Origin of the sequence: Myroides sp. (genome assembly GCF_032073645.1) — a bacterium.
Classification (GTDB): Bacteria; Bacteroidota; Bacteroidia; order Flavobacteriales; family Flavobacteriaceae; genus Flavobacterium; species Flavobacterium odoratimimum.
The window spans coordinates 1-41,034 of sequence record NZ_DAMANB010000030.1; the positions used below are offsets into that span (position 1 = coordinate 1).

Here is a 41,034-nt window from a genome sequence, read left to right on the forward strand (position 1 = left end):
AACATTATACTTTAAAAATTTAAAAATACTCTAGGTTTATAGGGGTCAAAACAATAACAATGCAGCAGTTGAGAATATAACTAAAGAGCTTCCTGCTAAATCAAAAATAGATAATGAAACATTTCCAAAGGCTAGTTATTTTTCAAACTACTCTCAAAGACTTATAAATCAGCCTAGTTGGGGGATTTTAGCAGCAGCCCTTGGAAATAGTGAAAATAGAGGGCTTTTTAAACATGCCTTTTGGGAATCTAATGAAAAAGAAAATCATTTTGGTTTTGAAGCTTTGCTTTATAGTGTTTATAAAAAGACAGATAATACTAATCTTTACGCTAGAGAATTTGAAAAGCAAAACCAAAAATTCAAATCCTTGATAAGCGAGTTTACCCAGTTTCAGAGTCTTTCTAGTAAATTTCATGATTTACTGCCAAAGTATATTGAAAATCAAAATCAAAAAGAGAAAAACTTGTCTGAGATAGCGTTAATTGATAAGAAAATTAAGGATTGTGTAGATAAAGAAAAGATGCTTTTAAATCAAAAACAGGAGTTAGAAAATAATTTTAGCAAAATAGAATCTACTCTAGGGGTTTTATCACTTAGAAAACCTTCTTTTTTCTTTTATCATAAACTTTTTAAAACCAGTGATTTTACAAGTTGGGACGCTCAGGTTAGTGAAATACTACAAGAATTTAATAAAATAAATAAACAAATATCTGATTTTTCAAATCAGATAAAAAGTTGTTTAAAAAATATAAAGGATTATCAATTAGAAAAAAACATACTAGGTCTTGAGATTGAAAAACTCGATGAGTTTTTTATCTATTATAATAATATTAAAAAAGAATTAAACCACAAATATGGCATTGATACTAATGATATTTGTGATTTAAAATTTTTAGATAAATCAATCAAGCAGATACATCTTTTAAACCCATATCACTCAAAGAAGATAGCACGTTTAAGAAGTGAGATATTTTTAACAGCTTTAAAATTGCATGAGAATGCGATTTTAGTTAATGCAAAAAAAATTAGAAATAATCTAAATGCTTATTTTCAGCTAATACAAAATACGATTAAGACAGATGATAAAATCTATCAGAATCTTTGGGATACATTTTTTATTTGCGTTCCTGTTGTATCAACCACACTAGCCTCTGTGGGTAGGTTATTCTCTAGTTATAGTAAACAGCAAATAGGTTGGTTGTTACTTGATGAGGCGGGGCAGGCTACAGCTCAATCCGTTGTAGGGTTGATTCAAAGGTCTAAAAGATGCGTAATAGTTGGAGATCCATTACAGGTAGAGCCTGTAGTTACAATGCCTGTAGAGCTTGTAAAAAGACTAAGACAGGAGTATAGGGTTGATATTACGTGGTCTTATTCTAAAACATCAGTACAACAATTAGCCGATAGAATCTCAAAATATGGAACTTACATGGATGTAGGAGGAACTGATAAAAAAATATGGACTGGTTTTCCGCTTCGAACCCACAGGCGTTGTGATGATCCAATGTTTACAATTGCCAATGATATTGCCTATAATGGGCAAATGGTTAAGGCCACTGATCTAACCCCTGAGAGGGAATCATTAGCAGTATCGCAGTGGTATAATGTCAGTGATCAAGTAATACTTCAAGACAGGCATGTTGTTATTGATGAGGTAAGGCTATTAAAAGAAAAGATTTTTCAATTAAGAAGCTCAGGGTTTAATAAGCAGATTTACGTAATCTCTCCCTTTAAATCAATAGCGCGTTATTGTCACAATGAATTTTTATATGACAAAAAGATAGAATGTGGAACCATACACAGATTCCAAGGAAAAGAGGCGGATGTTGTGTTTTTAGTTTTGGGTAGTGATCCTAGATCACAGGGAGCAAGAAACTGGGTTAGTCAGAAACCCAATATGCTAAATGTAGCTTTAACTAGAGCAAAGAAAAGGTTTTATGTAATAGGCAATAAAAACCTATGGGGTAATTGTGAATATTTCAATGTAATGGCTAAAGGGTTAAAATAGCTTACATAATCGGTATATAAGTTTTTTAATCTAAGGAGGAAATAACTTTAGAGTATATTTAATAAAACAAAAACACAGTAGTATTTAATCTTCTGTGTTTTTGTTTTTTTTACTAGCCTAGTGCTTTGTAATTATAAAGCTATTTAAATACTAGTCTTAGCCCTATTTTTTTGTATGTATGTGATTAACTTTAAAAGCTCTAGTGACCTAAAACAAGTAATTGTCAATGTAAGCCTAATTACGTCCATAAATACCATAATGTTTTAACCATTAGGTTTTATTATTAGTTTGCTTGTATCTAATACTTATAGCTATGGAAAACAGTGTAAACAAAAAAACTAAACAAACAAAAAAATTACCTCCCAAGAGATATCGATATACTTTTAAACTAACAGAGAAGGAGCAATTAGACTTTAATAAGATTCTAGTAAAGTATCAAATCAAGAACATATCTAGATTTGCGGCCTCGTGTGTTTTAAATCAAAAGATTAAGGTTGTTGTAATAGATCAAGTAGCTCTTGAGTTTCACGCAGATCTTACAAGTTTGATTAATCATTTTAAAGCTTTAGGGGTAAGTTATAATATTCTTGTTAACAGATCTGATTTAGCTTTAGATTCACAACCAATTTTAAAAGATATTGAAAAGACAACTTTAGAGCTTTCAAAATTATGTAGAGCGATTATTGATCTTATACTTGATTTTGAAAAAAGGATTATTTGTAAAAATTCAGACGTATGATTGCGCAAATTAATAATAGTGACAGTATTATAAAAGCTTTAAGATACAATCAAAACAAGGTAGATAATCAATCAGCTTGCATATTAGGAGTTAATAAAATAGCGCTTCCTATAGGTGAAATTCAGAATGCCAGCAGGTATTTTTATAGTTATTTTGAACCCTATTTACTTAATAATGTAAAAACAGTTACTCCTTCCAGACATATATCACTTAATCCCAATCCAGTGGATAAAATAAATGATATAACCCTTTTAGATATAGCTAAAACCTATATGGAAAAAATGGGATATCAAAACCAACCTTATATTATTTATAAACATTTTGACCTTCAACGCATACATCTTCATATTGTATCTGTTGCAATAGATCTACAGGGATATAAAATAGAAAAAGAGTTTGATTTTGCTTTAGCAAAAAAGGTTTGTTTAGACCTTACAAAACAATATAATCTAACAGGTTATCAAAAAAGGTATAAAAATAATTTAAACCTTGTTGTTGTTGATTATAGAAAACCAAATATAATTCAGCAAATAGATAGTGTTGTTAGTAGTTTACCTAAGTATTATAGCTTTGAGGACTTGGAGAGTTATAACGCTATTTTAAAACTTTTTAAAGTCAAGGCTAGATTAGGAAGCAATAATGAGTTTAATTCTATAATGTATTTTGCTCTTGATCATCAAAATAAAGAAATTAGTAATCTAGTAAGTTCAAGTAAACTTTCTTTAAAAGTAGATATAGACTTTTTAAAAAAACACTTTAAAAAGTCCATCGAAAGTAAGAATTTAAATATTGATAACAAGCTTAGTGATCAAATAAAGTCATATCTTTTTCAAAGTAAAAATTACAAGCATTTTAAAAAATTACTCAAGAATCAGGGAGTTAATCTAGTTACTGATAGTTCAGATAAAAGCAAGTTTTATTTTGTTAGTCATAAATATAGGCGAGTTTTTTCTTTTATTCATATTGATAAACTATTGTCTAATAAATTAGATAACAATCCTTTTTTTAATACTCTTTTAAATAACTCTAAAAAGAAAGAAGACCCTATTGCAAGGCTAGTAAAACACAGATTTGCTGAGTTAAATAAAGAGTTTGATAGCTTAAAGGTTCATCCGAGTTTTGATTTTGTGGATAATTATTATAATTCTTATAATAAAGCAGAGTTTGTTAGTTTTTTTAATTTCCTATTTAATGCCCCAGTTGATGATTTAGATCAGAAACAGTTTATGAATCTTAAAAAGAAAAAGCGTAAAAAGAAAAGACATATTCTTTAGAGAGTGAAAATACTTCATACAGGCATATATAAGGTAAGTTGTTTAAAAAAACAGGTGTAATTATTTAAAATTTAAAGGTATGATAAATATGTTTTTAGGTCTTTACTTTGCAATTAGAAGTTTTGTGTCTTTTTTTTTAGGCAGTAAATCTAAAGAAGGTAATACTGTGTTAACTACTAATATTATTGGTGAAAGTACCACTAAAATAAACTATAAAAAGCTAAATAAAGCTAAAAGATCCTCAGAGAGTCTAACGGATTTATTAGATAGAAAACAAGATGACTCTTATAAAGAAATAGCAAAAAGACTCGGATAAGTGATTTGTTATTAGGGTTAATATGTTAAATGTTTATGGAGTATAGACTAAGTAGTAAATGAAGTCATCTTGACTTATTGTAAAATAAAGAAGAGGTATAGGGATTTGTATCGCTAAACAAACAAAACCTACAATCCCGTGTAAAAAGTACTCCACAAAGGCAGTATAGAATTAGATATAGTACAATACTTATCACTTGTTAAAAGAGATTTTATATTAAAAATTACATTATGAGATCGTTAATTCTATACTGTATAAACTAAAAACAGGTATCCATTGGAGTTATTTATCAGTTCAAACTTTATTAAGTGATCAAATTGTAGATTCCGGAGAAAGTGACCACCAACATAGAACTAAAAGAATTTTACAAGACCAGAAAGTCAAGGTGACTTCATATTCTAACGTGAGTTCGATATAAGAAAAGGCAAAAAATAATATAAAAAAAGAGATAGTCTTAGTATATTTAAGGTTCTGAATCACAAATATTTAACTAAAACTATCTCTATGTTATCTACAGACAAAATTACTGAAATTTATTATGAAGTCGATGAATTTTTTAAAGCATATTCAAATGTTTTACAATCTCATAGTATTGAATCAGATAGCACAAAGAAAAAACGTAATCGAAAGTCAACACTTAATGCAAGTGAAGTAATGACCATCTTGATTTTATTTCATGATAGTGGTTTTAGATGTTTAAAACATTATTACATTGATTATGTAAGAGTTCATATGCAAAAAGAATTTCCTAAAACTGTCTCTTATAATCGCTTTGTAGAACTACAAAAAACGGTTATTGTACCTTTAGGAATCTTCTTAAAAACTAATAGATTAGGTAGTTGTACAGGTGTTTCATTTATAGATTCTACTCCTTTAAGAGTGTCACACATTAGAAGAGAAAAGCAGCATAAAACATTTAAAAATATAGCAACGAAAGGCCAATGTTCTATTGGTTGGTTTATGGGATTTAAACTTCATTTAATTATAAATGATAAAGGTGAAATACTTGATTTCTTATTAACTCCGGCCAATGTTGATGATAGAAAACCTTTAAAAGAATTGAATTTCCATAAACGCATTTTTGGTAAACTATTTGGAGATAAAGGATATATCAGTAAAGATCTTTTTGAACAGATGTTTGTTGATGGAGTACATTTAATTACTAAAGTCAAAAAAAACATGAAGAATTCAATGATGTTATTAGCAGATAAGATACATTTAAAGAAAAGAGCCCTTATTGAAACAGTAAATGATGAGTTAAAGAACATGTGTCAAGTAGAACATACAAGACACAGATCCTTCAATAACTTTATTGCAAATATGTTAGCTGCTTTGATTACTTATTCATACTTCCCTAAAAAGCCTTCTATTAATAATATTAACGACATTATTGATCAAAATAGAATAATTGCTTAAGTCGAACTCACGTTATTCTAAAGATGTTGTTTAATAATTATATTTTATCTTGAAATAGTGTTTTTGGTTTATTATTATTGTGTTTTTTTAGCTTAGGATTGTTTTAATATTAACACTATTGAAAATAAAATTGAATTTTTTATCGCTTTATGTGCTATATGTTTGCTTATTTTTTAAAAGTATCGGAATTAGCATCATATTTTTTAATTATCTATAAATCAGATACCAATTGGCTTTATAACTCGGAAAAAATTCGTATGTAAGAAAAGTTTTCTGTCTTATTATTATTATCCTTTAAAGCTTGCCTATATCTAGTATTGTGATTATTTAGGTTTAAAATTCTTGTCGATTTTATAAGTTTTTCTGTTTTTTTAATGCCAATTGGCTTTATAGTTTTTTTAAGCTTTTGAATTTTGTATGGTTAGCTAACAAGAATATTAACCATTAAAAATTTAAATTATGAATATTACTCGTTTAGAATTTATCTCCTGGATGGAACGACTCTCTACAAAACTAGATAGCTTAAGTGAGCATATTGCCAAGGTTCAACTTCAAACACTAAATATCGATGGAGAAGAACTTTTAGATAATCAAGATGTTTTACAGATTTTAAAGATAAGTTCTCGTTCGCTTCAAAGATATAGATCTGATAAAAAGCTTCCTTATTATAGGTTAAAAGGGAAGATATACTATAAACTCTCTGATGTGCAGCAGTTCATAAGAGACTGCTTTGCTGTTCCAGTAAGAGAGTGACTCTAAGGGTCAAGTACGTACTTTTTTGTGCCAAAAATAAGTACAAAACGATGTAGGAAATACTTTTAAGTATTAATCAATTAATCTATTAATTATGGAAGTAAAAAAAAGCAGTGAATCAAAACATGATATTTTACTTGTTAGTGATTCAAAGGATAACAAAATTAAAGCCGTACAGGGCTTAAGTGAAAATGGCAATCTTAAAAGTGCACCGATTAATAAGAATAATTTAAACTCATTTTTAAGATTAGATAGAAACGGAGACTTCTTTTCTAATTTTTTCACCAATTTCTTTTCCCAACTAAAAGACCCCACTAGGTTTAGTTTTTTTAGGGTTCCAGAGAATTTAGCCATTGGTCTGTCCAAACAGATGCAAGGTGAGTTAGACTTAAAAAACACTTTAAATCATCAGTTATATCTATCACATCAAGTAGATCCTCTGAAAATGATTCAAAGTATTGACAAGAGTACTAATGAAGTTATAACCTCTAGTAAAGAGTATAATCCATATAAATATAATATTAATCATATCAACTGGGAATCACTAAGCCAGATTGGGCTTTCAAAAGAGAAACTCGAAGAGATGGATCTTCTAGAACCTTTATTAAAAGGATATAAAACAAAAGATTTAGTTCAGGTTAATCTTAATCTTGGCTCTGCTGAGTTTTCATTAGATGCGCGTCTTGGACTTAAACATGCTTCTAATGGAGAGGTTGTAATGACTCTTGAGGGAGTAAAAAAGTACCCAAATTTAAATGTACCTTTTCAAGGACATGAATTTACCAGACAGGATAAACACAATCTTTTAAAAACAGGAAATATGGGAAGGGTAGTGGATCTCTTAGACCCAGAGACTAATTCTTATATTCCATCGGTTGTAAGTGTGGATAGATTAACCAATAATATAACAGTTACAAGTGTTGAGAAAATGCAAATTCCAACACATATAAAAGGAGTTGATCTTTCAGAGAGTCAGTTAAGTGAACTAAAACAAGGAAAAGCGGTCCTAGTACAGACTATGAGCTCAAGTAAAGGGAATCCTTTTGATGCTCATATTCAGTATAATGCCTCTAAAGGCCATATTGAGTTTTTATTTGATAATGTAAATAAAAATAAGAAAATTTCAAATCCTGAAGACTTAAAGACCTTTAGGGGAAAAACCTTGGATGATAATCAGTATAAAGAGCTTTTACAGGGGAAGACTGTGGCTATCGATGGACTTATTGATAAAAGAGGCAACCCATATAAGGGGTTTATAAACTATGATAAAATAAACAATAGAACTAATTTTTCTTTCACTGATCCAAGTAAACCTAAGGTTTTAGAGAGTCAAACACAAAACAACAAAGAGACTCAAAATAGAAAAAAAGGTTTAAAACCTATATAAACTTTAATATGGAACTTATTGTAACAGAAACAGCAAGCGTGGCTAGAATTCTAGCCACGTTTTTTAATGCAAATAACAGGCAATTTAATTATTATGGCTCAGATAATCATCTGGTTATATGGATAGATGATTGTATGGTAGATTTGAAGCCTTTAGCTTTTAAAGAAAAGAAGGGATATTTGGTAGATAAAAATATCTTGGAATATAAACTAAAACTAGTCAGCAAGGCAAAGCAAAAACCTTTATCTGTGCTACAGAATAAAAAAGTGCAGTTAATAAAGCAACTTATATTTAGATCTAAATCTATTGTTATAGCTACAGAGCCAAGCCAGGAGGGGCGTAGGAAATTTGAATACTTTAAAGAGTTTTTCAGTATAACTCAACCCTGTACAAGGCTATGGCTTTATAGTCTAGAAAAATCTTTTTTAGAGAATCACCTATATCAAGATTATAGTACTTCATGTTTTAGAACTTATTATAACAGGGATCTTATTTTTAAGATTGTTCAAAATAAATTTAGTAAGTATTATTATAACCAAACTGGGATAAAAACTAAATTAGATCTTATAAAAACTTCTTTATTATCTTTCTTATGTGATAAATACTTAAAGGGGAGAAATAGTGAAACTCAAACTCATCATAAGGTAAATGTAGAGCTTAGTTGTAATCATAAGCTGTTTTCTTGCTTTTTTGAAAAAAAATATAAAAATAAGGAGGATGCTCAAAATCTAGTAGATTTCTTTTGTAGAGAATCAAGGGTAGAGGTAAGTGAAAAAAAGATAAAATTGATAAAACCGAAACAACTTCTTTTATACGATTTTATGAGCCTTATTATCTGTGCAAATAACTTATATGGTTTTTCTTTTAGTAAAACCCAACAAGCTTTGCTTAATCTTTATAGGCAGAGGTTCATTAGCTATCCTTTTACTTTGAATAACTATCTACCCGGACTGTATAAATCTACCATCCCCAAAATATTAAACGCTTTAAGAGATTACCCCGTATTTAAACAGGAGATATTAAATTTAAAACTAGCTAGACTCTATTGCAAGGATGTGATAATGGACAAAGATTTTAAAAGTCATGGAATCATACCTACTCTAAAGATACCAACTTGTCTAAATGTAAGTGAAAAAGCAATTTATGAGTTGATAGTCAAAAGAACAATAGACTGTTTTACCCCTAAAGAAGATATAAGAAAAGCTAGTCTAAAGCTATCTGTAGGAGAAACTTATTTTTCTTTGCCCTTAAAGGTTTATCAAGGTAACTTCTTGAAAAAAAATAAAGAAAATCAAGTAGATACTTTAGAGGAACTCAATGGTATGAAAAACTTTAAAGTAGAGTCGGTAAGTGTTGTAACACAAACCAGAAAACAGCATCCTTTGTTTAGTATAGAAAGTTTGTTTAAAAAACTAAAAAAAGATTTTATTAAAACCTTACACGAAAACGCAATTGCGACAATACATTTTTGTTATTTTACAGATCTTTTTTTTGGTCTTAGTTTAACCCTTGATCAGTTAATAAAACAAGAGTATTTGTATATAGACAATAAAGAGCTTGTTTGTACAAACAAGGCTCTTGATTATTATTTTAAAACAAAAGATTTACCTGTTTCTAGTTTTGCTTATTTATTTGATTTTGAGGTTTTATTTTTCAAGGCAAATCAAGATTGGATTAGCAGGGAGATTTTTTATAAAATTAGTTGTGAAAAACTAGAGGTATTAAAGCAAAGCATTACTACTTTAAGATATTTAAAAGAGTCATTAAAGAAGGTTTGTCCAATGTGTTTAGATAGTAATTTTGAATTTAGTTATCACAAGCTTGTTTGTTTGAATAAGAATTGTAATTGGAGTATATCTAGGTTAGTATCAGGAGTTTATTTGTCTAGGGAAGAACTTGAGGAATTACTTGAACTTAAAAGAGTAAATAAAGCATTTGTTTTTAAAACAAGGAAAAATATTTGTTTTAAAGCGTACTTGTATTTAGATAGAAATGGAAGGCTTATGTTTGATACAGTTAAATAATCAATAGCGTCCTAAATAAATTTAGGACATAAAATATCCTCTCAACTTCAGTAGGATTAAGGCTATATTTCGCTAAAATTTAAAATAGAACTCCTTGTGGAGTTTTGGTGGCAGTTTTTCTACTTCATTTAATGGATTATTCAGCCATTTTTCTAATTCAATCTTCACAAAAAGATTTAGTCGTATAAAAGCAACTAAATTCGATAGATGCCAACCAAATTTAGCCTGTGCTCGTAGTGCTTTTAGTATTAAAATAGTAATAAACGAAGTCTAAATTTGGATCATTACGATTTTCTCAAAGACCAGCAATTGATTTACATGTTCATATTTGATCATGAACATGAATATCTGATTGGGATTATGTGTAAAGTTTTAGAGGTAAGTAAAAGTGGTTATTATAATTGGAAACGGTCTCCTGTTAATAAAAGAAAACAAGCCAAAGCAGATCTAAAACGTGTTATTACAGAAGTTTATCTAGAATTTAAACAGTGTTATGGCAGTCCTCGTCTTACAATAGAACTCAATGCACGAGGTTATAAAATATCTAAACCAACTGTTGCTAAGTACGTGAAAGAGTTAGGATTACGTAGTAAATTAGCTCGACGATATAGAATAACCACAGACTCTGGACACAATTATTTAGTGGTTGATAATATTTTAGATAGACAATTTACACAAACTGAACCAGGTAAAGCCTGGGTGTCTGATATTACTTATATCGCTGTTAAAGAAGGGGTTATTTACCTAACTACAATAATAGATTTATACGATAGAAAGGTTATTGGATGGAGTTTGAGTAAAGATATGTCAACAGAAAATACCACTTTAGCAGCCTTTAAAATGGCTAAAAAGAATCTTAACATTATTCTGAATGACTGGACGAGCAAATATACAGAGAATACCTTGCTGACGGCAGCTGCGTTATACATGAACTTGGAGGAATATAATGAAGCGATTGTGCACCTCTAAAAACTGGAGATTACATCAGAACTTGAAGAAATATTACCTACATATAGGAGACTTGGATCAAGTAGAAAAGTATGTGTATTTGATAAAGAATTTTGATCGACTATCTGAGGAAGACATAGCTAGGGCACATTTGTACAGTGCACAGGCATTGCTAAAGGAAGGAGATAAAGCGTTTGTTATGAAGTAAAACAGAATTGGCGACAATGATAAGCAAGACAGTTATTGATGCAGAGGCACGTTATCGTATAGGACGACTACAGTATAAAAACAAACAGTAGGACAAAGCTCAGGAAATGGTCTTTGATCTGGTCAATAATATGGAGGAGCATGATTACTGGGTGTGGCCAAGAGTTTCATCTTGATTGCGGACACGTATCCTATCAAAGGCAATAAACTGCTGGCAAAGAATATGTTGGAAAGTGTGATTGAAAATTATGAAGAATATGATGATATTATTCCTTCAACAAAAGAGCGCTTAAAGAAATTGAAATTAAGGAAGTTAATTGATGAATTACGACAAACCCTGAAGAAAAGCATCGAAATCATCTTCCTTATCCAATTCAAATTTTTGTTTCAAACGATATTTTGCCATGCGGACACTTTTGGGTGCAACATTTAAGAGTTCGGCTATTTGCTTGGTGGAAAATTGGAGGGAAAAATAAGCACAATAGCGCAGATCGGTTTGGGTTAGTTTTTCAGAGGCTTTATCCTGTAATTGCTTGAAAAAATCTGGGTGAATATCTTGTATTTCTGAGCGGATCAGGTCAAAATCATTGTTGATTCTCAGTTCTTCTTTGATAAATTGATTGAGCTGGGGATGTTGGCTTTTGGCAGTTTCTATTTTTTCTTTTAATTCCTTGAGCGATTCGGCACCACGTTCTATTTGCAGCATCCCGACCATCAATTCCTTTTGCAATTGTTCTTTCTCCTGTGCGATTAAAGTTTGTTCAGCTTTTAATCTTGCCGCTTCCTCAATTTGAAGCTTTTCCCGTTCCAAAGCATATTTTAGTTTAAACCTATACGCTACAAACAAAAACAATAACCCTGTTATAGTAATAAGTGCTATGGCACTATACAGCCAAGTCTGTCTTTTTTGAAAAGCATTTTTTTGGTGTAGCAATTCCAATTCTTTACTCTTTTTGTCATTCTCATATTGAGCTTCCAGCTGTTGAATAATTTCGGTCTGTTTCGAGTCGAATACTTTTTTATAAGTCGTTATATATTTTTGATAATAGTCTAAAGCTTTTTGCGTATTTCCCTTTTTTTCATACAGGTTAGCCAGCAATTCCAAGTTATTCAACTCTAAATAATAATTAGACGAAGGCAGTGAGTTAGCTAAGGCCTTTTGTGTTAGTAGTGCTTTTTCGGCTTTAGACCAATCTGCAGCCTGCATATGGATTTTGCCGAGTATTGCATATCCGTTAGCCTGCATCTCAATATTGTTGACTTCTTTCGAAGTTCGTAAAGCAAGATTCACGTATTCTATTATCTCTTTTTTCTTTAAAGAAGAATCATATTCCAGGTACAAGTTCGCCAGATACAGTGCAGAAAGAGCCACAACACTTGGATTCTTAATAGAAGTCTCATGTTGCTTGTATAGTGAAATGGATTGTTCAAAAGCATTTTCTGCAGTCTGAAGACGAGAAGTGTCCCTTTTTCGTTCAAATAAATCTACTTCATGGGTACCGTTAATCTGCCAAGCTTTGATCTGCGCATCTATATCTTTGCTTTTTTGTGCAGTTTCCAGTGCTAAACAGACATATCTTGCTGCGTCGTTTTGATTTTCACGCTCCGAATATATTCCGAACTTTAGGTAATAAATATTTGACAAGTACTTTTGTCCTTTATTCTCTTCCAGTAGGGGAATAGCTTTTTCCCAACTCTCAAATGCATCTTCAGGTTTGTTTTGTAAATTTTGCAAATAGCCCATTCTGAAATAGGCAATTCCTTTATAAAGTTTAGATGCATTTTGTGCATAGTAGAACATACTGTCAGCAGCTTTCTGAGCAGCTATGCCATCCCTTTGGATCATTTCAAACTGCACTTGCTGTGACCATGCGAGGCAGAGACCGTCTGTATATTGGTGTTTTTGGCCTAGTACAATGGCTTTTTTATTAGTTTGAATAGCCTTATCAAGGTGGGCTAATGAAATGCTATTTGCCAATTGACACAACCTTAAAATTCGAGTTTGGGTGTCTAACTGAGAATTGGACAGCAATACCTCCAGCGAATCACTTATTGCTTTTTGAGCAAACGTAGGCGTCCATACAACGTATAGGAACTGTATTAAACATATATAAAAAAAACAAGTTCTTCTCATTCTATTTCTGATTGTTGTCAAATATAGAACAAAAAATAGACCTTCGATTTAACACTTGTAAAAGACTAACAATCAATAATTAAACTTATATGTAGATACTTTGTAGACGCTTCATATGATAAGAATATCTATTTATTAACATATTTTTGCTCATATTAATTAGTTAATACCACATCATCACAATGGTAGTTGAGGTATGAACAAACGACTAAGTCAAGGGATGCAAAACTTAAAAACATATCGCTTCTATATCACACAACTTCAACCAACCTACTTTTTTTTGCTGAGTCTGTTTGGAGGTTTGTTACTGATGATTGTTGTCCCTGTCATCTTTTTACTGAAGTATCAAGGTCAATCTATTTACATCTTATACTTAATAGGCTTTGTACTAATGTCAATGACAGGCAATATAATTTACAGTGTTTGGAAATGGCGGAAAGTTCGTGCAAAATATGCAGAACCTGAAAAGATAATTCTAAGAACAAATCGTTTCAATTCCCAATACTTCGGTATTATCCGATTTGAGGACATCAATAGCTACAGCATAAGGCAAAGCTTACCATGGATAAATTGGAATATGGCTTCTCCAACTCTAAAAATAAAATTACAGAACGAAAAAGTCATTCGGTTTCACCCCAAGCCTGACCAAAACAACACAGAACTGGAAGAGTACTTAATATTCTTATCTGATTTCACTAGGTATTGGGAGGTTTATAAACAGAATTTGAATAAAGAAACTAGTTTTTCTTCAAAAAAGACAATCTCCTCTCCTTCTCTTTCACCGCAGGAAAACGAATATGAGACAGCGATTCAGGCAATTGCTAAAGCTCGGAAGAAAAAACTACGAAAGAATATTGTGATCCCTTTCAGCTTTATTATTGGTTTTGTCTTGTTTGCTCGATTTTTTGGCGGTAAAATAATCGAATATTACAAGACAAAACCTATGAGAGATATGATGACATATTCTCAGCAACGTATAGACCAGTATCCCGTATTGTTAAGAAATGCAATTGCGGAGGAGGGCGCAATATATATGTACACCAACGATAGCTTAGCCAAGCTTCGATTAGTTCCCTATATCAAGAATACAAAAATTGAGGAGCTAGATCAGTTGAACGCACTGAATACAGATACGCAGATCCTGAACTTTTTGACTCATACGAAAGAGAGAAACTTCTATCTGTATCTAGAAAATGAAAATGGAGCTTGGAAACAATATAAAAGATATGAAATAGGAAAGTCAAAAGAACCTAAATCTATCAAGTTTCTGTTGGACAATAGCGAGGAAAAAGAGACTACCTCAAACTTAGGTTTACAACTTGTTGGAAATTTTATTTTCGAATCCGAAGCAGAACTTAAAAAGCAGCTGCATCGACATGCACCCAAGTTTAGCAATCGCAGCCATTTTAAACAACTACAAGCTTCTGAACCGAAATGGTACCTTATTGCTTTGGAAAGTGAAGGAATGGATCTAGAAAGTTTTCAAATAGCCTCAAAAACTATTGTCGAATTTTTAAATAATGATCAAGCCATTATTTTTTCATTTCATCTGCATGCACATAATGGGAATGGTGATCCAGTTGAGACTCCCCCAGAGGAAATCACAGATTCTTCAATAAAAGAATTGCAGAAGACAATAGAAATAAGAAAACGTATTAAAGGAACATCACATAAAAATCAATAAGTATTCGAATGAGAAAACAAACACTTTTTATAGGTTTCCATTGGTTAATTACTTTAATTATCGTATTAGGTATGCTTAAGTCGGTAAAAGCTCAAACTAGCTTTATAGTAGATGATTTTTTGAAAGAATATTATATCAAGGTGACTGTAGAGCCTGAAGTAGAGGACTTCGAAATAAAAACTGTAAGATTCCATGTATTTGACAAACAGAGTAATAAAAAACTTACAACCTCTTCTGCAGATTGGAGCAGTCGATACATCACACAAAACTTCCCACAAGTAGAAGACATATTTGTACCTTATCAAAAGCAGTCTTGGTTTTTGTATGGAGATATTAATTTTGATAGAATTAAAGACGTTGTGTTTCCTCAAACTTATATCGTGCCTTTTGAGATCATCCCCTCACAGGGATTTTTAGTATTTGAAAAAAATGAATAAGCTGAATTAAGAAAACTATGGTAGGAATATTATACTTGATCTATTATTTTGCCATTGCGCTCTGGTATGTTTACCTTTTAATAGGAGGGCTGTTGCTATTCTTAGCTAAAAGGTGGTTTATAGTCACTACCTCTTTAGGCGGTAAGATAGGAAGTGGCTTCCTGATCTTTATAGGTGGATTAATCCTGATACTAGGAATATATGGTGCTTACGTTTATTTAGATAATCAGGTGTTTTATAAATGGCGGGGGGAACTCAATGATCGTAAGCTAGAGCGTACACAAAACACGGTGTTGGATACAGATTTAGACTTTCCTAGGCTTTCTTTAACCAAAGGGACACGCATAAGATGGCGCAATAGATTTGATGTTAAGAAAAAAGAACACGCTACTTTAGATGATATTTGGTGGGTAACACTTTCAGAATCTACAGATTTTTTTGGGTTTGTTTTTGATAAAGATTGGAGTGTGTATCTAAGGGAAGAAACTATAAGAGGTCATCTGCTGGATGTCCAATATATAGCAGAGTTGCCCGTGTGTGGAGAAATTGTTCTCAGCAAAGAGGGAAAGCCAATTCAGGCACATATTGCCGAGAACACAAAACTTAATGGACAATCTATAGCTAAAAACAGTATAGTTTATTTTGAGGTGGATGAAGAATCTCAAAAGAAATACATTCGGATAGTTCATCCTGAAGGTAGAGACTGTGAGTTTACATTTGAGTTGAAAATAGATAAAAAATGATTAGAAACAAACAAACACTTAGCGAAAAAGAAAGAAAAGACTTAATCATGCGTTATCGTTCTGCGCAAGCAAATAAGTGGGTGGGTCTGATACTTACTGGTTGTTTAACTTACTTAAGCTACCTCCTTATTCGTTTGGTTTATGATGAAATACGGTCAAATCGTTACAGCATAAAAGATGCGGAGATCATTGATTTAGGATTAGTAGTACTAATTTTTGGCACGCTTGCTATCTTCACAGTCTGGATTACGATATTTGCTTTTCGATGGATGTTCTTGGCATATCGCAAGAAAGCAATATTGTTTGAAAAAGATAAAATACACTCTAAAAAAGAAGTGATCCGAGGGCGGCTGGTCGGAGTAGGTGGACGCAGGCAAGGATTCAGTTTCAAGTTTGATAATGGTGAGGAAGTTTCCGTTGATTTTAGTTATCTCATTTCTGGAGGATATAGGATAATCAACTCAGCTATATTGACAAATGCCGAAGTAGAAATCACTAGACTCCCTCACTCTTTGCTGTGTTATGGAGTGCGTTATATCCAACTCTCGGAACAAAAGCAGGAATTAATGCAGGGAACACAAAAACAGGTAACAGTATCCGGAACAATTACTTTTGCCTTTGTTTTTGAGGTAGGATTGAAAGTTAAATACAAAGGAATCATCAAATTGGATAGACCACAAATGATAATACAGATTGGAAACTATCCAATAAAATTGGCTGTAACAGAACTTCCGATTCCTGGATCCTATACGAAGCAAATAGTACAGGAATACATGGAAATAGAACTATAAAAAATTAAAAACAGATGGAAAAAGCAAGTTTTAAATTTAGATTGATCAAAGTCAAATACATTTACAGACTACTTGGTACTATTATAAGTGGATTTGCACTGCTTATATCCCTACTTTTTATTGAAAGTTTTTTCTTGATTAAAAACTCTAGTTATATTGAGTCAGCTACTTTTTTGATTATCCTTTTGATAGTAATGATTTGTGGGTATTGTGTTTTTAAGATTATTCAATCTACACGGCAAGGACGCGAAACCGTAAGCCTTACTCCATCAGGAATACAATCCAAAGTATTTGGAGATATTCCCTATGCAAAAATTCACTCCTATTGGATAGACCTGAAGTTCACTTGGTTGAATTGGGATAATCCTGCTCCGGGACTAAGGATTCGATTAAAAAATAATACTTTAATAGCTTATGATCTACTATCCAAAAACAATGAAGAAGGAAAACAAGAAGCAGAGGTGTATTTTAGTTTTGTACTACACTTTATGGGTCAGATGAAGGCTTTAGATACGCAAGGCAAATTGTCTGAATCCTATTTTAAAGCCTTAGCTAACATGGAAAAAGCAAGAAAACGAAAAAACAATCCACCCGTTTATCTCTATGCTATACTCCTGCTAATTTTTGGTTCAATCTTGCTCTTAACCGCATTAATAAAATAGACTATAGAATGAAACACAAAAATTTATTATTTCATCATCTTTTTATAGCGGTTATAGGAATAGATAACGCACTAGCACAATTGCAAGTTCAAAAATTAGAATTTGATCTGGATAAAGATGGGATCACAGATACCGTTTGGTTTGATATAGACAAAGGAAGGTTGGAAGTCTTACTTTCTATACAAGCGAATCAGAGCATACATACTCCTTTTTTTTTCGATCCCTTAAAAATATACAGTTACCAGCTGATTCCGGGAAAGCAAAATTTTCGTCTGTATGTTATGAAATTACTGCTGATTACAGATGCCCTTTTTTATTGGTCGCAGATAATAGTTAAAACTATGTACTTTAGTGCATTTAGCTTTCAGCTTCTAAAGATGTTTACCTTTGATATATGGAATATCAACGAACCGGCGGACATAGTGTATCACGTTTAACAGCCCATCTAGTATGGGGAACCAAATATCGTTATCCGGTATTGGAAGGTGATATTCAGATACGTTGTCGTAGTCTGATTATTCAAATCTGCGAAGCAGAAGATATTCAGATTTTAAAAGGTGTGGTATCAAAGGATCATGTTCATCTTCATATAGAATATCGTCCATCTCAAAACATAAGTAATATTGTCAAACTCTTCAAATGTCGTACTTCAAGGAAATTGCAAATAGAATATCCTGAGTTAAAACAATGTTACTGGGGTCGTCATTTTTGGGCAATAGGGTTTGGCTGTTGGAGTACAGGCAACATTACAGATGCGATGCTGAATCAATATCTTGAACATCATCGTAAACCAAATGATAACGGAGGTAACTTCATACTTGAGTAAGTAACTCCACCCAGGCAGACTTTAGTCTGCTTTAACAGACTATGGACTTTCAGTCCATAGTGGTTGTGTGCCCAGCATGGGCAATAACTCTAGGGTGCAAGTCCCGAACACACCTTTACAGTGGGAAGTGTTAGCTAATAGCAAGGGTGTCCATCGTGAGGTGGAATCTGAAGGAAGCTTACGGCAAAACCTTGACCTGACGAACAGAAACTATATATAAGGCTCAAAGTATCGGATAAGGTTGCAACCCAAACTGAAGTCCCAAACTGTACAGAGATACGTGGGTAAATATAGCAGGCACATGAGGTGAAAGTTATTGTTCTTACCTGAGGAGGTTTTACAGACGTAGGGAATTTTTACAGAACTACGGATAACAATTGCTGTAAGAAGTCAGCAGAGGTCATAGTATGTATGGAAACAAGCTTGGCAATACCAAGAAATCTTACGCAATACAGAAGGGCTGAACTTAATTAAGTGAGAAGTAAATGAATGTTACCTAGTAAAGGGTGGAATGCAGAAAATATTGATAACTACCTTGAGAATGATAGGGCGGAACCTGACAGCTATCAAGCAGTAGCAGACTTTTATAGGGATAACTGAAAACAGCCTCATGGAAGTACAATTAGGACAGTTAGATTTACTTGAACAAATCCTAAGTCCCTCAAATCTAAACTTAGCTTATAAACGAGTTAAGTCAAATAAAGGGAGTCATGGAATAGACAAGTTATCTACTGAAAACATGCTAGAATGGCTCTTACTTCATAGAGAATCTTTGTTAAACTCGTTAGCAAAAGGGAAGTATAAACCTCAGGGAGTACGCAGAGTAGGAATCCCCAAAGAAGGAGGTAAAGTTCGACTTCTAGGAATCCCTACAGTTATTGATAGACTAGTACAGCAAAGTATCTCTCAAGTATTATCTCGGATATACGAACGTTATTTTCATTTAAGTAACCACGGATTTAGATCTCAAAGAGGATGTCACACAGCACTGAAAGAGGCGAAGAGACATCTGAATGATAAGTACCACTATGTAGTAGATTTAGATTTAGAAAAGTTCTTTGATACAGTTAGTCATAGTCGGTTAATTGAACTCCTGTCAAAGCGGGTAAAAGACTTACGTGTAATATCACTTATACATAAGTATCTAAACTTTGGGGGTGATTATAAATGGGAAATACGAACAGAGTACGCAAGGAGTTGTTCAAGGAGTTGTTCAAGGAGGACCTCTCAGTCCATTACTGAGTAATATCATGCTTCATGAACTCGATATGGAGCTCGAAAGACGTGGACATTGATTTGTCCGCTATGCAGACGACTGTTTAATCTTCTGTAAAAGTAAGATATCATGCGAACGTGTAAAAGAGAGTATAACTCTATTTATAGAAACAGTACTGCACTTAAAAGTCAATAAAGAGAAAACTACTATAGGATATGCTCAAGGAAAGAAGTTTTTGGGGTATAGTTTCTATGTCAGTAAAAACAAACAGTGGGAACTATGTGTACATGCTAAGAGTTATAGTAAACTCAAAGATAAATTAAGAGTAATTACTAAACGGAGTAATGGGAAAGGATATAATAAACTCAAAGAAACATTAAAGATGTTTGTAAGAGGATGGGTGTCCTATTTCAAGTTAGCGAATATGTCAGATAAGATTAAGCGTATAGATAAATGGCTTCGGTCAAGAATACGGATATTTATATGGAAGAATTGGAAGAGTAAGGGATTAAGGTACACCAATCTTAAAAAGATAGGTGTTAAAGCTAATCAAGCTTATCAATGGGCTAATACCCGAAAGGGGTATTGTCGTGTAGCCTTGAGTCCTGTTTTAAAAACATCATTGAATATTTGGGTTTTAAGGAAAGCAGGTTATACATTTCTAAATGACATTTACCTAAAAGTATCGTAAATTAAGAACCGCCATGGTACGGATCCGTATGCCTGGTGGTGTGAGAGGTCGGCTGAAGATTATTTCTTCAGCCACCTACTCAATTATTTGTTGTTATTAAGTAGGTGTACTAAATCTGGATCGTTTTCAATGCGTTTAATTTCATTTTTTATTAATAACTCAACGTCTTTTTTTATTTGATTGTAATTCTCTGTAATGGCCCTATCTAGGTGATCATTGCCTTTATAATCAGTAAAAGAGGTAAGAGTTGGTATTTTCTTATAACTCAGCTCTTGTTTTCTTATTTTTTCAGAGTCTATTAGTATTTGTGCGTTGAAAAATTTCTGCTCTATTTTTTGAGAAAAATCATCAGATACAGAGCCAACAAACATCCCTTGACTTAAAGAGGATATCTTAGAAGCAGGGATAAGCATATCAAGCTGAGTGGAAAAGGAGGTTGATCTATCTTGCCTAGTAATAGATATGCTTTGACGTTTTTGGAGTATTTTTCCAAAACGCTCAGATAAGGTCTTAGCTGTATCTCCAACTACTTGGCCAGAGAGGATATTCCCCACTGTGTTTTGAATAACTTTACTCTCTTTGTCTCCATAGTCTCTAACTAGTTGAGAGAAGTCTTGAAAGCCTAAGCACACCGCTACTTTATTACTTCTGGCTGTAGCTATTAAATTATCAAGGCCTCTAAAATAAATAGTTGGGAGTTCATCTATTATAACACTACTTTTGAGTTGGTCTTTTTTGTTTATCAGCTTTACAATACGTGAGTTATAAAGACCTAGTGCTGCTGAGTATATGCTCTGGCGATTAGGATCATTACCAAGACAAAGAACCTTCGGTTCATTAGGGTTGTTAATATCAAGGGAGAAATCATCTCCACTCATAACCCAATATAATGAGGGGGAAATCATACGAGATAGCGGAATTTTTGCCGATGCTATCTGTCCTTGAAGCTGATCTTGGGCTCCTCCTTCCCAGGCGTCCATAAAAGGAGATAGGTAATTCTCTAAAGAATCGTAAGAGGTTAAAATAGTAAAAACATCTTTATATCTTTTGTTAAGTAACTCAATGGCATGCGGGAAGGTGCAGTATTTACCATTTTTGTAAATCTTTAAAAACCAAATAATAGCCGCCAGGAGTATAATAGGGGATTCTACAAAAAAATCACCTTGTTTTTGTATCCAAGATCGGTTAAGATTAAGCATAATGGTATAGGCTGATTCATAGGCGTCAGAAATGTCTGTTATAAACTTAGGGTTTATTGGGTTACAACGATGGCTTTTTCTTGGATTATCAAAGTTTATTACATAAAATTTAGGCGATACTTTGTATTTATCTGCATGTAAAAGCAGATGGTTATAAGCAATAGTTGAGAGGTCATCAAATTTAAAATCATAGATATACATGGCAAAGCCTTTTTCTATTTGCTGCTTAATAAAATTATTTATAACCGTATAACTTTTACCTGAACCTGGAGTACCCAGAACAATTGTAGCTCTAAAAGGGTTAACTACATTAATCCAGCCACTATGCCATCTTTTATGATAGTAAAATTTAGTTGGAAGATTAACCGAATATTCATTTTCTAAAAGGCGAGTTTCTTGATAAAAGCTTTCGTTCTCAATATTAAAAACATCTTGTAAAAGCTCATTGTTTATAAGCCTACTTAGATATGCTCCACAGACAAGAAGTAGTATATACCCAATTGATAAAGTTATAATATATAAGATATTTGCAATAAGTAAATTTATTTTTAAAAGGAAAAAGTTTAAAAAGAAAAGACTTGTTCCGATAAAAAATAGAATAATTGTTTTCCTTAGGGTGATTTTTTGATGTTTAACCCCCTTGTTCCCCCAAAGACTTAATCCTAGGAGTAAAACAGAAAATATCTTAGTGTAGAGTGGGTGGGCAAATAAATTTGCTTTGGTGTTAAATCCTAGAAGAATTCTATCAACCATAGGATGGGGTATATCTAGCTTTATAAATAAGGGGTAGCAAAACCAATATATATGCATAAGTAGTATAATAATACTCACTGCTCTTAAAAAAGAAAGTATTTTAGCTAAAGACCTTAAATCATCTTCATTTTGCATTGTAGTTATAGTTTTAGAGTTAAATAGTCTAAAAGTATAAGACAAGGGTATATAATGTTTATTATTGGTAGTTTAAGGCTTTTTTTGTCTTCGATTGCTTAGAGTGAACATATTTGTAAATAGTACCTTAATTAGAAGGAGTTTTAAAAAAGTAGGTATGAATAAAGAGGTTTAAAACAGTGATTAATTTCTTTTCCCTAATAAAAAACACTACTCTACACAAAAAGTAAACTTTTTATTCGCACCAATATTTTAAAAGTGTACATTTGTAACTTATTGTTAAAAAATACTGACACTTACTGACGAAAAAGTATCTTTAGGCAGGAACAATAATGAGAAAAATATGGAAAAAGAAGTTAAGATAGCTGTAATAGGACAAGGTTATGTAGGATTACCTTTAGCCCTTGCCTTTGCACAACATTTCCCAGTAGTGGGATTCGACATCAAAGAAAGTCGTGTAACTGAGTTACAGCAAGGAATAGACTTAACAAAAGAGGTGGACGAAAGTCAACTGAAAGTATCCATCTTCACGTATCAAAATTCAGGAGGAATAAAAGGATATAAGCCCAGTACGAATATCAGTGATATCGCAGAGGCTAATATTTATATTATCACGGTACCTACACCGATTAATCAGTTTAATGCTCCTGATCTAACCCCTCTAAAATCATCTTCTAAATTAGTAGGATCTGTATTAAAACAAGGAGATATTGTGATTTACGAATCTACTGTTTACCCAGGTTGTACAGAAGAAGAGTGTATTCCAGTTTTAGAAGAAACTTCTAAACTAGTATTCAACCGTGATTTTTATGTAGGGTATTCGCCAGAGCGAATCAACCCAGGGGATAAGGTAAATACTTTAGAAACGATTATAAAGGTTACTTCGGGTAGTACACCTGCAGTAGCAGATGAGATAGATACTTTATACCGCACGATTATCAAAGCGGGTACGCATAAAGCTCCCTCTTTAAAGGTGGCAGAAGCGGCTAAAGTAATAGAGAACGCACAGCGCGATGTCAATATTTCTTTTGTCAATGAGTTAGCGTTAATCTTCGATAGATTAGGGATCGATACCCAAGATGTATTAGAAGCAGCAGGTACCAAGTTTAATTTCCTGAAATATAAACCAGGACTAGTAGGAGGGCACTGTATCTCTGTTGACCCGTATTACTTAGCACATAAGGCGATTCAAGTAGGGTATTATCCTGATGTGATTCTGTCTGGTCGCCGTGTGAATGATGAGATACCTGTATTTATTGCGAGTAAGGTAGTGAAGCTGATGATACAAAAGGGAATCGATGTCAGCCGTTCTAGAGTGTTATTATTAGGCTTTGCTTTTAAAGAGAACTGTCCTGATACGCGTAATACGAAGGTAGCGAAGATTTATGAGGAGCTAGTGTCTTATGGTATCGAGGTAGATGTATATGATCCATGGGTGAATCCTCAGGAGGTGAGAGAAGAGTATGGGATTGAGGTGATTAGTGAATCAACGCTTCTAAATACGAAGTATAGTGGTGTGGTTTTAACAACAGCACATGAGGATTTCCGTAAGCTTAATGTGGAGAATATGGTATCTTCGCCAGCGGTTATTTATGATGCAAAAGCAGCATTAAATAGAGAAATAATAGATAGTAGATTGTAATAATAGTAATAAATAAAATATTTTAATCTCAATGAGAACAGATTATAAAATAGCAGTAATAGGACAAGGGTATGTTGGATTACCTTTAGCAATTGAGTTTTCTAAACACTTTCCTATAATAGGATTTGATATTAATAAAGAAAGAGTAGATGAGTTAAATAGAGGAGAAGATCATACTCTAGAGGCTGATTTAGAGCAATTAAATTCTTCTTTAAGAGAAGCAAAAGGAAATAACTTCGTAAAGGGATACCAAGCTTCAAATGATTTATCAATATTAAGTACTGCTAATGTATTTATAGTAACTGTTCCAACTCCTATTGACGAGTTTAATGCACCTGACTTAAAACCATTAAGAGGAGCATCTACTATGTTAGGGAAGGTGTTAAAAAAAGGAGATATTGTAATTTATGAATCTACAGTTTATCCCGGCTGTACAGAGGAAGTTTGTGTACCTTTATTAGAAGAATTTTCAGGATTAGTGTTTAATCAAGATTTTTATGTTGGTTATTCACCAGAGCGTATTAATCCAGGAGATAAGGTGAATACTTTAACAACTATTATGAAAGTAACATCAGGAAGTACACCTGAAATAGCTGTTGAAATAGATAATTTATATAAGACAATTATTAAAGCAGGAACGCATTTAGCACCTTCTTTAAAAGTTGCTGAAGCATCGAAAGCAATTGAGAATGCACAACGTGATGTAAATATCTCTTTTGTAAACGAATTAGCTTTAATTTTTGATAAAGTAGGAATTGATACTAATGATGTGTTAGATGCTGCAGGAACGAAGTTTAATTTCTTAAAGTATAAACCAGGATTAGTAGGAGGACACTGTATTTCTGTAGATCCTTATTATTTAGCGCATAAAGCTACTCAATTAGGTTATCATCCAGAAGTAATCTTGTCTGGACGTAGAGTAAATGACCGTATGGCATCTTTTGTAGCGTCTAAGACTATCCAATTAATGATAGAGAAAGACTTACATATTAAAGGAGCTAACATTCTTATTCTTGGAGTTACCTTTAAAGAGAATTGTCCTGATGTACGTAATACTAAAGTTGCTGATATCTATAAAGAGTTAAAGAAATTTGGAGTGAGTGTAGATGTTTATGATCCATGGGCTAAAGCGTCAGAGGTACATCATGAATATGGTATTGAAATAGAAAATGATTTACCAAAAGATAAAAAATATGAAGCTGTTGTAATAGCAGTTGCTCATAAGCAGTTCTTAACATTAGAGTTAAAGGATTTGACTGTTGATAATGCTGTAGTGTTTGATACGAAGGCTTGTTTAGATAGAGACATTGTTGACGCTAGATTATAAGAAAAATTGAAGAGAGAATATGAAAAAGATAGTAATCACAGGAGGAGCAGGTTTTATAGGTTCTCACGTTGTTAGACAGTTTGTAAATAAGTATCCAGAGTATTCTATTTATAACTTGGATGTATTGACTTATGCAGGAAATCTAGAGAATTTAAGAGATGTCGAAAATGCTCCTAACTATACCTTTATCAAAGGGGATATTACAGATGAGCAATTTATCAATGAATTATTTCAAAAAGAGCAATTTGATGCAGTAATACACCTAGCAGCAGAGTCACATGTAGATCGTTCGATTACTGATCCATTGGCATTTGTTAAAACCAATGTAATAGGTACAGTGAATCTATTGCAAGCCTTTAAAGGTTTATGGCAAGGGAATTGGGCAGGAAAGCGCTTCTACCATGTAAGTACTGATGAAGTATATGGAAGTTTAGGAGAAACAGGTTTTTTCTATGAAACAACAGCTTATGATCCTAATTCACCATATTCTGCTTCTAAGGCGAGTTCCGATCACTTTGTACGTGCGTATGGAGAGACTTACGGCATGCCGTATGTAGTAAGTAACTGTTCTAATAATTATGGGCCAAATCACTTCCCAGAGAAGTTAATCCCACTGTGTATTCACAATATCATCAATAAGAAGCCACTACCTATCTATGGAAATGGCAAATATACTCGTGACTGGTTATATGTTATTGATCATGCAAGAGCGATTGATGATGTATTTCACAAAGGAGGTAATTCAGAGACTTATAATATTGGAGGCTTTAATGAGTGGCAGAATATCGACTTAGTTAAAGAGTTATGTAAACAAATGGATACTGTCCTTGGACGTGCTTTAGGTGAGAGTGAGCACTTAATTACTTTTGTAAAAGATAGACCAGGACATGACTTGCGTTATGCTATTGATGCTGCTAAGATTAATAAAGAGTTGGGATGGAGTCCATCTGTTACCTTTCCTGAAGGTCTAGCTAGAACGATTGAATGGTATATGAATAATCAGGAATGGTTAGACAATGTGACAAGTGGCGCTTACGCAGATTATTACGATGCTCAATATAAATAGACTGTTTTTTGTTGTTTGTTTTTTCGTATTCTTGTTAAAGGCAATCTACTTTATAATATAAATACGGAATTACAGAAAATCAAAATTACAAAAGATAAAATTATAAAAATGCTATTTGTGGGTTTGTGTTCTTGTTTAAATATAGTTTTTAAAACAAAAATACAGAATCACAAAAAAACGAAATTACAAGAGAAGAAATGAAAGGAATAATATTAGCAGGTGGATCTGGTACTAGATTACATCCATTAACACTAGCAGTAAGTAAGCAGTTGTTACCAATATATGATAAGCCAATGATCTATTATCCTTTGTCAGTATTGATGTTGGCAGGTATCCGTGAGATATTGATTATCTCTACATCACATGATTTACCAAATTTTCAAAAACTTTTTGGAGATGGGAGTCAGTTTGGTATTCAATTGAGTTATGCAGAACAACCTAGTCCTGATGGATTGGCACAAGCTTTCATTATAGGAGAGGAGTTTATTGGAACAGATGATGTATGTTTAGCATTAGGAGATAATATATTTTATGGTGCTGGAATGCAAAAACTACTAAAAGCTTCAATTCAAACAGTAGAAGAAGAAAAGAAAGCGGTAGTATTTGGCTACTATGTAGAAGACCCTGAACGCTATGGTGTAGCTGAGTTTGATAGTGAAGGAAATGTACTGAGTTTAGAAGAGAAGCCACTAGAGCCTAAGTCAAATTATGCTGTAGTAGGTTTGTATTTCTACCCAAATTCTGTAGTGAGAATCGCAAAAGAAGTTAAACCTTCTCATCGTGGAGAGTTAGAGATAACTTCTGTGAATCAGACTTACTTAGCAGAAGATCAATTGAAATTACAAACTATGAGTCGTGGTTTTGCATGGTTAGATACAGGTACACATGAATCATTAACAGAAGCTACTGAATTTGTAAAAGCAGTAGAGAAACGTACTTCTTTAAAGATAGCATGTTTAGAAGAAATTGCCTTAACTTATCAATGGATCTCAAGAGATGAAATGGCATCTAGAGTTAAAGGATTAAAAGGTGATTATTACGATTATATTAAGAAAAGATTTGATTTATAGATGTCGCTGAGAGGACAAGCAATAGGTGGGATTATTTGGACAATAGTAGATACTTTTATACTAAAAGGATTATCTTTTATTGCCACATTGATTTTAGCGAGATGGTTAGGACCTGCTGAATTTGGTTTAGTAGGAATGATAGCTGTATTTATTGCTATAGGAACTTCATTAACTGATAGTGGTTTAACAAATTCATTGATTAGAGCAAGAGAAAAGGATAATCTAGATTATACGACTGTATTTTGGTTAAATTTATCGATGAGTGCTTTTGTTTATGGTGTTCTTTTTTTTTCTGCACCATTAATAGCTGATTTTTTTAAACAACCTATTTTGATAGGATTAGTTCGGGTGTATTGTTTGAGCTTTGTTATTTCAGCATTTTCTGCTGTACAATTAGCAAGATTGACATCTGATATGGCGTTTAAGAAGATTACCAAATTAAATATTCCAGGGACGATTATAGGTGTTATTGTTGGTTTAATTTTAGGGTATAATGAATATGGTGCTTATTCGATTGTATGGATGTATTTGACAACACAATTTATTCAATCTATTATGTTATGGAGTACTTCAAATTGGAAACCAACGTTCTCTTATTCTAAAGAGAGAGCGAAGTATCATTATGGCTTTGGTTATAAATTGATGCTTTCTGGATTAATTAATACAATTTTTCAAAATATTTATAATATAGTAATTGGAAAACTATATAGTCCAGTAACTTTAGGTTATTTTGAACGTTCTCGTACTTTTAATATGTATCCAATAACGGTATTGACTTCTGTTATTTCAAAGGTTACTTATCCTTTATTGGCTAATATACAACAAGACAAGAATAAAGTTGGTGCTGTATATCGAATAATATTGAGATTAGCTTTTTTTATTATTGCTCCTTTGATGTTGATTATGGCTGCGGTAGCAGAACCATTGTTTAATCTTGTCTTAGGAGAGGAATGGAATAAAGCGATACCATTTTTTCAAATTCTATGTTTAGGAACGATGTTCTATCCTATTCATGCATTTAACTTAAATGTATTTATGGTTTATGGGCGTAGTGATTTGTTTTTAAAATTAGAGATTATTAAAAAGTTTGTAATCATTGTAGCAATTTTTATAGGTTATTGGTTTGGAATATATGGTTTAGTGTGGAGTAGTGTTATAACTTCATATATAGCATTATTGATAAATACACATTATAGCGCTGATATGATTAATTATTCACAGAAACAACAGTTTTTCGATATGTTACCTATACTTTTAATTAGTTGTATTAGTGCATTTACAATTTTACTATATTTTTATCTGTTCCCTGTAAGTTCAGATTTAGTGAAATTGTTATCAGGTGTTTTTTTAGGTGGAATAGTTTATTTGGGACTGAGTTATTTGTTTAAGTTTCCACCAATGTTTTATTGTATAAATTTAATTAAAGAAAAAATAAAATAATATGATTCCAGTTGTAAAACCTTTTCTTCCTCCAATAGAAGAATTTAATGAAATAGTAAAAGGAATATGGGAACGCCAATGGTTAACTAATATGGGACCATTAGCTACTGAATTAGAAATCAAATTACAAAAACAATTAAATGTTAGTAATTTATTGTTCGTAACAAATGGAACAGTCGCTCTACAGATGGCTATAAAAGCGTTGGATTTAAAAGGAGAAATAATTACAACCCCTTTTTCATTTGTAGCAACTACTAGTACCATTGTATGGGAGGGATGTACACCTATTTTTGTAGATATTGAGCCAAGCACATTAACTATTGATGTTAAAAAAATAGAAGAAGCTATAACGGGAAATACAGTTGCAATTTTAGCAACTCATGTATATGGTAATCCATGTGATGTGGAAGCAATTGATGTTATTGCTAAGAAATATAATTTGAAGGTTATTTATGATGGTGCACACGCATTTGGTGTGGAGTATAAAGGAAAGTCTATATTCGAGTATGGAGATATTTCTACTTGTTCTTTACATGCGACAAAATTATATCATAGTACAGAAGGTGGTTTTATAGTAGCTAAGGGTGAAGAATTAAATGATAAATTAAAAAGAATACGAAATTTTGGTATTGCAGATTTTGATAGTTTTTCTGATTTAGGGTTAAATGGAAAAAATTCTGAATTACATGCAGCTATGGGAATTGTGAATCTGAAATATATTGATAGGATACATAGTAAACGTAAACAATTATATGAAGTATTTACAGAAGGACTAAAAGATTTTGCTGCTGTACAACCAATTTGGAGAAGTGGTGCTACAATGAATTATCCATATTATCCTTTAGTCTTAGAAAGTGAAGAATTGTTGTTTAGAGTGAGAGAAGTGTTAGCAAAAGAAGATATTCATATACGTCGTTATTTTTATCCTTCTTTGGCCTCAGCTTTACCATATTTACCAAAGCAAATGTTAGATGTAACAGAGGATATAGCAAAAAGAGCTATTTGTTTACCGTTCTATTTTGATTTAGAAGTTTCTGATGTAAAACGCATATGTAGAATTATAAAAAGTATTTAAGGATGTTAATATTTGGAGCATCAGGATTTGCTAAGAATGTATTAGAGATTTTAACAAGAAATGGTTATTCAAAAGAACTGTTTTTTTTTGATAATGTCACGCCTAATATTGGAGATTTATTATATGATAAATTTTCTATACTTAAAACATTCGAAGAAATTGAAGAAAGATTTAAGTATAATAAAGATTTTACTATTGGAATTGGAAATCCTATTTTAAGAGAAAAAATATATAATGAGCTTTTAAATAGAGGTGGAAATTTCGTTTCTACAATTAGTGAACATGCCCATCTGGGAAGTTATAATGTTATTATTGAGGAGGGAGTCAATATTTCTTTTGGAGTGATTATTAATAACGATACATTAATTAAAAAAGGAAGTTTAATTAATATTAATTCAACTATAGGACACGACTGTGTGTTAGGTGAGTTTGTAGAAGTATGTCCTAATGTAAGTATATCTGGTAATTGTGATATTGGTAATAATGTTTTTATAGGTTCTAATACAACTATTGCTCCAAGAGTTAAGATAGGTAAGAATGCTATAATTGGCGCTAATAGCTTGGTATTAGAAGATGTACCTTCAAATGTTTTTTTTGCAGGATCACCTGGTAAAGTTATTAAGCATTTAGATTGTAATAATTGTTAGATGTTTTAATTTATTTTAAATAAAATATTAATATAGTAAGATGAATTTACATGTATTTACTGGAAATCGTACGCATTTAGTACCAACACTTATAGAAGATTTTATAAAAATTGGAGGAAATCAGTATTTTATTGTTTTTTGTTCCAATGAAAAGTATTCTCTTTATATAGAATTATTTGATAAATTCAATTATACACATTACGTACTTGTAAGTTCGTTTTCAGATTTTTCTAAAATAAGTAAAGACTTAAAAAATGTAGAGCATGTAATTTTACATGGTACGCCTTATGGTTTAATGTGGCGCTTCATTTATAAATATCCTAGGGTCAGTTGGGTGTGTTGGGGAGCTGGGGCAAAGATTAATTATAATAATTGGAAATCTATTATTTTTACTCCATTTAAATATTGGCTTTATAAGTCATTTTGTAAGATTGGTGTTTTAATGCCACAAGATGGGCAAAGTTTAAAAAAAGATTATAAAGTGGTTAATCCAACTTTAGTCCGTTATTTAGGCAGTGCTAGTAAGTTTCCTTTTAGTATAGATAAAGTAAAAGAACTTTTCGATGCTAATGTAGATAAAAAACATTATAAAGTTTATTTAGGTAATAATTCATCGTGTATTAATAGTTATTTAGGTTTGATAGAAGCTCTTCCTAAATTTGAACTATCAGTTAAAGTAAATTGTATGTTGAATTATTCTTTTAAGGAATCAAGGGTATCAGAGAATTTGGCTAAAAGGGGACAAACTATTTTTGGAGATAATTTTATAATGGATACGAATTTATATTCTTTAGAAGAGTATTATGATTATATGAGTAATTGTGATGTTTATGTTTGCGGATTAAAACAACAGACTGGATTAGGAGCAATTTATACTTGTCTGAGGTTAGGAAAAAAACTGTATCTTGATGGTATTAATTACGAATGGATGATATCTTTAGGTTGTAAAGTTTTTCATGTATCTGAATTAAAGGGTATCAATGAAGACGTTTTTTTACAATCATTAACTTATAATGAAAAACTGGAGAACTATCATATTATTAATAATCATTTAGATGAAGATTTAATTATTGAAAACTGGAAAACTTTTATGAATTTTAATAAATTAGTTTAATGTTAATATATAACGGCTCTAAAATATATAAAAAAGGATTATTTTTTTTGTTTTTTTTTACATTTATAGGTTATTATGCGGTTCTGTTGCTTTTTTTTAACATTGGGTTAGGGGAAACGAGTAGACAGTTAACTATTCCTGTTAGGTTATCAATAGTGGTAGTGTTGTTAGTGTTGGTTATGTCTAATCTACGAATTTTGAGGAAAGCCCCCTGGTTAGGTTGTTTTTTTATTTTTAGTTTCTGTTATATTTTGCGTATTTTCTTGGATTACGTTAATCAAGAATATTACTATGTACCAGTTGAAAGTATATTGCTTTTTTTCGTTTCTTTTGCTTTTTTGCCTTTTGTGTGTTTTAGTATTTTACCATATCATATTTCTTTGAATGTAAGTATGTTTAAAGGGTTTGCAATTGGAGGGATTTCTTTCTCATTATTAGCATTGATATTCTATAGTAAATATATTGGTGTCGTTTCTCGTTTAGGTGGAACCGCTACAGATGAGTCAACGTTGTCACCTTTATCTTTATCATATTCGTCTAGTATGATTATTGGTTGTTTCATTTTCTATTTACTATTTAATAAGGTAAAACGAATTAATAAAATTATTTTATTAATTGGTATTATTATTTCTGTTATACCATTTTTTTTGGGAGCGTCAAGAGGAAGTATATTTAGCATATTTATACCTTTTATTGTTTATATAGTAGCTCAAAATAGTATTGTTAGTTGGATAAAATACTTTTTCGGACTAATTATTTTTAGTAGCTTTTTAATTTTTTTAGACTTATATTTTAAAAGTGGGCTAATAGAACGTTTTTTAAGTATTGGTCAAGATATTGACTCAGGTTCAAGTTCAGCTTCTCGTATTGGCATTTGGAAAACATCATTTAATCAGTTTTTGGAATATCCTATTATAGGTGATAAATTAAGAGTTAATAATTGGGAAGGTTATGCTCATAATGTGATAGTAGAATCTTTTCAAGTAGTTGGTATTTTAGGGACTATTCCTTTGTTAATTCTATTTTATAAAGCTTGGAAAGCAACATATAATTTAGTGAAAGTTGAAAAAAAATACTTTTGGATTGGTGTTATATTTATTCAGGCTTTTTGTATGAATATGTTTAGTGGATCAATATACACTGCCGTTTGGTTGTGGAGTAGTATGGCTGTTGTTTTAAGTATAGAACAAAGTTTAAAACAAAAGATATATTAATGTAATTTATGAAAGTAGTTGTTTTATTGGAAGCAGGTATTCCTAGTTATCGAAATTTTTTATTCGAAGCATTAAGTAAAGTAGATTTTATTACTGATTTTAAAGTAGTACATTCAAAAAGAATCTATAATGGAAAGAAAGGGAGTTATAAGAATCTAGAAGTCCCTTTTATAGGGTCTAATAAATTGGGGGTGCATTTAGGAGGCTTTCGTGATTTTGTTGAAGCAGATGTTATTATAGCTTCGTATAATCTTAGAATTTTGACTTGTTGGATGGGGGTTTTTTTTAAAAAGAAATTTGTTTTTTGGGGTAAGGGCTTAGGATCTAATGAGAGTTGTTTAATTAATGCTTTGCGTAAGTTAACAAGTTCTCAAGCATCAAAAATCCTTGTATATAACGATTTTAAAAAGGAGGAATTGCTAACTATATTAAACATAAAAGATAGAAATAAAGTCATAGCATATAATAATACTGTAGAGGTAATTAATAATGAAGATCTTAGTACATATAAAAAAGATTGCTTTTTGTATTTTGGTAGGATACAAGAACGAAAAGGTTTAAAAGAAATGATTTTGAATTATAATAAATATATTCAATTATGTAAGGAGGAATTTGCAGAACCTTATAAATTATGTATTGTTGGAGATGGAGATTATAAAACAGAATTAATTGATTGTGTTGATACTTTAGGTATTAATGAATATATAGAGTTTTATCCAGGAGTTTATAACGATGAGGAAATAAAACATTATTTTAAGAGAGCGATTTGTTACTTGTCACCTTACAATGTTGGATTAGGTGTTATTAATAGTTTTGCTTATGGTGTTCCAGTTGTTACATGTAGATTAAAACAAGTTGGACCTGAGTTTAATTATTTAACAAAAGAAAATTCGATTGTTTTTGATAACATTGATGAATTAGCTTCTATCTTGTATAGAATGACGAAAGAAAAATATATATATAATTGCTATTCATATTTTTTAAAAAATCTTAAATCTAGTGTTATGGTTAATAATTTTGTTAATGTTTTAAAAGATTTAAAATGAATAAAATAGAGAAATTGGTTTATGATTTAGTTAAGAAAACTCCATGGTTGAAATTATTTATACGAAATGTTTATCAAGGATTATTTGATTTATTACCACGTAAAAAGGAATTTTCTGTTAACCCTATTCGTATAAAAGAGAATTATTTTTACGGTTTCCATGATACATTACCTTTTTCTGAAAGTAATGATAAGTTGTTAGCAAATAAGTTATATTTTGATTTACGTATGCCACTAAAAGGAGAATCACTAGATGTTGGTTTTTTTCTTTTAGATAATGGGAAGTTTGGAGATTATGTGAAAGTTGGGGAATCATTATCATGGAATTATCATAAAGGGTGTCGTTTGCAGTGGCTAACGGTTGATAAATTAATCTATAATACAGTTTCTAAAGAGGGGACTTTACTTTCAATAGTATATGATATTAATACTCTAGAAAGTAAAGAAGTATGTATGCCTATTGACTCTGTATCACATGATGGTAGATTTGCTACATCCTTTAGTTATGAGCGTTTAGAAAAGTATATGCCTGGATATGGATATTGTTATGAAGATGATTATAGTTATATTGATAATCAATATCCAGAGAAAAGTGGACTGTTTTTAGTAGATTTAAAAACTAATACATCAAGTTTATTAGTTTCTTTGAAGAAGTTATACGAGTTAGTAAAAGAAGAGATAGGAGCTAGTGTCTCAAATCATTATGTTACTCATTCTTTATTTTCTAATGATAATAAATATATAGCTTTTTTTCATAGATGGGTTGGAGATGATACAAGAAAACGTTATACTAGATTTATGATTTATGATTTAGCAAAGAAAGAATTGTTCTCTTTACCAACTGGTTACATGGTTTCTCATTATGTGTGGAATGAAAATAATGAAATCATAGTTTATTGTAATTATGAAGGTATTGACTGTCATGTTCTATTTAAAATTGAGGACTTAATTAATAGTCATAAGGTAGCATATCCGAGATTGAATTCTGATGGTCATCAATCTTTTTTAGGAAATAGTAAGTTTGTTACAGATACTTACGGAGATAAATTTAGAATGTCAAAGTTATATTTAGTAGACGTTAATACATCAGAAGTAGAACTTTTAGCGAGTGTCTATTCTCCTAATAAGTTTCAAACAAAAATACCTACTAAACATATAGCATGTGATTTACATCCTACTGTATCTAAAGATGGTAAATACGTTTGTTTTGATACAGTGAAAAGTGGAAAAAGAGCTATTGCTTTAATGCGATTAAATTAGTTTATGAAATTAGTATATTTACATCAATATTTTAAGTTCCCTAATGAAAATGGAGGAACTAGATCATATGACTTAGCTAAGAGATTTATCAAGAAAGGGATTAAGGTTATTATTCTGACAACATCTTCAGATATAAAATATAGTGGTAAGAGGTGGACAGAAATTATGCAAGATGGTATAGAAGTTCATTATTTATATTTGCCATATGATAATTCTTTTGGTATAGTAAAAAGAATTAGTGCTTTTATGAAGTTTTTAATATTGTCATTTTTCCATTTGTCAAAAATTAAATGTGATTTAGTTTTAGCAACTTCTACTCCTTTAACAATCGGTATTCCAGCACTATTGAAGAAGTGGAAAGATAATACACCTTTTATTTTTGAAACAAGAGATGTATGGCCTGAAGCAGTTGTTGCTATAGGTGCTATTAGAAATAAAATAGTAATTAAGTTATTATATAAACTCGAATATATTATTTACAAAAATGCTAATGCAATAGTCCCATTATCGGTTGATATGCAAGCTTCCATTATAAAGAGATATCCTCAATTTAGAAGTAAGACAAATGTGGTAGTAGAAAATATTTCTGAAATAGATCGTTTTAATTATGATGATTCTACAGTAGATTTTAAAAAAGTGCTTGGTGTGACTCCTAGGTTTAGTGTATTGTATGCTGGTACTTTTGGTCAAGTAAATGGTATTCATAAGGTTGTAGAGTTAGCAGAGTTTACATATAAGATTGACCCAAGTGTTGTTTTTATATTGATTGGTTCTGGAGCTAAGAAATTAGAAATTATTGAATTGGCAAAAGAGAAGAAGGTCTATAATAAAAATGTGTTTATAAAAGAACCTATTTCGAAATGCGAACTACCATTGTGGTATAATAGTGTATCTATGGGAAGTTCATTTGTTGTTGATATAAAAGAACTTTGGGTAAATTCTGCAAACAAGTTTTTTGATACATTAGCAGCAGCTAGACCAATCTTAATTAATCACGAAGGTTGGCAGGCAGATATTATTAGAAAAGAAAATATTGGATATGTTTTACCTGTTAATATTGATTATGAAGTAGCAAAGGAATTTGTTAATTATACAAGGGATATAGATTTGAATCTAAATCAAGGAAATAAAGCTTTTCAATTAGCTAATGAATATTATTCATTGGATGTAGCGAGTGAAAAGTACTTAAATCTTATTAATGATATTAGTTAATTATAATGTATAAACATTTTTTAAAAAGGATATTTGACTTTATAGCAGCTCTAGTAGGACTTATATTGTTGAGTCCAATTTTTTTATTTGTAATGATTGGGTTGTTTTTTGCTAATCAAGGTAAACCTTTTTTCTTTCAGGCGCGCCCAGGAAAAGGTGGCCATATCTTTAAGATTGTAAAGTTTAAAACAATGAACGATAAAACGGATAGCAAGGGTGATTTGCTATCTGATGCAGAGCGTTTGACTTCTATAGGGGCTTTTGTGCGTAAAACTTCTTTAGACGAGATACCTCAATTAATTAATGTTTTTAAAGGAGATATGAGTTTGATAGGGCCTAGACCTCTTTTGCCTCAATATTTAGCATTATACAATGATGAGCAAAAAAGAAGACATGAAGTCAAACCTGGTATTACGGGATGGGCACAAGTCAATGGACGCAATGCTATTTCTTGGAAACGTAAGTTTGAATTAGATGTGTATTATGTAGATCATATTAGTTTTGTTTTAGACATTAAGATTTTCTTTCTAACGATAAAAAAGGTGTTTGTTAGAGAAGGTATATCACAAGAAGGACAGGCGACAGCGGAAGCATTTAATGGTAATAATTAAAAATATAGATATGAAAAAAATTGCAATATTTGGAGCAGGTGGTTTTGGTAGAGAGGTTAAAACGATCATAGATAGCATTAATAAACAAGAGAAGATATATGAGTTTATAGGTTTTTATGATGATGGAATAGAAAAGGGAAATATCATTAATAATTATCCTGTACTAGGTGGTGTAAAAGATATTAATATGTTGAAAGAGGAGGTTTCTTTAGTAATTTCTATAGGAGATCCTAAGACAAAGTCAAAAATAGTATCTTTAATAGAGAATCCTTTAGTTAGTTATCCAAATATTATTTCGCCTAATGCTATTGTATCAGATGATTTTGTGAGTTTGGGTAAAGGAAATATAGTTTGTGCAGGATCTATTATTACTTGTAATATTGATATTAGAGATTTTGTTATTCTTAATTTGTCTTGTACAGTTGGACATGATACAGTGATTAATAGCTATGCTTCATTTATGCCATCTGTTAATATTTCAGGAGAAGTAGTTATAGGAGAAGGTGTTTATGTTGGAACAGGAGCAAAGATTATAAATTTGTTAGAAATCGGAGAATATACTATTGTAGGAGCAGGTGCTGTTGTATCTAAAACTTTACCAGCAAAATGTACAGCAGTAGGTGTGCCAGCAAAACCAATCAAGTTCCATGAATAATAAAAGTTAATTGATGTATTTGGTAGGAGCGAGTGGTCATGGTAAGGTTGTAGCAGAAGTTTTAGAAGAGAATAACTTAGAAATTACTGGTTTTATAGATGCTAATTCTTCTATAGAAGAAGTTTTAGGTTATCCAATTATTGGAAGAACATTAGATGGAATAAAAGGTAATGCTATAGTAAGTATTGGAGATAATCAAATAAGAAAATCTCTAATAGAACGTAATGAAGAGTTAGAGTATAAGAGTGTTGTATCGCCTAGAGCTAATGTAAGTAAACGTACTATTATAGACAAAGGAACTGTAGTCATGATGGGAGCAACAATAAATAGTGAGTCGAAAATAGGAAAACACTGTATTATTAATACCAATGCATCTATAGATCACGATTGTATAATAGAAGATTATGTACATATATCTCCCAATGTTGGATTAGCAGGAAATGTAGAGGTAGGAGAGGGAACACATATAGGAATTGGAACTTCTGTAATACAAGGGATAAAGATTGGAAAGTGGTGTACTATAGGAGCAGGAACTGTAATTATAAAAGACATACCTGATTATGCTGTAGTAGTAGGCAATCCAGGAAAGATTATAAAATACAATAATAGCTAAGGCATTCTTAATGGGATGCTTTTTTTATACAAATTAATTATATGAGACTTCCCTCAAAATACAAATAATCTCACCCAATTTGAGAATATTGTATTTTAGAAATGCTTATCTTTATGGACTTAAAAAAGAATAAAAAACTACGATATAATGAAATCAAAAATATGGTTATCTTCTCCTCATATGGGGGGACAAGAGCTGAAGTATATACACGAAGCATTTGACACAAACTGGGTGGCTCCATTAGGACCTAACGTAAACGGATTCGAAGAAGATTTAGAGTCTTTCTTAGGTGAAGGAGTGCAAGTAGCAGCATTAAGTGCTGGTACAGCGGCTTTACACATGGGGTTAATCAATCTAGGAGTAGAGGCAGGAGACGAAGTGATCTGTCAAACGATGACGTTCTCTGCATCGGCTAATCCAATCGCATATTTAGGGGCAAAACCAGTATTTGTGGATAGTGAGGCAGATACTTGGAATATGTGTCCTGTAGCACTAGAAGAAGCGATTAAGGCGCGTACAATAGCAACTGGTAAAAAGCCAAAAGCCATCTTACCTGTACATTTATACGGAATGCCTGCGAAGATGGACGAGATCATGGCTGTGGCTAAAAAATACGAAGTTCCTGTATTAGAAGATGCTGCAGAAGGATTAGGAAGTACGTACAAAGGTCGTCAGTGTGGTACTTTTGGTGAGTTAGCTGCATTGAGCTTCAATGGAAATAAGATTATCACCACTTCAGGAGGGGGAGCTTTGGTATCTCAAACTAAAGAACACAAAGAACACACTGTGTTCTTATCTACTCAAGCTCGTGATAATGCACCTCACTACCAACACTCACATATTGGGTATAACTACCGTATGAGTAATATCGTAGCAGGGATTGGACGTGGACAAATGGAGGTATTAAGTGATCGTATCGCAGCTCGTCGCGCGAATAATAAGTTCTACCAAGAGTTGTTTAAAGATATCGCAGGAGTAACGGTATTTGTAGAGCCTACAGCTGATTTCTTCTCTAACCATTGGTTGAGTTGTATTACGATTGATGAGGCTGTAGCAGGTAAGAATAGAGAGCAATTGCGTTTAGCATTATTAGAAGAGAATATCGAGACTCGCCCACTTTGGAAACCTATGCATATGCAACCTATCTTCGAAAACGCTCCATACTACGGAGGGCAAGTAGCAGAGCATTTATTTGACTGTGGATTGTGCTTACCTTCTGGAAGTAATCTAACAGATGAGGAAAGAGAGCGTATCGCTGTGGCAGTGAAAGCGTTTTTAAATAGGTAATTTTGTTAAGTTGCAGTTTTATTTTTTTGTAATTTTGATAGTTTCAGAAGAGTAAAATTGAAAGTATATAAAAAGCTGTTGTCTTTAGACAATAGCTTTTTTTGTAGAAGTCGTCTTTGGCTAGGGAGCTGTTTGCTTTGTTTAGTAACCTGAGTTCGATTATAACAAGGCTAATTGATTAGTTATTACTTTCTCATATCTAATGGCAGGTTTCTTAGGCAAGAAATGATATGCAATAATTCCAGCGATAAGGTTAGTAAAGAAGTTAATAGGTGATCTATGTCTAGAGTGTTCTACCTGACATACATTTTTTAATTCATCGTTAACAGTTTCAATTACTGATCTTTTTCTAAGTAGTATTTTATCAGACATACTCATAAGGGAGTTCTTCATATTATTTCTTATACTGGTAATTAATTCAATTCCATCTAGAAACAGTAATTCAGCAAGCTTAGCGCCAATATATCCCTTATCACCGAATAGTTTTCCAAAGATATTATTTAAGAATCCTTCATTTTTTAAAGGATCACGGTCATTTACATTAGCTTGAGTGATGGCAAAGCTTAAGATTTCTCCTTTATCATTAATAATGATGTGAAGTTTAAAACCATGGAACCAACCAATAGTTGACTTACCAGTTGTTGCTATATTTTTAAAAACCTTGTTTCTACTAATTCTTTTAGTTTTACAAACCTGAATTGGAGTAGAATCTACAAAAGAAATGCCTGTACACTTGCCTAAACAACATGTTTTAGCAAAAATAGTCATGGGCATAATCACTGATTGCATCAGCTCTACAAAACGATTATAAGAAACAGTATTAGGAAATTCTTTAGTCATATGTTTTTGGACATAATAAATATAAAAATGCTTAAAACAACGAAAACCACTTAAATGAAATAGAAGATAAATGGTGATTACTTCGGATTTAGACATTCTAGGTGGCCGTTTTGAAGGACTCCCTAAAAGAAATGATTTAGTAGAATTTTCAAAATCTTTGCAGAACTCATCTACAATACAAAAAATATCAGTAATTTTATCGAAACAAATCATAGGTAAAAATCTTTTATATATTTAAATTTCAGATACTTAGATATAGGGATTTTTACCTTTTTTTATGCATTAATATTAATCGAACTCAGGTTAGTAGGGAGTTGATTGAGTGAATTGATATACTCTCTCTTCTCTTTAAAGGGAAATGTTATGCGTGGTATGTGGTGGTATTATTCTTTTCCTGTTAAGAGGGAAGAGGTGGAGTATACACTATCTATATAATTTTATTTATGCCTGAAAGGCAAGGTTGCAACTATAAACTGTATATTAATTAGTTGTCAACTATGCACTGTTCTTTTTGTGGATATTCCGGTCTAAACTGAACAGGTAATTCCGGTCTAAACTGAACAGGTGATTCCG

General features: G+C 31.8%; 37 protein-coding genes. 34 read left to right on the forward strand and 3 right to left on the reverse strand.

Annotated elements, in window-relative coordinates:
• The first annotated feature begins 283 nt into the window (after positions 1-283).
• The 9 genes from RT228_RS16625 to RT228_RS16665 all read left to right on the forward strand — a co-directional run bounded on the left by RT228_RS16625 (position 284) and on the right by RT228_RS16665 (position 10,886).
• Positions 284-2,008 (forward strand): DEAD/DEAH box helicase, encoded by a 1,725-nt coding sequence (locus RT228_RS16625; protein ID WP_313138907.1) that lies wholly within the window; start codon positions 284-286, stop codon positions 2,006-2,008.
• Positions 2,009-2,321: 313 nt separating this feature from the next.
• On the forward strand, positions 2,322-2,747 hold the full coding sequence (locus RT228_RS16630; protein ID WP_286399991.1) for a hypothetical protein: 426 nt from the start codon (positions 2,322-2,324) through the stop codon (positions 2,745-2,747).
• A complete protein-coding gene (locus RT228_RS16635; protein WP_313138912.1) occupies positions 2,744-4,021 on the forward strand; it encodes a relaxase/mobilization nuclease domain-containing protein in 1,278 nt (425 codons plus the stop codon). The genes RT228_RS16630 and RT228_RS16635 overlap by 4 nt, the downstream gene beginning before the upstream one ends.
• A 79-nt stretch (positions 4,022-4,100) precedes the next feature.
• Complete coding sequence (locus tag RT228_RS16640) at positions 4,101-4,337, forward strand: hypothetical protein (RefSeq protein WP_313138914.1); 237 nt, start codon at positions 4,101-4,103, stop codon at positions 4,335-4,337.
• Between the two features lie 504 nt (positions 4,338-4,841).
• Positions 4,842-5,753 (forward strand): IS982 family transposase, encoded by a 912-nt coding sequence (locus RT228_RS16645; protein WP_313138915.1) that lies wholly within the window; start codon positions 4,842-4,844, stop codon positions 5,751-5,753.
• Between the two features lie 459 nt (positions 5,754-6,212).
• On the forward strand, positions 6,213-6,506 hold the full coding sequence (locus RT228_RS16650) for a helix-turn-helix domain-containing protein (protein ID WP_286399998.1): 294 nt from the start codon (positions 6,213-6,215) through the stop codon (positions 6,504-6,506).
• Positions 6,507-6,600: 94 nt separating this feature from the next.
• Positions 6,601-7,893, forward strand: coding sequence for a DUF4099 domain-containing protein (locus RT228_RS16655; protein WP_313138918.1), 1,293 nt, complete (start codon positions 6,601-6,603; stop codon positions 7,891-7,893).
• Positions 7,894-7,901: 8 nt separating this feature from the next.
• A complete protein-coding gene (locus tag RT228_RS16660; RefSeq protein WP_313138920.1) occupies positions 7,902-9,917 on the forward strand; it encodes a DNA topoisomerase in 2,016 nt (671 codons plus the stop codon).
• Between the two features lie 318 nt (positions 9,918-10,235).
• The gene (locus RT228_RS16665; protein WP_409519897.1) at positions 10,236-10,886 is read left to right on the forward strand and encodes an IS3 family transposase; all 651 of its coding nucleotides are present in this window, start codon (positions 10,236-10,238) and stop codon (positions 10,884-10,886) included.
• A 511-nt stretch (positions 10,887-11,397) separates the two neighbouring features.
• Here RT228_RS16665 and RT228_RS16670 read toward each other — a convergent pair.
• A complete protein-coding gene (locus RT228_RS16670; protein WP_313138924.1) occupies positions 11,398-13,050 on the reverse strand; it encodes a helix-turn-helix transcriptional regulator in 1,653 nt (550 codons plus the stop codon).
• Between the two features lie 352 nt (positions 13,051-13,402).
• Here RT228_RS16670 and RT228_RS16675 point away from each other — a divergent pair, with 352 nt between their 5' ends.
• The 9 genes from RT228_RS16675 to RT228_RS16715 all read left to right on the forward strand — a co-directional run bounded on the left by RT228_RS16675 (position 13,403) and on the right by RT228_RS16715 (position 20,256).
• Entirely contained in the window at positions 13,403-14,890 is a 1,488-nt protein-coding gene (locus tag RT228_RS16675; RefSeq protein WP_313138926.1) for a hypothetical protein, read from the forward strand.
• An 8-nt stretch (positions 14,891-14,898) separates the two neighbouring features.
• Entirely contained in the window at positions 14,899-15,327 is a 429-nt protein-coding gene (locus RT228_RS16680; RefSeq protein ID WP_313138928.1) for a hypothetical protein, read from the forward strand.
• Positions 15,328-15,344: 17 nt separating this feature from the next.
• A complete protein-coding gene (locus RT228_RS16685; protein WP_313138930.1) occupies positions 15,345-16,070 on the forward strand; it encodes a hypothetical protein in 726 nt (241 codons plus the stop codon).
• Complete coding sequence (locus RT228_RS16690; protein ID WP_313138932.1) at positions 16,067-16,861, forward strand: hypothetical protein; 795 nt, start codon at positions 16,067-16,069, stop codon at positions 16,859-16,861. The genes RT228_RS16685 and RT228_RS16690 overlap by 4 nt, the downstream gene beginning before the upstream one ends.
• Before the next feature lie 14 nt (positions 16,862-16,875).
• Positions 16,876-17,523 (forward strand): hypothetical protein, encoded by a 648-nt coding sequence (locus RT228_RS16695; protein ID WP_313138934.1) that lies wholly within the window; start codon positions 16,876-16,878, stop codon positions 17,521-17,523.
• Between the two features lie 8 nt (positions 17,524-17,531).
• The gene (locus RT228_RS16700; RefSeq protein WP_313138936.1) at positions 17,532-17,960 is read left to right on the forward strand and encodes a hypothetical protein; all 429 of its coding nucleotides are present in this window, start codon (positions 17,532-17,534) and stop codon (positions 17,958-17,960) included.
• A complete protein-coding gene (gene tnpA / locus RT228_RS16705) occupies positions 17,918-18,349 on the forward strand; it encodes an IS200/IS605 family transposase (protein ID WP_313138938.1) in 432 nt (143 codons plus the stop codon). Before RT228_RS16700 ends, tnpA begins: the two co-directional genes overlap by 43 nt.
• Before the next feature lie 610 nt (positions 18,350-18,959).
• On the forward strand, positions 18,960-19,595 hold the full coding sequence (locus tag RT228_RS16710; RefSeq protein WP_313138940.1) for a reverse transcriptase domain-containing protein: 636 nt from the start codon (positions 18,960-18,962) through the stop codon (positions 19,593-19,595).
• A 205-nt stretch (positions 19,596-19,800) separates the two neighbouring features.
• Positions 19,801-20,256 (forward strand): group II intron maturase-specific domain-containing protein, encoded by a 456-nt coding sequence (locus tag RT228_RS16715; protein WP_313138942.1) that lies wholly within the window; start codon positions 19,801-19,803, stop codon positions 20,254-20,256.
• Positions 20,257-20,339: 83 nt separating this feature from the next.
• Here the strand turns inward: RT228_RS16715 and mobC are convergent, their stop codons facing one another.
• Positions 20,340-22,343 (reverse strand): conjugal transfer protein MobC, encoded by a 2,004-nt coding sequence (gene mobC, locus RT228_RS16720; RefSeq protein ID WP_313138944.1) that lies wholly within the window; start codon positions 22,341-22,343, stop codon positions 20,340-20,342.
• A gap of 343 nt (positions 22,344-22,686) precedes the next feature.
• Between mobC and RT228_RS16725 the strand changes: the two genes are divergently transcribed.
• The 16 genes from RT228_RS16725 (at position 22,687) to RT228_RS16800 (ending at position 39,621) form a co-directional block, all read left to right on the forward strand.
• Entirely contained in the window at positions 22,687-23,985 is a 1,299-nt protein-coding gene (locus tag RT228_RS16725; protein WP_313138946.1) for a nucleotide sugar dehydrogenase, read from the forward strand.
• 31 nt (positions 23,986-24,016) lie between these two features.
• Positions 24,017-25,312 carry a nucleotide sugar dehydrogenase gene (locus RT228_RS16730; RefSeq protein ID WP_313138948.1) on the forward strand — a complete coding sequence of 432 codons (1,296 nt, stop codon included), beginning with the start codon at positions 24,017-24,019 and terminating at the stop codon, positions 25,310-25,312.
• Between the two features lie 19 nt (positions 25,313-25,331).
• A complete protein-coding gene (gene rfbB, locus RT228_RS16735) occupies positions 25,332-26,378 on the forward strand; it encodes a dTDP-glucose 4,6-dehydratase (protein ID WP_313138950.1) in 1,047 nt (348 codons plus the stop codon).
• A gap of 197 nt (positions 26,379-26,575) precedes the next feature.
• Positions 26,576-27,448, forward strand: a complete 873-nt coding sequence (gene rfbA, locus RT228_RS16740; protein WP_313138952.1) for a glucose-1-phosphate thymidylyltransferase RfbA — start codon at positions 26,576-26,578, stop codon at positions 27,446-27,448.
• The gene (locus RT228_RS16745; protein WP_313138954.1) at positions 27,449-28,888 is read left to right on the forward strand and encodes a lipopolysaccharide biosynthesis protein; all 1,440 of its coding nucleotides are present in this window, start codon (positions 27,449-27,451) and stop codon (positions 28,886-28,888) included.
• Position 28,889: 1 nt separating this feature from the next.
• Positions 28,890-29,963, forward strand: a complete 1,074-nt coding sequence (locus RT228_RS16750) for a DegT/DnrJ/EryC1/StrS family aminotransferase (RefSeq protein WP_313138956.1) — start codon at positions 28,890-28,892, stop codon at positions 29,961-29,963.
• Positions 29,964-29,965: 2 nt separating this feature from the next.
• Positions 29,966-30,610 (forward strand): acetyltransferase, encoded by a 645-nt coding sequence (locus RT228_RS16755; RefSeq protein ID WP_313138958.1) that lies wholly within the window; start codon positions 29,966-29,968, stop codon positions 30,608-30,610.
• A 40-nt stretch (positions 30,611-30,650) separates the two neighbouring features.
• Complete coding sequence (locus RT228_RS16760; RefSeq protein ID WP_313138960.1) at positions 30,651-31,724, forward strand: hypothetical protein; 1,074 nt, start codon at positions 30,651-30,653, stop codon at positions 31,722-31,724.
• A complete protein-coding gene (locus RT228_RS16765; RefSeq protein ID WP_313138962.1) occupies positions 31,724-32,938 on the forward strand; it encodes a hypothetical protein in 1,215 nt (404 codons plus the stop codon). The genes RT228_RS16760 and RT228_RS16765 overlap by 1 nt, the downstream gene beginning before the upstream one ends.
• An 8-nt stretch (positions 32,939-32,946) precedes the next feature.
• Entirely contained in the window at positions 32,947-33,984 is a 1,038-nt protein-coding gene (locus RT228_RS16770) for a glycosyltransferase (RefSeq protein ID WP_313138964.1), read from the forward strand.
• Complete coding sequence (locus tag RT228_RS16775; RefSeq protein WP_313138966.1) at positions 33,981-35,243, forward strand: hypothetical protein; 1,263 nt, start codon at positions 33,981-33,983, stop codon at positions 35,241-35,243. The genes RT228_RS16770 and RT228_RS16775 overlap by 4 nt, the downstream gene beginning before the upstream one ends.
• Before the next feature lie 3 nt (positions 35,244-35,246).
• Positions 35,247-36,455, forward strand: coding sequence for a glycosyltransferase family 4 protein (locus tag RT228_RS16780; RefSeq protein WP_313138968.1), 1,209 nt, complete (start codon positions 35,247-35,249; stop codon positions 36,453-36,455).
• Between the two features lie 5 nt (positions 36,456-36,460).
• Complete coding sequence (locus tag RT228_RS16785; protein ID WP_313138970.1) at positions 36,461-37,066, forward strand: sugar transferase; 606 nt, start codon at positions 36,461-36,463, stop codon at positions 37,064-37,066.
• A 10-nt stretch (positions 37,067-37,076) separates the two neighbouring features.
• Positions 37,077-37,721: an acetyltransferase gene (locus RT228_RS16790; protein WP_313138972.1), complete on the forward strand. Its 645-nt coding sequence runs from the start codon at positions 37,077-37,079 to the stop codon at positions 37,719-37,721.
• Positions 37,722-37,734: 13 nt separating this feature from the next.
• Positions 37,735-38,334, forward strand: a complete 600-nt coding sequence (locus RT228_RS16795; protein WP_313138974.1) for an acetyltransferase — start codon at positions 37,735-37,737, stop codon at positions 38,332-38,334.
• Positions 38,335-38,481: 147 nt separating this feature from the next.
• Positions 38,482-39,621, forward strand: a complete 1,140-nt coding sequence (locus RT228_RS16800) for a DegT/DnrJ/EryC1/StrS family aminotransferase (protein WP_313138976.1) — start codon at positions 38,482-38,484, stop codon at positions 39,619-39,621.
• Positions 39,622-39,780: 159 nt separating this feature from the next.
• Here RT228_RS16800 and RT228_RS16805 read toward each other — a convergent pair whose 3' ends face one another.
• A complete protein-coding gene (locus tag RT228_RS16805) occupies positions 39,781-40,674 on the reverse strand; it encodes an IS982 family transposase (protein ID WP_286417830.1) in 894 nt (297 codons plus the stop codon).
• Positions 40,675-41,034: the final 360 nt, after the last annotated feature.

What these genes read in the sequence shown, in the direction of transcription:
- RT228_RS16640 (WP_313138914.1), top strand. Translation starts at nt 4,101, where the DNA reads ATGATAAATATGTTTTTAGGTCTTTACTTTGCAATTAGAAGTTTTGTG.
- RT228_RS16665 (WP_409519897.1), top strand. Translation starts at nt 10,236, where the DNA reads ATGTTCATATTTGATCATGAACATGAATATCTGATTGGGATTATGTGT.
- RT228_RS16630 (WP_286399991.1), top strand. Translation starts at nt 2,322, where the DNA reads ATGGAAAACAGTGTAAACAAAAAAACTAAACAAACAAAAAAATTACCT.
- RT228_RS16650 (WP_286399998.1), top strand. Translation starts at nt 6,213, where the DNA reads ATGAATATTACTCGTTTAGAATTTATCTCCTGGATGGAACGACTCTCT.
- RT228_RS16700 (WP_313138936.1), top strand. Translation starts at nt 17,532, where the DNA reads ATGAAACACAAAAATTTATTATTTCATCATCTTTTTATAGCGGTTATA.
- RT228_RS16710 (WP_313138940.1), top strand. Translation starts at nt 18,960, where the DNA reads ATGGAAGTACAATTAGGACAGTTAGATTTACTTGAACAAATCCTAAGT.
- RT228_RS16760 (WP_313138960.1), top strand. Translation starts at nt 30,651, where the DNA reads ATGAATTTACATGTATTTACTGGAAATCGTACGCATTTAGTACCAACA.
- RT228_RS16695 (WP_313138934.1), top strand. Translation starts at nt 16,876, where the DNA reads ATGGAAAAAGCAAGTTTTAAATTTAGATTGATCAAAGTCAAATACATT.
- RT228_RS16800 (WP_313138976.1), top strand. Translation starts at nt 38,482, where the DNA reads ATGAAATCAAAAATATGGTTATCTTCTCCTCATATGGGGGGACAAGAG.
- RT228_RS16685 (WP_313138930.1), top strand. Translation starts at nt 15,345, where the DNA reads ATGGTAGGAATATTATACTTGATCTATTATTTTGCCATTGCGCTCTGG.
- RT228_RS16765 (WP_313138962.1), top strand. Translation starts at nt 31,724, where the DNA reads ATGTTAATATATAACGGCTCTAAAATATATAAAAAAGGATTATTTTTT.
- mobC (WP_313138944.1), bottom strand. Translation starts at nt 22,343, where the DNA reads ATGCAAAATGAAGATGATTTAAGGTCTTTAGCTAAAATACTTTCTTTT.
- RT228_RS16680 (WP_313138928.1), top strand. Translation starts at nt 14,899, where the DNA reads ATGAGAAAACAAACACTTTTTATAGGTTTCCATTGGTTAATTACTTTA.
- RT228_RS16655 (WP_313138918.1), top strand. Translation starts at nt 6,601, where the DNA reads ATGGAAGTAAAAAAAAGCAGTGAATCAAAACATGATATTTTACTTGTT.
- RT228_RS16750 (WP_313138956.1), top strand. Translation starts at nt 28,890, where the DNA reads ATGATTCCAGTTGTAAAACCTTTTCTTCCTCCAATAGAAGAATTTAAT.
- RT228_RS16775 (WP_313138966.1), top strand. Translation starts at nt 33,981, where the DNA reads ATGAATAAAATAGAGAAATTGGTTTATGATTTAGTTAAGAAAACTCCA.
- tnpA (WP_313138938.1), top strand. Translation starts at nt 17,918, where the DNA reads ATGGAATATCAACGAACCGGCGGACATAGTGTATCACGTTTAACAGCC.
- RT228_RS16675 (WP_313138926.1), top strand. Translation starts at nt 13,403, where the DNA reads ATGAACAAACGACTAAGTCAAGGGATGCAAAACTTAAAAACATATCGC.
- RT228_RS16755 (WP_313138958.1), top strand. Translation starts at nt 29,966, where the DNA reads ATGTTAATATTTGGAGCATCAGGATTTGCTAAGAATGTATTAGAGATT.
- rfbA (WP_313138952.1), top strand. Translation starts at nt 26,576, where the DNA reads ATGAAAGGAATAATATTAGCAGGTGGATCTGGTACTAGATTACATCCA.
- RT228_RS16785 (WP_313138970.1), top strand. Translation starts at nt 36,461, where the DNA reads ATGTATAAACATTTTTTAAAAAGGATATTTGACTTTATAGCAGCTCTA.
- RT228_RS16645 (WP_313138915.1), top strand. Translation starts at nt 4,842, where the DNA reads ATGTTATCTACAGACAAAATTACTGAAATTTATTATGAAGTCGATGAA.
- RT228_RS16660 (WP_313138920.1), top strand. Translation starts at nt 7,902, where the DNA reads ATGGAACTTATTGTAACAGAAACAGCAAGCGTGGCTAGAATTCTAGCC.
- RT228_RS16635 (WP_313138912.1), top strand. Translation starts at nt 2,744, where the DNA reads ATGATTGCGCAAATTAATAATAGTGACAGTATTATAAAAGCTTTAAGA.
- RT228_RS16745 (WP_313138954.1), top strand. Translation starts at nt 27,449, where the DNA reads ATGTCGCTGAGAGGACAAGCAATAGGTGGGATTATTTGGACAATAGTA.
- RT228_RS16780 (WP_313138968.1), top strand. Translation starts at nt 35,247, where the DNA reads ATGAAATTAGTATATTTACATCAATATTTTAAGTTCCCTAATGAAAAT.
- RT228_RS16730 (WP_313138948.1), top strand. Translation starts at nt 24,017, where the DNA reads ATGAGAACAGATTATAAAATAGCAGTAATAGGACAAGGGTATGTTGGA.
- RT228_RS16770 (WP_313138964.1), top strand. Translation starts at nt 32,947, where the DNA reads ATGAAAGTAGTTGTTTTATTGGAAGCAGGTATTCCTAGTTATCGAAAT.
- RT228_RS16690 (WP_313138932.1), top strand. Translation starts at nt 16,067, where the DNA reads ATGATTAGAAACAAACAAACACTTAGCGAAAAAGAAAGAAAAGACTTA.
- RT228_RS16790 (WP_313138972.1), top strand. Translation starts at nt 37,077, where the DNA reads ATGAAAAAAATTGCAATATTTGGAGCAGGTGGTTTTGGTAGAGAGGTT.
- RT228_RS16795 (WP_313138974.1), top strand. Translation starts at nt 37,735, where the DNA reads ATGTATTTGGTAGGAGCGAGTGGTCATGGTAAGGTTGTAGCAGAAGTT.
- RT228_RS16805 (WP_286417830.1), bottom strand. Translation starts at nt 40,674, where the DNA reads ATGATTTGTTTCGATAAAATTACTGATATTTTTTGTATTGTAGATGAG.
- rfbB (WP_313138950.1), top strand. Translation starts at nt 25,332, where the DNA reads ATGAAAAAGATAGTAATCACAGGAGGAGCAGGTTTTATAGGTTCTCAC.
- RT228_RS16725 (WP_313138946.1), top strand. Translation starts at nt 22,687, where the DNA reads ATGGAAAAAGAAGTTAAGATAGCTGTAATAGGACAAGGTTATGTAGGA.